Source organism: Streptomyces sp. NPDC087787, from assembly GCF_044743035.1.
GTDB lineage: Bacteria > Actinomycetota > Actinomycetes > Streptomycetales > Streptomycetaceae > Streptomyces.
In genome coordinates, this window is sequence record NZ_JBIUVQ010000031.1 from 1 (window position 1) to 47,821 (window position 47,821).

General features: G+C 69.4%; 41 protein-coding genes and 1 pseudogene. 15 read left to right on the forward strand and 27 right to left on the reverse strand.

The genetic code is table 11. The features are described 5' to 3' along the window. Nucleotides 1–217 precede the first annotated feature (217 nt). Nucleotides 218–1,036, reverse strand: a complete 819-nt coding sequence (locus tag ACIOWN_RS32405; RefSeq protein WP_401984189.1) for an SAM-dependent methyltransferase — start codon at nt 1,034–1,036, stop codon at nt 218–220. An 83-nt stretch (nt 1,037–1,119) separates the two neighbouring features. Next, nucleotides 1,120–1,878 (reverse strand): PIG-L deacetylase family protein, encoded by a 759-nt coding sequence (locus ACIOWN_RS32410; protein WP_401984191.1) that lies wholly within the window; start codon nt 1,876–1,878, stop codon nt 1,120–1,122. A gap of 116 nt (nt 1,879–1,994) precedes the next feature. Here ACIOWN_RS32410 and ACIOWN_RS32415 point away from each other — a divergent pair, with 116 nt between their 5' ends. The 3 genes from ACIOWN_RS32415 (at nt 1,995) to ACIOWN_RS32425 (ending at nt 5,544) form a co-directional block, all read left to right on the forward strand. Then, complete coding sequence (locus ACIOWN_RS32415; protein WP_362348891.1) at nt 1,995–3,017, forward strand: ADP-ribosylglycohydrolase family protein; 1,023 nt, start codon at nt 1,995–1,997, stop codon at nt 3,015–3,017. Between the two features lie 330 nt (nt 3,018–3,347). Continuing rightward, nucleotides 3,348–4,592 (forward strand): MFS transporter, encoded by a 1,245-nt coding sequence (locus ACIOWN_RS32420; RefSeq protein ID WP_362348890.1) that lies wholly within the window; start codon nt 3,348–3,350, stop codon nt 4,590–4,592. Between the two features lie 340 nt (nt 4,593–4,932). Beyond that, nucleotides 4,933–5,544: a hypothetical protein gene (locus ACIOWN_RS32425; protein ID WP_401984194.1), complete on the forward strand. Its 612-nt coding sequence runs from the start codon at nt 4,933–4,935 to the stop codon at nt 5,542–5,544. A gap of 88 nt (nt 5,545–5,632) precedes the next feature. On the opposite strand, the gene ACIOWN_RS32430 is transcribed toward ACIOWN_RS32425, so the two are convergent. Continuing rightward, entirely contained in the window at nt 5,633–6,139 is a 507-nt protein-coding gene (locus ACIOWN_RS32430; RefSeq protein ID WP_362348887.1) for a GNAT family N-acetyltransferase, read from the reverse strand. Between the two features lie 92 nt (nt 6,140–6,231). Next, the gene (locus tag ACIOWN_RS32435) at nt 6,232–6,972 is read right to left on the reverse strand and encodes an NAD(P)H-binding protein (protein WP_362348886.1); all 741 of its coding nucleotides are present in this window, start codon (nt 6,970–6,972) and stop codon (nt 6,232–6,234) included. 420 nt (nt 6,973–7,392) lie between these two features. Between ACIOWN_RS32435 and ACIOWN_RS32440 the strand changes: the two genes are divergently transcribed. After that, entirely contained in the window at nt 7,393–7,860 is a 468-nt protein-coding gene (locus tag ACIOWN_RS32440) for a nuclear transport factor 2 family protein (protein ID WP_362348884.1), read from the forward strand. Here ACIOWN_RS32440 and ACIOWN_RS32445 read toward each other — a convergent pair. Beyond that, the gene (locus tag ACIOWN_RS32445; RefSeq protein WP_362348882.1) at nt 7,857–8,783 is read right to left on the reverse strand and encodes a GNAT family N-acetyltransferase; all 927 of its coding nucleotides are present in this window, start codon (nt 8,781–8,783) and stop codon (nt 7,857–7,859) included. The two genes, ACIOWN_RS32440 and ACIOWN_RS32445, sit on opposite strands and share 4 nt — an antisense overlap. Before the next feature lie 238 nt (nt 8,784–9,021). Between ACIOWN_RS32445 and ACIOWN_RS32450 the strand changes: the two genes are divergently transcribed. The 5 genes from ACIOWN_RS32450 to ACIOWN_RS32470 all read left to right on the forward strand — a co-directional run bounded on the left by ACIOWN_RS32450 (nt 9,022) and on the right by ACIOWN_RS32470 (nt 13,849). Beyond that, nucleotides 9,022–9,885 (forward strand): LLM class flavin-dependent oxidoreductase, encoded by an 864-nt coding sequence (locus ACIOWN_RS32450; RefSeq protein WP_362348880.1) that lies wholly within the window; start codon nt 9,022–9,024, stop codon nt 9,883–9,885. Nucleotides 9,886–10,250: 365 nt separating this feature from the next. Beyond that, nucleotides 10,251–10,667 carry a hypothetical protein gene (locus ACIOWN_RS32455; RefSeq protein WP_362348878.1) on the forward strand — a complete coding sequence of 139 codons (417 nt, stop codon included), beginning with the start codon at nt 10,251–10,253 and terminating at the stop codon, nt 10,665–10,667. Beyond that, nucleotides 10,664–11,278, forward strand: coding sequence for a toxin (locus ACIOWN_RS32460; RefSeq protein ID WP_362348877.1), 615 nt, complete (start codon nt 10,664–10,666; stop codon nt 11,276–11,278). The genes ACIOWN_RS32455 and ACIOWN_RS32460 overlap by 4 nt, the downstream gene beginning before the upstream one ends. Beyond that, on the forward strand, nt 11,275–12,459 hold the full coding sequence (locus ACIOWN_RS32465; protein ID WP_401984198.1) for an MAB_1171c family putative transporter: 1,185 nt from the start codon (nt 11,275–11,277) through the stop codon (nt 12,457–12,459). The genes ACIOWN_RS32460 and ACIOWN_RS32465 overlap by 4 nt, the downstream gene beginning before the upstream one ends. Further along, nucleotides 12,452–13,849 carry an NAD(P)/FAD-dependent oxidoreductase gene (locus tag ACIOWN_RS32470; protein ID WP_401984200.1) on the forward strand — a complete coding sequence of 466 codons (1,398 nt, stop codon included), beginning with the start codon at nt 12,452–12,454 and terminating at the stop codon, nt 13,847–13,849. The genes ACIOWN_RS32465 and ACIOWN_RS32470 overlap by 8 nt, the downstream gene beginning before the upstream one ends. Before the next feature lie 98 nt (nt 13,850–13,947). Here the strand turns inward: ACIOWN_RS32470 and ACIOWN_RS32475 are convergent, their stop codons facing one another. After that, a complete protein-coding gene (locus ACIOWN_RS32475) occupies nt 13,948–14,499 on the reverse strand; it encodes a GNAT family N-acetyltransferase (RefSeq protein WP_401984227.1) in 552 nt (183 codons plus the stop codon). A 48-nt stretch (nt 14,500–14,547) separates the two neighbouring features. Here ACIOWN_RS32475 and ACIOWN_RS32480 point away from each other — a divergent pair, with 48 nt between their 5' ends. Continuing rightward, a complete protein-coding gene (locus tag ACIOWN_RS32480) occupies nt 14,548–15,168 on the forward strand; it encodes a TetR/AcrR family transcriptional regulator (protein ID WP_401984202.1) in 621 nt (206 codons plus the stop codon). 89 nt (nt 15,169–15,257) lie between these two features. On the opposite strand, the pseudogene ACIOWN_RS32485 reads toward ACIOWN_RS32480, so the two are convergent. Both ACIOWN_RS32485 and ACIOWN_RS32490 read right to left on the reverse strand, forming a co-directional pair. After that, nucleotides 15,258–15,470: pseudogene (locus ACIOWN_RS32485) on the reverse strand (hypothetical protein); the annotation flags it as partial. 97 nt (nt 15,471–15,567) lie between these two features. Continuing rightward, nucleotides 15,568–16,827 carry a cytochrome P450 gene (locus ACIOWN_RS32490; RefSeq protein WP_362349119.1) on the reverse strand — a complete coding sequence of 420 codons (1,260 nt, stop codon included), beginning with the start codon at nt 16,825–16,827 and terminating at the stop codon, nt 15,568–15,570. A 294-nt stretch (nt 16,828–17,121) separates the two neighbouring features. Here ACIOWN_RS32490 and ACIOWN_RS32495 point away from each other — a divergent pair, with 294 nt between their 5' ends. Both ACIOWN_RS32495 and ACIOWN_RS32500 read left to right on the forward strand, forming a co-directional pair. Then, nucleotides 17,122–18,741 (forward strand): FAD-dependent monooxygenase, encoded by a 1,620-nt coding sequence (locus ACIOWN_RS32495; RefSeq protein WP_362348869.1) that lies wholly within the window; start codon nt 17,122–17,124, stop codon nt 18,739–18,741. 89 nt (nt 18,742–18,830) lie between these two features. After that, nucleotides 18,831–19,871, forward strand: coding sequence for an amidohydrolase family protein (locus ACIOWN_RS32500; RefSeq protein ID WP_362348867.1), 1,041 nt, complete (start codon nt 18,831–18,833; stop codon nt 19,869–19,871). Between the two features lie 86 nt (nt 19,872–19,957). Here ACIOWN_RS32500 and ACIOWN_RS32505 read toward each other — a convergent pair whose 3' ends face one another. From ACIOWN_RS32505 to ACIOWN_RS32540, 8 genes are all read right to left on the reverse strand, one after another. Then, nucleotides 19,958–22,861 carry a glycoside hydrolase family 3 C-terminal domain-containing protein gene (locus ACIOWN_RS32505; protein ID WP_401984204.1) on the reverse strand — a complete coding sequence of 968 codons (2,904 nt, stop codon included), beginning with the start codon at nt 22,859–22,861 and terminating at the stop codon, nt 19,958–19,960. Nucleotides 22,862–22,902: 41 nt separating this feature from the next. Beyond that, nucleotides 22,903–23,913: a LacI family DNA-binding transcriptional regulator gene (locus tag ACIOWN_RS32510; protein WP_401984205.1), complete on the reverse strand. Its 1,011-nt coding sequence runs from the start codon at nt 23,911–23,913 to the stop codon at nt 22,903–22,905. Between the two features lie 31 nt (nt 23,914–23,944). Continuing rightward, complete coding sequence (gene yicI, locus ACIOWN_RS32515) at nt 23,945–26,233, reverse strand: alpha-xylosidase (RefSeq protein ID WP_401984206.1); 2,289 nt, start codon at nt 26,231–26,233, stop codon at nt 23,945–23,947. Between the two features lie 11 nt (nt 26,234–26,244). Beyond that, nucleotides 26,245–27,072, reverse strand: a complete 828-nt coding sequence (locus ACIOWN_RS32520) for a carbohydrate ABC transporter permease (RefSeq protein ID WP_401984208.1) — start codon at nt 27,070–27,072, stop codon at nt 26,245–26,247. After that, nucleotides 27,069–28,037, reverse strand: coding sequence for a carbohydrate ABC transporter permease (locus ACIOWN_RS32525; RefSeq protein ID WP_401984210.1), 969 nt, complete (start codon nt 28,035–28,037; stop codon nt 27,069–27,071). Before ACIOWN_RS32525 ends, ACIOWN_RS32520 begins: the two co-directional genes overlap by 4 nt. Further along, the gene (locus tag ACIOWN_RS32530) at nt 28,034–29,326 is read right to left on the reverse strand and encodes an ABC transporter substrate-binding protein (RefSeq protein ID WP_401984211.1); all 1,293 of its coding nucleotides are present in this window, start codon (nt 29,324–29,326) and stop codon (nt 28,034–28,036) included. Before ACIOWN_RS32530 ends, ACIOWN_RS32525 begins: the two co-directional genes overlap by 4 nt. A gap of 38 nt (nt 29,327–29,364) precedes the next feature. Then, a complete protein-coding gene (locus ACIOWN_RS32535) occupies nt 29,365–30,027 on the reverse strand; it encodes a hypothetical protein (RefSeq protein ID WP_401984213.1) in 663 nt (220 codons plus the stop codon). A gap of 287 nt (nt 30,028–30,314) precedes the next feature. Next, nucleotides 30,315–30,518 (reverse strand): cold-shock protein, encoded by a 204-nt coding sequence (locus ACIOWN_RS32540; protein WP_362348855.1) that lies wholly within the window; start codon nt 30,516–30,518, stop codon nt 30,315–30,317. A gap of 605 nt (nt 30,519–31,123) precedes the next feature. On the opposite strand from ACIOWN_RS32540, the gene ACIOWN_RS32545 reads away from it, so the two are divergent. Continuing rightward, a complete protein-coding gene (locus ACIOWN_RS32545) occupies nt 31,124–32,275 on the forward strand; it encodes an MBL fold metallo-hydrolase (RefSeq protein ID WP_362348853.1) in 1,152 nt (383 codons plus the stop codon). A 104-nt stretch (nt 32,276–32,379) separates the two neighbouring features. Here ACIOWN_RS32545 and ACIOWN_RS32550 read toward each other — a convergent pair whose 3' ends face one another. From ACIOWN_RS32550 to ACIOWN_RS32600, 11 genes are all read right to left on the reverse strand, one after another. Continuing rightward, nucleotides 32,380–33,198: a fumarylacetoacetate hydrolase family protein gene (locus tag ACIOWN_RS32550; RefSeq protein WP_401984215.1), complete on the reverse strand. Its 819-nt coding sequence runs from the start codon at nt 33,196–33,198 to the stop codon at nt 32,380–32,382. A 1-nt stretch (nt 33,199) separates the two neighbouring features. Continuing rightward, nucleotides 33,200–34,396 carry an acyl-CoA dehydrogenase gene (locus tag ACIOWN_RS32555; RefSeq protein WP_401984217.1) on the reverse strand — a complete coding sequence of 399 codons (1,197 nt, stop codon included), beginning with the start codon at nt 34,394–34,396 and terminating at the stop codon, nt 33,200–33,202. Next, the gene (locus ACIOWN_RS32560) at nt 34,396–34,995 is read right to left on the reverse strand and encodes a flavin reductase family protein (RefSeq protein WP_401984219.1); all 600 of its coding nucleotides are present in this window, start codon (nt 34,993–34,995) and stop codon (nt 34,396–34,398) included. The genes ACIOWN_RS32555 and ACIOWN_RS32560 overlap by 1 nt, the downstream gene beginning before the upstream one ends. 97 nt (nt 34,996–35,092) lie before the next feature. Continuing rightward, the gene (locus ACIOWN_RS32565) at nt 35,093–36,472 is read right to left on the reverse strand and encodes a cytosine permease (protein WP_362348846.1); all 1,380 of its coding nucleotides are present in this window, start codon (nt 36,470–36,472) and stop codon (nt 35,093–35,095) included. A gap of 159 nt (nt 36,473–36,631) precedes the next feature. After that, nucleotides 36,632–37,033, reverse strand: coding sequence for a RidA family protein (locus ACIOWN_RS32570; protein WP_362348844.1), 402 nt, complete (start codon nt 37,031–37,033; stop codon nt 36,632–36,634). Nucleotides 37,034–37,044: 11 nt separating this feature from the next. Continuing rightward, on the reverse strand, nt 37,045–38,595 hold the full coding sequence (locus tag ACIOWN_RS32575) for an aldehyde dehydrogenase family protein (protein WP_362348843.1): 1,551 nt from the start codon (nt 38,593–38,595) through the stop codon (nt 37,045–37,047). Nucleotides 38,596–38,652: 57 nt separating this feature from the next. Next, nucleotides 38,653–39,075 (reverse strand): cupin domain-containing protein, encoded by a 423-nt coding sequence (locus ACIOWN_RS32580; RefSeq protein WP_362348841.1) that lies wholly within the window; start codon nt 39,073–39,075, stop codon nt 38,653–38,655. Nucleotides 39,076–39,078: 3 nt separating this feature from the next. After that, nucleotides 39,079–39,831 carry a dimethylmenaquinone methyltransferase gene (locus tag ACIOWN_RS32585; RefSeq protein WP_401984221.1) on the reverse strand — a complete coding sequence of 251 codons (753 nt, stop codon included), beginning with the start codon at nt 39,829–39,831 and terminating at the stop codon, nt 39,079–39,081. Further along, complete coding sequence (locus ACIOWN_RS32590) at nt 39,828–40,763, reverse strand: VOC family protein (RefSeq protein WP_401984223.1); 936 nt, start codon at nt 40,761–40,763, stop codon at nt 39,828–39,830. The genes ACIOWN_RS32585 and ACIOWN_RS32590 overlap by 4 nt, the downstream gene beginning before the upstream one ends. 96 nt (nt 40,764–40,859) lie before the next feature. Beyond that, complete coding sequence (locus ACIOWN_RS32595) at nt 40,860–42,425, reverse strand: 4-hydroxyphenylacetate 3-hydroxylase N-terminal domain-containing protein (RefSeq protein WP_362348837.1); 1,566 nt, start codon at nt 42,423–42,425, stop codon at nt 40,860–40,862. A gap of 395 nt (nt 42,426–42,820) precedes the next feature. Continuing rightward, nucleotides 42,821–43,744 carry a LysR family transcriptional regulator gene (locus tag ACIOWN_RS32600; RefSeq protein WP_362348835.1) on the reverse strand — a complete coding sequence of 308 codons (924 nt, stop codon included), beginning with the start codon at nt 43,742–43,744 and terminating at the stop codon, nt 42,821–42,823. Between the two features lie 526 nt (nt 43,745–44,270). On the opposite strand from ACIOWN_RS32600, the gene asnB reads away from it, so the two are divergent. Together asnB and ACIOWN_RS32610 are read left to right on the forward strand one after the other, a co-directional pair. Then, nucleotides 44,271–46,109: an asparagine synthase (glutamine-hydrolyzing) gene (gene asnB / locus ACIOWN_RS32605; RefSeq protein WP_362348833.1), complete on the forward strand. Its 1,839-nt coding sequence runs from the start codon at nt 44,271–44,273 to the stop codon at nt 46,107–46,109. A gap of 188 nt (nt 46,110–46,297) precedes the next feature. Continuing rightward, nucleotides 46,298–47,713, forward strand: coding sequence for a glycoside hydrolase family 6 protein (locus ACIOWN_RS32610; protein ID WP_401984225.1), 1,416 nt, complete (start codon nt 46,298–46,300; stop codon nt 47,711–47,713). Nucleotides 47,714–47,821: the final 108 nt, after the last annotated feature.

Sequence of the window (47,821 nt, forward strand, 5' to 3'; positions counted from 1 at the left end):
CGGAGCACTCCGGGCGGGCAGTCGGCGACGAAGCAGGAAACCCCACGGCGCGAGCCGTAGGAATCCCCCGCCTTAAGGCGGGGGAGGAAGTCAAGTCCGAGCTCTTGCGCCAGTGGCGACTGGGACGCCTGTCCCGGTCGTGATTTTGCCACGGGCGTTCGGCGGGCATCTCCGAGGCGGCAACGCCTCCCGGAGCGAGCCGTAAGAGGGAGCACACCTAGGCCTTGCGGGCCAGCCCGGCGGCGATGAGACGCTCCCAGACAGTGAGTTCTCGTTCGCCGGTGCCGCTCCACGGGCCCTCCACCGTGCCGGGACGCCACAGGGGAGCGGGAACGATCCCGGGTTCGAGGATCTCCAGGCCGTCCAGCAGGGATTCGATCTCCTCGTCGGTGCGCCACCGGCCGCGCCCGAAGGTCCGCTGCAGGACCTTCTCGGCCTCCGCCGTCTCCGGGTTGTTGCCGGAACGGAAGTGACTGACGAAGAAGTAGCTCCCCGAGGGCACCCGGTCCCGCCAGTAGCGGACGATTCCGGCCGGGTCCTCCTCGTCGTTGACGTGGTGGAGGATGGCGCTGAACACGACGGCGACGGGGCGACCGAAGTCGATCAGCTCCAGGGTGTCCGGGTGGGTGCGAATGGCCTCCGGGTTCCGTACGTCGACCGGGACGACCCGGGTCCGCTCGTTCTCCTCCAGCAACGCCCGCCCATGGACCAGCACTTGGGGATCGGTGTCTACATATATGACCCGGGACTCCGGAGCATGGCGCTGCGCGACCTGGTGGACGTTGTCGGCGGTCGGAAGACCACTGCCCAGGTCGATGAACTGCCGTACGTCGGTGGTCGTGACGATCTCCTCGACCGCCCGGGTCAGCGCCGCGCGGTTGGCGAAGGCGATGGCCACCGACCCGGGAAGGTCACGTCTGAACACGTCGCCGATCTTCCGGTCCACGGCGTAGTTGTCCTTGCCGCCGAGCAGGTAGTCGTAGACGCGGGCGATGCTGGGCTTGCTGGAGTCGATGGAGGATCCGTCAACCGTCATGACGACCATCCTGCCCCCAACGCCACCCGCTCACCACGGCTTTCAGGAGACGAGGCCGACGTCCTCACGGAGGGGGCCGTGTGTCAGGCGGTCAGTTCCGTCTGGGGCGGCGCTGCCGCGACCGGGACATGGCGGATGTACCACTCGGTGGCGAAGAGGCGTTTGCGTTCATCCGGCGAAAGGCCGGCGATCACGCCCGGGAGGGCTCCCCTCTCCACCTCGGAGCGGTGGGCCAGCACCGCGGCGATCTTCTGCTCCATCCAGGGGCCGACATCGACGGTCGCGGTGACGTGTTCGTCCGGAACGCTGAACCTCGCCTTGCGCGCGCCGATCACGTCTCTCAGTGCCGGCACGGCGGAGTGCGGGTGCGTGGCCAGGTACAGGGCGCTCGGCCGCCAGGGGGGACCGGTGTCCGGGTGGAGCTGCCCCAGTCCGGCCGCTTGGGCAGCGAGCACGGTCACCCGGTGGGTGTGGACGTGATCCGGGTGTCCGGGCAGCCCGCCGTACGCGTCATGAGTGACCATGATGTCCGGGCGGAACTCACGGATGTGCGCCACCAGCCGCCGCACCGCCTCGTCCAGCGGCGCATCGCACAACCGCGGACAGCCCGGGGCCGACCGCGGTACACGCGCGTCGGCGAAGCCGAGCAAGCGCGGGCTGCCGGCGTCGAGGATCCGGAGCGCCTCGGCCAACTCCCCGGCTCGGGGGGTGCCTGCGCCCCAGGTCGCCGTGACGACCGCGGTCCGCGCGCCCGCGGCCGCGTGCCGCGCGAGCACCCCGCCTGCCGACAACGACTCGTCGTCGGGGTGGGCGAAGACCGCCAGCAGGCTCGGCACGGGCATGGACGGGCCACCTTCCGGTGCGAGGGAGACCTGACTCTACGTCGGGCGAGCTTGTGAGAAGCCCCTCACGCCGCTTATGGTCTTCTTGACGATAAGTGAGGGAAGGGACTTCCTGCATGACCGCGAACACGGTGGGCAAGCGCGCCGCGACCGGAGCACTGATCGGGCTCGCCCTCGGCGACGCCCTGGGTTTCCCGACCGAGTTCAACGACGTGCCCTCGATTCTCGCCAAGTGCGGCCCATGGCGGGAAATGGAGCTGCCGAAGCGTGCGATCGTCTCCGACGACACGCAGATGACCCTCGCCCTCGGCCGCGCGCTCAGGACCGCCATGGACCGGGGCCTGCTCACCCCGAAGCGGCTGGAGCGGCCGCTGCGCGAGGAGTTCGTCGACTGGTACCAGTCGCCGGAGAACAACCGGGCCCCGGGCAGGACCTGCCTGACAGCCTGCCATCTGCTGAAGGTGGAGGGACGGGTCTGGCAGGAGGCCAGCCAGATCGGCTCGAAGGGCTGCGGAGCCAACATGCGCGTCGCCCCCATCGGGCTCGCCCCCGGACTCAGCGACGAACAGCGCTCCGGTGCCGCCCAGTTGCAGTCCGCGCTCACCCATGGTCACCCGACGGCCCTGGCAGCCTCGGACCTCACCGCGCACGCGGTACACCTGCTCGCTCAGGGCACCGACCCCGCGGGGCTCCTCGGCCGGCTGCGGTCGTACGCCGAAGACAACCGCACCCGCTACCACCACACCTGGCTCGGAGACCTGTGGACCCGCTCCCAGGACCCGACCCCCGAGCACTTCGTCGCGCGCGGCTGGGACGAGTGCCTGGAGATACTCGGACGGCTCCAGGAGGCCGTGCGCAGCGTCTCCCCGGAGACCGACCCGTGCCTGGCCACGGGTGCGGGCTGGGTCGCCGAGGAGGCCTTCGCCACCGGCCTGCTGTGCTTTCTGCTCTTCCCCGACGACCCGGTCACCTCCCTGCGCCGAGCCGCCTGCTCCTCCGGCGACTCGGACTCCATCGCCTGCCTCACCGGCGCCTTCGCGGGCGCCTGGCTGGGCACGGACGCCTGGCCCGCCCGGTGGGCGGAACGGATCGAGTACCGGGCCGATCTGCTCGCCCTGGGAGAGCTCTGGGACGCGTAGATGCTGCTGGAGCGCACGAGGACCCGTGACGCTTCGGCGTCCCGCGATGGTCGACGGAGCGTCCGCATGCGTCATTGGAGCACCCGTCGAGGCACCTCGGTTCCGCCGGCATCGGCCTGCGCCACCGACGTCATGTGCCGTGACACCTGGGCAGCGCGCCGGCCCGATCACCACGCCCAGGCGGGAATCGAGGACCAGTCCGACATGCCGGCGGTACAACGAATGGCTGTACGTCCCTCGCCCTCGGTTGTTTGATCCGGCCATCCGTCACTCGCTTGGATGCCGATGGTCGGCACCGGGTTGTCCGGATGAGCGAGAGGCGTTTCGGAGATGACAGGCAGGCGGTCGCTGGGGCGGCGGTTCGGGTGGTTGTGGGCCTCGTACGCGGTCAGCTCGTACGGCACCGGGTTCGGGTTCGGCGCGTTCCCCCTGATCGCGGTCCTCGTGCTGCGTTCCGGTCCGGCCGAGGTGGCGGCGCTGTCCGCCGCGGGGCGGGCCGTGGGGGCGCTGGTGGCGGTGCCGCTGGGCCCGTGGATGGAGTTCCGCCGCAAGCGGCCCGTCATGATCGCGACGGACCTGGTGCGGTTCGCGGCTCTGATGAGCGTCCCTGCCGCCTTCGCGCTCGGCCGGCTCAGCTTCGCCCAGTTGCTCGTCGTGTCCGTCTGCGTCGCCGCGGCCAACATCGCCTTCAGCGCGGCCGGCGGCGCGTATCTGAAGACGCTCCTGCCGCCGGAGGACCTCCTCGTCGCGAACAGCCGGTTCGAGTCCACGACGTGGTCCGCGACCATGGTGGGGCCACCGCTCGGCGGGGCCGCGATCGGGCTGTTCGGCCCGGTGACGACCGTGATGGCCGACGCGGTCAGCCACCTGCTCTCGGCGCTCGGCATCCGCGCCATCGGAGGGACCGAGCCGCGCCCCGCGCGGACCGGCGCCCCGCGGCTTCGAGCGGGCGATCTGCTCGAAGGATGGCGCCACATCCTCACCCACCCCGTGCTGCGCCCGCTGTTCTTCAACACGCTCGCGGTCAACGGCCTGATCATGGCCTCCGAACCCCTGCTCGCCGTACTGCTGCTGAACCGCCTCGGTTTCGCACCCTGGCAGTACGGCCTGGTGTTCGCGGCCCCATGCGTCGGTGGCCTCGTCGGCTCACGTCTGGCCCGCCGGCTCGTGGCGCGGTCCGGGCAGCACAGGGTGATGCGCACCTTCGGGGCACTGCGCGCCTGCTGGTCTGCCGTATTGGCGTTCGTCCAACCCGGCCTCCCCGGCATCCTCCTCGTCATCGCCGTCCAGCTCGGTCTCATCACCTGCTGCGCCGTGTACAACCCCGTGCTGTCCACCTACCGTCTCGACCACACCGGCCCGGACCGCGTCGCCCGCACACTGGCCGCGTGGTCGGTCAGCACCAGCACCGCCATCGCGGCCCTGACCGCCGCGTGGGGTCTGCTGGCCGCCGTCACCAGCCCCCGCATCGCGCTCGCCGCCGCCGGCGTGCTCCTCCTGGCGACCCCGCTGCTGCTCCCGCGCCGCGAGCACGCACCGCGGAACACAGTGGAACAGGCCGCGAGCCTCACCTGACGCGGCGCAACCAGGCGGTTGCTCGCGGAGGTCAAGTCGGTTGTCAGCTGGACGAGTGGACGAGCAAGGCGGTGCACGCTCCCACATCTTCCGCGGGTAAAGGGCGGGCGATGCTTTCGTTATGTACGCGTGAGTTGCGGGGAGGCGTCCGGCTGGCACACTCCTGCCTGCCATGAAGAGATCATTGATGAAGAAGCGCCTCAGACCCCTGCTGCCGGCCGTCGCGTGCCTGGCCTTCGCTGTCGCCGCGAGCGCGTGCGGCCCGGCCGACGAGGGGGCCACGTCGGGGAAGTCCACAACCGGGAGGCCGACTCCCCAGGAGACAGTGGCGAGTTCACCGGTGAGCGCATCGCCGACTCCGACCCCGGCCCGCACCACGTCCACGCCCATACAGAAGCCCACACAGAAGCCGACCCCGAAGCAGACACCCGCCAAGAAGACGGTCGCACCGCCCGCTCGCGCCGCCTGGCCACGTACCTCCTTCGCCGGGCTGACGTTCGAGATACCCCCGGGCTGGACCCTGACGAGGTACGGCAGCGAGGCCTGCGTACAGCCCGTCCAGCGGGCCGGGCTGCCCACGGCGTTCGGCTGCGCCGCAATCGCCGTCAAGTCCGGCTCCATCACCGGCAGCGAACTGCGTCCCTACCAGGCCCGTCAGTCCGGCGGCTGGTACGCGGCCAGCGACGTCCAGCCCTGCCCGGTCCGCCCGACCCTCGCGGACGGCTCCTTCAACGGCATCACCAGCGGCACGTCGTCGCCGCCGATCGAGTCCGGCCTGCGCCCGGTGGGGAGCCGCACGGCGGCCTACGACCGCTGGACGGCCGCCTGCACGAGCGGCTACCGCTTCTCACCCCAGGCGTGGTACCTGCCCGTCTCCCGGATACTGTTCCTCGACTACACGGGCCACGCGGAGACGGCCCGGGTACTGGAGTCGGTCCGCTTCCCCGGCTGATCGTCACCCCGGTCACCCTGACCCACCGCGGCTCACGGGAAAGCCTCGAAGCCCTGGAGCCATGCTCCGGGGCTTTCCGCCTGCCCTCCTACAGGACGTGCCGGTAACGAACCTCCGGCACCGACACTCCGTCGTAGTCATCAGCCTGAACGGCACCGTCGGCGGTGTAGTCGGCCCGCTCGTAGAAGCGACGTGCCCGAGTGTTGTCGGTGAGGACCCACAAAAGCATCAGGCTGAGGCCACGCACTCGAGCCTGAGCGTGCGCGGCGTCGAGGAGCGTACGCCCGATCCCGGTCCCAACGAGTGAGGGCTGCACGTACAGGGCGTAAAGCTCACCCACAGCCGTACTGGTCCCGTCGTCGCCGGAACGCCCAAGGCACGCCCAGCCCACCACTCGTCCGTGAGTGTCGACCGCCACCAGGTTGGTCGTGCCGGTGGTGCCCTCCTTCGAGCTCTCGAAGTGCCGACGGCGCTGCTGAACATCCGCCTCGACCGTCATGCCGTCGAGGAAGGACCGCGGCACGATCCCGTCATAGGCGGCCTGCCAGCCGGTCACTCGTATCACCGACACAGCCGGAACATCGGCTTCCGTCATAGCTCGTACGGTCAACATCCCGCAACCGTACGAGACCCGCCACCACGTCCGCCCGGGAATTACGGCAGCGCCCGCCCGCCGTTACGCCGGCCTCAAGTGCGGGACGTGAGCCAGTCGCGGTAGTGGGTGGGCGCGATGCGGGCGTCGCCCTTGGCGATGATGGCGTCGCCGTGGACGGCGGCGAACATGCCGGCGGTGTCATCGGTGACGACCCTGCGGCCGTCGGGGCGGGCGTTCAGAGTGACCTGGCCGAGTTCGTCGAGGGCGAAGACGTCGGGGCCGGCGATGTTGAGGGTGCCGTTCAGAGGAGGGCCGAGGGCGACGTCGGCGACGGCGTCGGAGACCTCCTGGGCGGCGATCGGCTGGACAAGGGTGCTGGGCAGGCGGACGGTGCCGCCCTCGGTGGTCGAGGACAGGACGGCGTCGATGAACTCCATGAACTGGGTGGCGCGGACGATGGAGTAGGGGATCGGCCCGGCCTTGAGAATGTCTTCCTGCAGGGTCTTGGCCTGGTAGTAGACGAGTCCGGGCACCTGGTCGGTACCGACGATCGAGAGGATGACGACATGCCCGACCCCGCCCTTGCGGCCGGCGGCCAGGATGTTGTCCATGGAGGTCCGGAAGAACGTCAGGGAAGCCTCGTCGAAGGTCGGGGAGTTCGTCACGTTGACGACGACGTCGGCACCGGCCACCGCCTCCTCCAGACCCTGGCCGCTGACCACGTCCACGCCTGTGGACAGCGAGAGCGGCGCCGCTTCATGTCCTGCCGCGTTGAGCTTCTTCACGACCTGCGAGCCGATCAGGCCGGTACCGCCGATCACCGCGCACTTCATGGGTCACCTTTCGTCGCGCACCACGGCGGGCCGTCACCTCGCACAGTGACCGCCCCACGCCGCCAACCACGGGCGCGTGATCGCGGGCGGATCACGGCCATGCCTCCAGGTTGCTACGTCGTCGTGCGCGGCGCACGCCGCCCGGATTCCCCGCTTACATGGCAACCCGCAGGCCAGAGGGCGCCGACCGGTTCTCCTCACGGTGCTTGTTCACCCTGATGGGTGCGCGGCAGCCCGACGGCCTGATGCTCGCGGCCGTCGAGGCGGCGGACATGAACCGAGACCCGCGGAGCGGGTCAAGGGGCCGCGGATGTGCCGTTGCGATCACGCGAATGATCGGTATGGAATGAATCGCCGAACGCGACCGAGTCGGTATGGCGGGCACCAGACCTTGAAAACCGTGATGCTCCGGGAGAGTCCATGGCCTCGAAGCCTCCTGTTCCCCCGTTCACCCGGGAGAGCGCGACCGAGAAGGTCCGCCTCGCCGAGGACGCGTGGAACACCCGGGACCCTGAGCGTGTGGCTCTCGCCTACACGGTCGACAGCCGCTGGCGCAACCGTGCCGAATTCATCAACGGCCGCGAGCGGATCGTCGCCTTCCTCACCAGGAAGTGGACCAGGGAACTGGACTACCGGCTCATCAAGGAGCTGTGGGCCTTCGAGGGGAACCGCATCGCCGTCCGCTTCGCCTACGAGTGCCACGACGATTCGGGCAACTGGTTCCGTTCCTACGGCAACGAGAACTGGGAATTCGACGAGCAGGGCCTGATGCGGGTCCGCCTGGCGAGTATCAACGACCTCCCTGTCAAGGAAGAGGAGCGCAAGTACCACTGGCCCCTCGGCCGCCGCCCCGACGACCACCCGGGCCTGAGCGACCTGGGTCTCTAGCCGACCTCCGGCATCCCCAGGCGTTTCCGGCAGACCGTGGAGCTGTGGCGAACCCTCATGCCCACGCGCAGGTAGAGGGTGAGCGCGCCGGTGTCGGAGTGCGTGCCGAGGGTGCACGTCCGCCGGCCTTGCCGATGGAAGGCGCGGAAGGCGTGCAGCAGGAGCAGGCGGGCGATGCCCTGGTTGCGGTGGTCACGGTGAACCGCGACCTGCTCGACGTAGCCCTCGCCGGTCTCCGGTGGATCCAACGCGACCACGGCGCCGACCAGTTGGCCGCCGTCGAAGGCCAGGGCGGACATCACGGGCGCGAATGCGGGGCGCTCGACGGTGTGCTGGGCCCACTCCTGGTAGGAGTAGCGCCGCTGCTGCCACTCGTCGAAGGCGTCCTCGATGAGCTGGTGTACGTGCTGCTCGTCGCCCGGGCGGAAGGGCCGGACCGTGATGCCCGCGGGAGGCTCCGGCACCGCGGGCTCGTCGGACATGACGAACTCCAGCAGCCATTCGGTCACCATCGGCTCATACCCGCGGGAGCGCAGCAGTGCGACGGCCTCCGGGTCGTCGTCCGGCACGGTCTGGACGATCTGCCCGATCCCTGCCCGGCGGGCACGGACTTCGGCCCAGTCCAGGAGTACGGCGCCGAGACCGCGGCCCCGGTGCAGGGGATGGACGTCGACCTCAGAGCGCCGGTCCACCCATGCGCGAGCGGTCAGTTGCCCCGTCCGGTCGTGGATCAGGAGCGTGTCCAGCTCCGGGACCAGCCCCGGCCGGGCGAGAACGGCGGCGATGCCGCCGGCGTCGGTCCGCACCCGGCCGTACAGCTCACGCTCGCAGGCCGAGACGAGGCGATGGACGGTGCCGATGTCATCGCCTGTCATCGGGCGTGCCCGGTAGCCGGCAGGCAGAGGTGGCACGAGTTCCGTCATGGCCGGCCACTCCCAGGACGTCGGATCCGCCACCGCCGGCGACGGCACGTACGCAGCACCGCGACAGTCTCCCGGTCGACCTGGTGAGAAGCAAGGGACCAATCCGCGCCGGACTTCGGAAGGCCGTCGGAGCGGACCATGGCAACTGGACAACCCGCACATCAAGGAGCTTGCGAGGAGGCGCACTTCAGGAATCAATCCGATTGCTCCTTCGCGGCCGGCTGCGCATCCTGCTGGAATGCGCTTCTCCATCAACGTTCCCAACATCGGAGACTTCGCGGACCCTCGCAACGTGGCAACCGCGGCCGCTGCCGCCGAACAGGCCGGCTGGGACGGGCTCTTCGTCTGGGACCACGTACTGCATCGGCAACACCAGGGCCGTCCCTTCGCAGACCCCTGGATGCTGCTGACCGCGGCCGCGCTCGCGACCTCCCGGATCCGACTGGGCGCCCTGTTGACGCCGGTCCCGCGTTACCGTCCGCAGCAACTCGCCCGCCAGGTGGCCACCCTGGACCATCTCAGCGGCGGCCGGGTGGTCTTCGCCGCCGGGCTCGGCGGCCCGATCGAGGACGAGTACCGTAGCTTCGGCGACGCCGCCGAGCCACGCCTCCTCGCCGAGCGGCTCGACGAGGGACTGGACCTGTTGAGGCGATACTGGTCCGGCGAGCCGGTGAACCACCGCGGCCGGCACTACGAGGCCAGGAACGTGGCGCTACTGCCCGCCACCGTTCAGCGTCCCGGTCCACCGGTGTGGATCGGCGGATTCTGGCCGCGTCGCCCACCCATGCGGCGAGCGGCGCGGTGGGACGGCGTGGTGCCGCTCTTCGAGACGGCCCGTCATGGCCATGTACCGGACGCGTCCGAAGTGCGCGAACTCGTCGGCTATGTACGCGAACACCGTACGGTCGGGGCCGAGTCGCCCTTCGAGTTCGTGCTGGGCGGTGCCACGTCCCCGGACGCGGCCAAGGCCAGGGACGTGATCGGCCCGCTGCGCGACGCCGGCGCCACCTGGTGGGACGAACGACAAGTGCAGACCGGCCCCGGCCTCGACCGCCTGCCACCAGTTCTGCGCCGCATAGAGGCGGGGCCGCCGGTGTTCTGATGAGCCGGGTGGTCGGGGCCACGGCGGAGCGTCCAGGATCCTGGCGAACGCGCCGTCAGCAGATGACAACGATCGTTGTCCGGGCTGAAAACGATCGTTGGTACGACGGGTGTCGTCCGCGTAGGCTGCACGCCACACCACAACTGATGAGAACCGGGAGACCACCGGTGAGGCCCAAGTCGTCCCTCCCCGAGACGCTTCAGCGATTAGACGCGCTCATCGAAGATCAGCGGTTGAACCGTGCGGAACTCCTCGACCCCCGCCGGCTGGCAGAGAGGACGGCTCTGCCGGAAAGCACCGTCCGTACGCTCCTCGCCCGGGGAACACCACCCCGTGAGGAGGTTGGCGCACGGGTCTGCGCACGGGTGAGGAAGCTCGCCGACGTCCACCTGGCCCGGACCGGGAGACGAAAGCCGGAGCTGGTCGCCGCCGTGCACCGGCAGTGCGGCATATCCGAGGTGTGGGCCCGGCAGATCATCGACGGCAGGAAGGTTCCCTCCGTCGAACTCCTCCACGCCCTGGTGAAGTTCTTCGACCTCGACGACGGGAGAGAGGCCTTCTTCACCGACGAGGCCCCCGACGCCCTCAACCGGGCACTGCTGCCGATCCTGGACACGTACGAGAAGCCCGAACAGGACCCCGTCCAGGCCCTGATGAAGAAGTACGGCGTGGTCGCCGCAGACATGCGCCACCACGGAAGCCTGACCGCCGAGCAGCTCGAGACGCTCCTTGCCGGCGTCATCAAGTCCGTCATGCCCCCACAGGAGGACAACGGCCGATGAGTACCCGCGCCATGAAGTCCCTGCTCACCACCCTCGGCAGGGAAGCATCCAGGACCGTCCGGCGGCCCGGCGAACCGAGGGCCGTCATGAACGCGTTCTGCCGGGCCATGAGCGCGCGCACGGGCCGTCCCGTCCAACTGGCCTTCCGCTCGTTCCCCGCGGACCTGCCCGTCCCGGTCTCCGGCATGAGGATCGACTTCGGGGAGCGCTCCGTCATCGTGGTCGAGCAGAGCATGCACCCCGAGGCCCAGCTCGTCATCCTCGGGCACGAACTGTGGCACGAGGAGAACGGTGACTGCGGCCACCACGTCGCCGGCATGAACGCGGCGGCCCGCGCCACCACCGGCGTGGCACCCGAAGCCGTGCGGCGAGCGGTCGAGCAGATCCTCACCACGGAGGAAGTCCCACGGGACGCCCTCCTGACCGTCGCAGCCCGGTCCGACTCGGTCGACAGTCAGGAAGTGGACGCCGAGACCTTCGGCCTGCTCTTCGGCCGTGAGGTCCGCACGTGGGTGACCGGCCGGTACGCGGAGAGCCCGGTCAGCGCGACCACCCTGGAGGGCCGCCTGAACCTGTCGCTGCTGAACCGGGGCGGGCGCCTTCTCCGATGAGCCCTCACTTTCATGTGCCGTACCTGCTGCCCACCGCTCTGCTCGCCATCGCGCTCGCCTTCAAGACGCCGACCTTCTTACGGGCCTGGCGCGACCCCGACGTCAGGGCGACCACCCTGCTGCTCACCTGGGCCACGGCCGTCCTCGTCGTGATCACCCCGATCAACATTCACCGGCTCAACGTGCTGACCGGCGTCCCGAACATCGCGGCGCCGTGGGCGTACTCGTTCCTCACCGCGTTCAACGCGACCGGCCTGACCATGATCATCCGGTGGCGGGAGGCACCCTCCGAAGGCCGGCGGCGGCGGATGATCCGCATCTACTGGATCTACGCGGCCGTCGGAGTCGGCCTCTGGGCGACGTTCCTCCTGGCCCACGCCCCCGAACCCCGCGTCTACGACCTCGACACCTACTACGCCTGCACGCCCTGGATGCGCGAGCACATCCTGCTGTACGTGCTCGCGCACATGGTGTCGGCCCTGGTCGCCACCTACATGCTGTGGCGGTGGCTGCCGGAAGTGACCAACCGGTGGCTGAAGACCGGCGTGATCTTCCTGCAACTCGGGTTCGCATCCGGGCTGGTCTTCGATGTCACCAAGCTGATCGCGGTGAGCGCCCGCTGGTTCGGAACCGACCTCGACCTGCTCAGCACCAAGGCCGCGCCTCCCTTCGCGCTCGTGGAAGCCATGCTGGTCGCCCTCGGCTTCATCGCCCCGCAGACCGGGCCCGCCCTGCAACGGTGGAGCCGGGACCAGCGTGACTACTGGCGGCTGCGGTCCCTGTGGCGCGTGGTCCGCGTCGTCAAGACCGCCGCGGCCACCGCCCGGCTCGGCTTCTGGGCCCCGGTCGATCTGCGCCTGGTACAGCGCCGGCAGCGCATCCATGACGCGCTGCGCCTGCTCGCCCCCTACCTCGACCAGGTCCTCTACCGGCAGGCGTACGAGGCGGCCGCGGCCGCCCACGGCGCCGACGAGGCCCACGGGATCGCCGGGGCCGTCGCCATCCAGGCCGCCACCGACGCGTACCGCGACCAGACCCCCGTCGTCGGCCGGCCCCAGCAGGCCGCACCCGACATCGCCGACCACATCGACGCCGTCTCCCGGGCCCTGTCCCGCCCCCGCCTCATCGGCAGCATCCGCCGGCGGGTGACCAGCACAGAGAGCGTGACCGCACATGCCTGACACAACCGCCCGCCGACCCACCGCCATCGTCATCGGCGCCAGCGCCGCGGGTCTTTTCGCCGCCGCCGCACTCACCGACCACGCCGACGTCACCCTCCTCGAACGGGACACCCTGCCCGACGGCCCCGGGCCCCGCCGCGGCGTTCCCCAGGCCAGGCATGCCCATCTGGTGTGGAGCGGCGGCGTACGGGCATTCAACGACCTGGTGCCCGGCCTCGTGGACGGCGTCGTCGCCGAGGGCGGCCGCCTGGTCCACATCATGGGCGACATGGTCTCCCGCGCCCCCAACGAGGTGTGGTTCCGCCGTTTCACGGCGACGCACCACCGCAACCTCGTCAGCTCCCGCGACCTCCTCGACGCCGTGCTGCGCCGGCACGTCCTCGCCGACCAGCGAATAACGCTCCGTCAGGACACCACCGCCCTGGCCCTCGTGGGCGACGCCGACCGTGTCACCGGGGTCCAGGTCCACACGGGAGACGACACGTCCTTCCTCACCGCCGACCTCGTCATCGACGCCTCCGGCCGCGGATCCCGCGCCCCCCAGTGGCTCGAGGACCTCGGCCTGCCCCGCGTCGCCGAGCGGGAAGTCAACGCCGGCGTCGCCTACGCCACCCGCGTCTACCGCGCACCGGGCACCACCGCCGACAGGGACTTCCCCCTCGTCAACGTCCAGGCCAACCCCGCACACGCGCCCGGCCAGGGCGGGATCATCCTCCCCGTGGAGGACGGCCGCTGGATCGTCACGCTCTCCGGCACCCGTGGCGGCGAACCCACCGGCGACCCCGACGCGTTCGTCGACTTCGCGCTCGGCCTGGGCGACCCCGTCATCGGGGAACTGCTCAAGACCGCCGAGCCGCTCGGCGACGTCGCCACCACACGCAGCACCGCCAACCACCGCCGCTACTACGAGAAACTCGCCCGCTGGCCCGACGGGTTCACCGTCCTCGGCGACGCCATCGCCGGATACAACCCCGTCTACGGCCACGGCCTCACCGTCGCCGCTCAGGGCGCCCTCGCCATCCGCGACACCCTGCGCACCACCCCGGTCACGGTCCACGGTCTCGCGCGCCGCCTCCAGCGCGTCGCGGCCCGGCCCGTCGCCGCCGCCTGGGACCTGGCCGTCGGCCAGGACGCGTTCTACCCCGGTGCCAGTGTCACCCCGCCCACCGCCGTGGAGCGTTACCTCGCCGCGTTCGTCGACCGGGCGGTGGCCACCGGCGCCCGCAACCCGCGCGCGCTCGGCGCCCTGCTGGACGTGATGAGCATGGAGAAGCCGGCGACCCGCCTGTTCTCCCCGGACATGCTCGTCCCGATGCTGCTCGGACCGAAGCGGCCGTTCCTGGCCAAGCCGCCCCTCACCGACGACGAGCGGTCGGCCGCCAACCCCTGACCCGGATCATCCTCGCTCGACCGGGCGACTCACTGGGGCCCCGTACGACTGGCGTACCGGGCCCTCCGGTTCCTCGAACCGGGCACGCGGGCTTGCCGTCACTGGCGGTGGGCGCGCCATTCCGGGGCGAGGACCGCCCACATCTCCTTGTCGTAACGGGTGCCGCCGTAGGGCCAGTACTCGCGCCGCACACCCTCGAGTGTCATGCCGAGCCGCTTGGCCACCGCGGAGCTGCGCCCGTTGTCGGCCCGGCAGTGCCACTCGGCCCTGTGCACGCCCCGGGAGGTGAACGCCCACTCCAGCAAGGTGCGGCACGCCTCCGTCACCAGGCCGTGCCCCTCCGCGGCCGGCTCCAGCCAGCAACCGATCTCGCACGAGCCGGAGACGGCGTCGAAGTCCACGAACATCACGCCGCCGACCAGCACTCCGTCGAGCCAGATGCCGTAGATGCGGGCGCCGTCCGCGGCCTGGCGCTCCGCGTAGCGGCGCAACGTGGCCCGCGCGCCGTCGAGATCGTCGGTGACGAACTTCGCCCCGACCCAGGGCCGGATGTGCTCGCGCGCCCGGTCCATATGGGCGGCGAACTCCTCGGCGTGCCATACCTCGAGCGGACGCAGAAGCGCGTCGTCCCGCAGCGGCAGGGAGAACATGGTGACCCCATTCACACAACAAGCGTTATGGTTATGTACGGTAGCAGCATGCCACGCACCAAGGGGGACCACGAGGCCCGCCGGCGCGACGTCTCGGAAGCGGTCTGGCGGGTGCTGGCCGCGCACGGCTTCGGCGGACTGACCATGCGCGCCGTCGCCGCCGAACTCGACGCGACCACCGGCCTGCTCACCCACTACTTCCCCACCAAGCGCGACCTCGTCGTGTACGCCCTGGACCTGCTCGAACTGCGCAGCGACGCCCGGCTTCGGCGTACCGCGGGGAAAGGCATGTCAGCGGTGAGGGCCGCGCTCCTCGACGTCCTGCCGCTGACGGACGAGTCCACCGTCGGCAACCGGATCTGGGTGTCCTCCTGGGACATCGCGCTCGCCGACCCGGAGCTGAGCGCCGACTACGCCGGCAAGTACGCGCGAAGCCGCGACAAGCTGCGCGACCTGGTCGCCGCGGCCCAGCAACTCGGCGAACTGCCCGCAGGAGACGCGGCCCGCGTCGCGGCCGGCATCCAGTCCTTCGTGCTCGGCCTGGTCGTACAGGCCCTCCTCGACCCCGAGGCGTTCCCACCCCACCGCCAGATCGCGCTTCTTGACGACTACCTGACGACGCTGGTCTCCCCGCCCCCGTCCGGTGACGGCCGGGCGGCCTCGTCCTGACGCGGCTTCACTCGGCTTCCCGGTGGGAGGCGAGGAACTCGGTCATTCGCTCCAGGCCCCGTTCGCCGAACATGGTCTCCAGGCTGGTGGCGGACTCCGCGGTGCCCGACGGGCAGGGCGTGGATGCGGCGGGGGACGAGTGCGCCGTCGGCGTCCGCGACGAGGGCGCGCAGGTTCTCGTCCCAGCCCTCGAAGTGGGACAGGACCGGGGCGGGCTCGACCGGGGAGAGCAGCGGCCGGACGCGCGACCAGGCACCGTCGGCCCCGATCAGGAGGTCGGTGGTGATGGCGGACCCGTCGGCGGCAGGGCTGCTCAGGTACGCGTAAAGGTCACGGGCCTTCGGCGTGATGCGCGCCGAAGGCCCGTGGGTGTGCCGATCCGGGGAACCCGACGACCGGTCACGGAACCAGCGTGACAGGGAGCCTCTCAAGTCCGCGGAAGGCGGGGAACGGGACCTTGAGCCATTCGGCCTCGGACGCCGGGAAGTCGAGGTCGATCTTCGGGAACTTCTGGAAGAGCGTGGTCAGCGCCGTCCGCATCTCCATTCTGGCCAACGGCGCACCGAGGCAGTAGTGCGCTCCGCTGCCGAAGCCGAGGTGCGCGCTCTGCAGACCCGGCCGCTTCACGTCGAAGGTGTCGGGGCAGGCGAACTTCTCCGGGTCCCGGTTCGCGGAGGCGACCGCGACCTGCACGAGGGAACCCTTGGGAATGAGCGTGCCTCTGATGTCGATGTCCTCCAGCGCATGCCGGAACGTCGCGTTCTCCACCGAGCCCTCGAAGCGGATGACCTCCTCGATGGCGTTCGGCAGCAGTTCCGGGTCCTCCAGGACCTCGTGCAGCTGGTCGCGGTGCGTCAGCAGGTTGAACACGGCGTTGCCGATGAGGTACGCGGTCGTCTTGTGGCCGGCGAAGAGCAGCACCCACAGCGTCGACAGAAGCTCGCCGTCGGTCATGGCGCCCTGCTCGTCCTGCGTCCGGATCAGATCACTGAGCAGGTCGTCGGACGCGTTCTCCCGCTTCCGCGAGATGAGTTCGGCGAAGTAGTCCCGCAGCGATCCCTCGGCCTGTGCCAGCTTTTCCTTGTCCGCCTTGCTGAATCCGGTCCGGGCGACGGTGGTGCACCATTTCTGCGCTTGCGCGCGCTCGTGCTCGGGAATTCCGATGAGATCGCAGATCACGATGAGCGGGAGCGGGAAGGCGAAGGACGACAGCAGGTCGATGGGCGCGTCGGTGGAACAGCGGTCAAGGAGTTCGTCGGTGACCTGCTGAATACGAGGACCCAAGGACTCGATACGCCGCGGACTGAACGCCCTGTTGACGATGCGGCGCAGCCGGGTGTGCTTGGGCGGGTCCGCGAAGAGCATGTTGTCGTCGAGCGCGATGGACGAGTCACCGAAGATGGTGTGGTACGCGTCCATTGCCGCGTACATGTCCTTGCTGATGCGGGGGTCCGTCAGGGCGGCCTTGGCGTCGTCGAACCGGGTGATCAGGTAGGTGGCCACCCCGTGTGGGGGAGTCAGGCGGCACACCGGGGCCGACTCGCGCAGGCACGCGTACACCGGATAGGGGTTGGCGCGGTACTCCACAGAACCGCGTGAGGCCGCCGCGATCGCGTCCGCTGTCGAGTTCGTCGTGTCCCGTTCGTCGAGCTGAGTCATCATCCCGGCCTTTCTGAAAGCTTCCGCCCCGGCCACGGGACAGCAGATGTGCGACTTACGATCCACCGGTCCCCGGAACGGTCCCGTGCATAAACGCGATTCGCCCGATCGCATCCCACTGGCCTCCCGCACGGTCGCCGGGCCCATTCGTACGGGCTGCGGCGGGGCGGATGTACCTCTGTTCGGGTGATCGCTGCTTATCGGCTCGCCGCGCATGGCAAAAAAACTGAGAGCGAGCCACGGAACCCCATCGGCCCCGTGCTGCGAAGACGCTGATCCGGAGGAGAGAACGCGATGAACGATCGCGGCAACGAGTATGTGCCCGTCCTGGTCGTGGGGGGCTCACTCGTGGGCCTGTCCGCATCCGTGTTCCTCGGACGCCTGGGCATCCAGCACTGTGTCGTCGAGCGCCACGCCGCCACGTCGGCGCATCCGCGCGGCCGCGGCAACAACATGCGGACGATGGAACTGTTCCGGACCGCCGGCCTCGAGCCGCAGATCCGGCAAGCCGCGACCACGCTGTCGAAGAACCACGGAATCCTGCAGGTGGACACCCTGCGCGGTACGAACCGGCGGTGGCTCTCGGCGCGGATCACGGGCAGGCCGCCCGAGGCGGACCTGTGCTCGACGATGCGCTGCGCCTGCAGCCAGAACGATCTGGAACCGGTCCTGCTGCAAGGCGCCCGCGACCTGGGCGGGGACGTGCGCTTCAGCACGGAACTGCTGTCCTTCAGCCAGGACGACGACGGGGTGCAGGCCGTTCTGCAGTCCAGGGACACCGGTGAGACGTACACGGTGAGGTCGGACTACCTGCTCGCCGCGGACGGTCCCCGCAGCCCCGTCCGCCAGCGGCTCGGGATCGAGCACTCGGGCTCGGGCGATCTGTTCCACAACGTCAGCGTCACCTTCCGCAGCAAGATGCTGCGCGAGGTCGCGGGGGAGCAGAAGTTCGTCGTCTGCTACGTCACCGACCCCACCGGCGAAGGCGTGCTGCTGCCCGTGGACAACGAGGAGCAGTGGGTCTTCCATGTGCCCTGGTTCCCGGAGCGCGGACAGACGCTGGAGCACTTCACCGATGCCCGGATCACCGACCACATCAGGGCGGCGGCCGGGGTGCGCGACCTGGACGTGGAGATCACCGGACGAGCACCGTGGCACGCGGCGGACCGCGTGGCGAACAGCTATCGGGACGGACGCGTCTTCCTCATCGGTGACTCCGCTCACGAGATGCCGCCGACCGGGGCGTTCGGATCCAACACCGGTATCCAGGACGCGCACAACCTCGCCTGGAAGATCTCCGGGGTCCTCCGGGGCTGGGCGGACCCGGCGCTGCTGGACAGCTACGAGGCCGAGCGCAGGCCGGTGGCACAGGCCACCAGCGCGCGGGCGACGATCCAGGCGGCTCGCGAACAGCACCCCGGCTACTCCGCCAGGACGGCGTCGAACGACACCGCGGACCTGATGACCGTGGCACTGGGATATCGCTACGCCTCGCGGGCGGTGGTGGGCGCGAACGCGGACGACCCCGTCCTCCCCGACGTCCTGAGCCTGAACGGCGAGCCCGGAAGCCGCGCCCCGCATCTCTGGGTCACACGCGACGGGGCGACGGTCTCCACCGTCGACCTGTACGAGCGCTCCTTCGTCCTGCTCTGCGGGGGTCCTGCCTGGCACACCGCGGCCCGCACCGTCGGCGCGCGGCTCAACGTACCGCTCGACGTCCACTCCATCGGCGACGGGGCGGAGTACGACCTGGACACCGGCGGCGACGCGGACTGGGCCTCGGTGCACGGCGTCGCACCGGAAGGCGCGGTGCTGGTACGTCCGGACGGCTTCGTGGCCTGGCGGGCCGAGGCCGGGACGGCGGACATGGAGAAGGAACTGACCGGCGCTCTCCTCCAGATCCTCGGGCGCTGAACCCCGCCGCGGCCCGGAACGCGGAGCCTCCTTCACAGGCACGACTTCTCGGGCGTCACCGGCGTCACCACAGAAACGGGAGCCTGTCCATGACAGATATACAGACGGCCGCGGGTACGGCCCCGCTGACCGGCATAGCCAACAGCGGGCCGACCGGGGCGGGCGAGGGCGACGCACGCCGGGCGCGTGTGGACGTGCACCATCACTACACCGCGCCGGAATGGCTCGACTGGGCGGAGAGACAAGAGATCGTCCAGCGGGGGAACCTGCCGCGGTGGACCCAGTGGGACCTCGGCACGGCTCTCGGAATGATGGACGCGGCGGGCATCCGGACCAGCGTGTTCACCGTCGCGATGCTGGGCCGCATCCAGGATCCGAAGGTCCGCAAGGAAAGCGCCCATGTCGCCCTGCAGGCCGCCGGCGACCTCGCCGCAAGCCATCCCGGCCGCTTCGCCTTCTACACCCCCCTGTTCCTCGACAGCCCCGAGCTCTCCATGTGGTCGCTCACCCACGGAATGGACGAACTCGGGGCTGTCGGCGTCAGTGTGCGCACCAGCGTCAAGGGTGTCTACCTCGGCCATCCCGACCAGGACAGAATCCTGGCGGAGCTGAACGAGCGCTCGGCCGTCGTCAGTACGCACCCGATGGACGTTCCCGGAGGCGGCGCGGAGCTGGAGGGCGTACCGCCGTTCCTGTGCGACTTCCTGATGGACACCACACGGGCGGCGATCAGCCTCATCCTCAACGGGACCCTGGACCGCTACCCGGACATCACCTTCATCCTCCCGCACGGGGGCGGCTTCCTGCCGTACATCGCCGGTCGCGTCGAGGTGTTCAGCGACCACCTGACGCCCAAGGTGGAACGCGCCCGGGTCCGTGACTACCTGCACCGCTTCTACTACGACACGGCCGGCCCCATGTCCCCGTCGTCCACGCCGAGTCTGCTGTCCACCGTGGACCCCTCCCGCATTCTCTACGGCAGTGACTGGCCACCCACCCCGGCACACCTGGTCACGGATGTCACCGCACCCGCGCTCGACAACGACCCCGCCCTCGACGAACAACAGCGCCGCTGCATCAACCGCGACAACGCGCACCGTCTTCTTCCGGCGCTCGCCGCTCGCCGGTAGCGGCCTGCCGCCCGCGAACCGGGCGTCGCCGAGACCGCCCAGCACTCGTCGAGGCCCGGCAGCTCGCCCCCGCGAGCCTTGCGAACTCAGCGCAGGCTGAAGGCCGACATACGCAGCCCCATGCTCAGCACCAGGTAGACGTCCGCACGGCCTTTCGCGTCCGCCGCCAGCGGCGCCGTCACCGCCCTGTGGGTGTACGGGGACGATGTGCCGTCGAAGCGTGCCGAGCCGACGATCCTGCCGCCGGGCGAGCCGATGCGCACCGCGAGCGTGCCGGACGCCCCAGCCAGCTCGGCGGTCAACCGGGTGGCGCCGGAGCCCAGTTGCGTGTCCGCGAACTTCAGCCACGCCCCGTCGGCCGTCGCGGCCGCCGCCGTTCCCCTCGACTTCGACTCGTCCACCAGGCTGATCGCGCGGTAGTCGTCGAAGTTCTCGGCCCGTGTCGCCTTCCCGAGGTCCCGGGGCGGGATGGTCTCGCCCTGGACCTTGAGCGACGTACGTGCCCGGATGTCCGCCGACGACGCGCCGGCCATCACGTCGTACGTCCCCGTCTCCACCACCCACTTCGAGCGCGTGACGTCCCAGTGCGCGAGATCCGACGGCGCCAGCCTCAGCCGCACCGTCTTCGTCCCGCCCGGCTTCAGGGACACCCGCGCGTACGCCCTCAACTGCCTCAGCGGCTGCTTGTCACGGGACGTCCGCTGGTGGACGTACAACTGGACCACCTCGTCGCCGGCCCGCCGCCCCGTGTTCGTCACCGCCACCTCGTACCCGTCCGGGACCCGCTTCAGCCCGCCGTAGCGGAACGCCGTGTACGACAGTCCGTAGCCGAACGGGTACAGCGGCCGGCCCTTCAAGTACTGGTACGTCCGGTCGGACTTGATGATGTCGTAGTCGAGGATGGAGGGGAGGCCGGACGCGGACCGGTACCAGGTCTGGGTGAGGCGGCCCGCCGGGTTCGCGTCGCCGTACAGGAGATCGGCGAGGGCGTTGCCCGTCTCCTGGCCCGCGTGCGTGGTCCACAGCAGGGCCGGGACCTCCTTCTGCAGCGCTCCGAGGGTGGTGGGGTAGCTGTTCTCCACGACCACCACGGTCCGGGGGTTGGCCCGGCGGACCGCCTTGACCAGCGCCTCCTGGGAGGGCGCCAGGCCCATGTCCGTGCGGTCGTGCGCCTCGCGGCCGTTGATCGCGGGCATCGAGCCGACCACGACCACGGCCGTGTCCCTGCCCCTGACCGCGGCGACCGCCTCGTCGACGCCGCTGCGGACCACGTCCTTCGCGTAGTGCGCCGCTTGGTCCTTCGGTACGAGGCCGAGCGTGCCGTCCGCGCCGGCCGGGCCGAGGTAGAACGGGTTCGACCACCAGGACTCGCCGGTCTCGTACCCCGCGTACCGCAGCAGGTACGTCCCGTCGGCCTGCCGTTCCAGCTCGAACTGCTGCTGCACGAACCAGCCGTTGGGCTGGGTCTGGTCATTCACGAAATCCGACCAGTTGTAGCCGACGTACCTGCCGTTGGCCGCCGAGCGCAGGGTGACGATGCCCGAACCCCAGTCGAAGACGTCGAACTGCGCACGCACACCGGCGTCCGCCGTCTCCTTCAGGGCCGCCCCCGCCTCGCCCGTGCCCGCCGTCACGTACTTCCCGTTCGCCGTGTCCTTCAGGGCGATCCGGTCCACACCCTCGCTGCTCGTCACCGGAGTGCCGAGCTTGGCCGCGATGCCGTCCTTCGGCGTGACCGCGTAGGGGAGGGCGCCGGAGTACCAGTCGGTGCAGAGGGTGTCGGCGAGCGGGCCGACCACGGCGGCACTGGAGGACTTCTTCAGCGGCAGAGCTCCGTCGTTCTTCAGGAGCACCGCCGCCTCGGTCGCCGCCGTGCGCGCCAGCTTCCGGTGCGCGGGGCTGTCGATGACGGACTCGTCGATTGATCCGTATCTGCCGCCCCCCGGGTCGAACTCGCCGAGCCGGACGCGGATGCTCAGGATGTGACGGACGGCGGTGTCGATGTCCGAGGACTTCAACAGTCCGCTGGACAGCGCCGACTTGACAGCCGCCGTGGTCGGTCCGGGATCGGCGTCGTTGTCGGTGAAGCTGTCGATGCCCGCCTTCAGCGCCGCCGCGTCCGCCTCCGCCTGGGTGCCGTAGTAGCCCTGGCTGCCGGTCAGGTTGCCGGGCGCGAAGGCGTCCGTCACGTTCAGCAGGTCCCGCGAGGTCCAGGCGCGCACGGTGTCGTTCAAGGCGGGGTCCACGGTGGCTGGGCGGCCGTTGACGAGGTTGTAGGAGGACATCACCCCGGTTGCCGCGTCCGCCTCGATCGCGGGCCTGAAGGCCTGTTCGTCGTACTCCTTCAGCACGCGCGGGCGCAGTTCGGAGGATGTGGTGTCGCGCCGGTACTCGTTGTTGTTGGCGAGGAAGTGCTTGAGGGTGGGAGCCGTCTTGAGGTGGTCCGGGTCGCCGCCGGTCAGACCGGTGCCGTACGCGGTGGAGATCGAGCCGGTGAGGTAGGGGTCCTCGGAGTAGCCTTCCTCGTTGCGGCCCCAGCGGGGGTCGCGCAGCAGGTTCACCACGGGCGCCCACAGATTGAGGCCCCAGCCGGCCGGGCGTTCCCGCTGGAAGCCGCGCGCCTCGTCGCCGACCGCCGAGCCGACCTGCCGGATCAGCTCCGGGTCCCAGGTGGAGGCGAGTCCGACGTCCTGCGGGAACACGGTGGTCCTGCCGAGCCAGGCCACTCCGTGCAGGGCCTCGGTGCCGGTGCGGAACTCCCGGACACCGAGGCGGGGGATCGCGGGCTCGTACTGGTGGAGAAGGGAGATCCGCTCGTCGGGCGTCAGCCGGGAGAGCAGGTCGTCGACGCGCCGGTCGACGGGCAGGCGCGGGTCGCGGAAGGGGTACACGGGGTCGCCGGCGTGGGCGGGAGCTGTGGCGCTCAGGCCCGCGATCAGGGCGAGCGCCACGGCGAGGGTGGTTCTGCGTCTTCCTCTGGTGCCTTTCATGTCACGGCTCCTTCGGCAAGTGCTGCGCTGGGTGTGGAACTTCAGGGGACGTCGCGCGGCTTGGTGCTCGCGCGGTCCGTCAGCCGGGGCGGCAGCAGCGTCGCCTCGGGTACGGCCGTGCCGTCCAGCTTCTTCATCAGCAACTCCACGGCCAGCGCGCCAAGTTCGGCGGACGGCAGGGCGACCGAGGTGACGGGGACGCGGAGGGATTCGGCGAGCTCGTCGGGGCAGATCGCGGTGACGGACAGGTCACCGGGGACGCGCAGTCCGAGCCGTTCGAAGGCGTCGATCAGCGGCTCCAGGACGGCCTCGTTGTGCACGACCACCCCGGTCAGCGCGGGCTGCCCGCGCAGCATCTGCTCGGCGATGCGGCGGGCGGCCGCGGGTGTGGCCTCGCACGGGTGGACGGAGGACGCGAGCCCGTTGCGGTCGGCGGCGGCCGTGAACCCCTGTACCACCCGCTCGGCGAACGCCGTCTCCCGCACGTACACCTCGGGCGGCGACCCGACCAGCGCGACGACGCGGTGCCCCAGCCCCGCCAGCCGCTCCACGCACAGCTCGCCCGCCGCCCTGAAGTCGAGGTCGACGCAGGTGAGCCCGCCGGGCTCCAGGGGAAACCCGATCATCACCGAGGGCCGGTCGAGCGACCGCAGCAACGGCAGCCGTGGATCGCGCAGTTGTACGTCCATGACGATCAGCGCGTCCACCAGAGCGGTGTCCGCGACCCTGCGCAGTCCCTCGTCGCCCTCCTCCTGGGTGAGCAGCAGCACGTCGTGGTCGTGCCCGCGCGCGGTGGTCACCACCGACACCGAGAACTGCATGGCCACCGGGACATGGATGCCGGAGCGCAGCGGGACGACCAGCGCCAGGACGTTCGACCTGCTGCTGGCCAGCGCCCGGGCACCGGCGTGCGGCCGGTAGCCCAGCTCGCGGATGGACGCCTCGACGCGCCGGCGGGTCTCCTCGGAGATGGGGCGCTTGCCGCTGAGGGCGTACGAGACGGTGCTCGGGGACACACCCGCGTGCCGTGCCACGTCCGTGATCTTCACCATCGTCAGTCCAGCTCCAGTGGGGGAGGAACCATCAGGCCGCCTTCAGCTCCAGCGACAGGAATCCGGTGCCCGCGGGCGCCCGCGCGATCCGCTCCCCGCAGGCCAGCGCCCAGGGTGCGGCCGGGTCGGTGCCCGCGGCCCGCAGCGTGTCGCCCTCCCGGACGACGGTGAACGTGACATCCCCCACCGGCACGCTCACCCGCGCCCCGGGATCCAGCCCGTACGCGCGCAGGGTGACGCCGTCGGCGTACGGGTAGTCGGGCCGGTCGTCCACCGCGCCCACCGGGATCACCGCACCCGGCCTGACCAGCAGCGGAACGCTGGAGAACCCGTGCCGCTCGCGCACCCAGCGCGGGCCGGTCACGGTGTGCCCGTCGAGGAAGTGGGTCCACGTCCCCTCGGGCACGTAGTACGAGACGTCTCCCTCGTCGTCGAAGACCGGAGCGACGAGCAGATCGGGCCCGAGCATGTACTGCCGCTCCAGATGCGCGCAGCCGGGGTCGTCCGGGAACTCCAGCACCATCGCCCGCATCACCGGCACCCCCTCCGCGCGGGCGGCGCGGGCGGCCTCGTACAGGTACGGCATGAGGCGCATCTTCAGCCGGGTGAACAGCCTGAGGACGTCCACGGCCTCCTCGTCGAACAGCCAGGGCACACGGTACGACGAGGAGCCGTGCAGCCGGCTGTGCGAGGACAGCAGCCCGAAGGCGATCCACCGTTTGAGCAGCGCCGGGGTCGGGGTGCCCTCGAAGCCCCCGATGTCGTGGCTCCAGAACCCGAAGCCGGACAGCCCGAGACTGAGCCCGCCGCGCAGCGACTCGGCCATCGACTCGTAGGTGGCCTCGCAGTCACCGCCCCAGTGCACGGGGAAGCGCTGGCTGCCGGCGGTCGCCGAGCGCGCGAAGACGACGGCCTCGTCCTCGCCCCGGTGCTTGCGCAGCACCTCGAAGACGGTGCGGTTGTACAGGTACGTGTAGTAGTTGTGCATCCGCTCCGGGTCCGAGCCGTCCGCGTAGGCCACGTCGACCGGGATCCGCTCGCCGAAGTCGGTCTTGAAGCAGTCGACGCCCTGTGCGAGCAGCGCCTCCAGTTTGGACGCGTACCAGTCGCGGGCGGCCGGGCTGGTGAAGTCGACGAGCGCCATGCCCGGCTGCCACAGGTCCCACTGCCACACGCTGCCGTCGCGCCTTGTGAGCAGATGGCCCAGGGCCTTTCCCTCGGCGAAGAGGGGCGAGCGCTGCGCGATGTACGGGTTGATCCAGACGCAGATGTGGAGGCCTTTGGCCTTCAACCGGGCCAGCATGCCCTCCGGGTCGGGGAACACTCGCGGATCCCACCGGAAGTCGCACCAGTTGAACTCGCGCATCCAGAAGCAGTCGAAGTGGAAGACGGACAGCGGCAGTTCGCGTTCCCTCATGCCGTCGATGAAGGAGGTGACGGTGGCCTCGTCGTACGAGGTGGTGAAGGAGGTGGACAGCCACAGGCCGAACGACCAGGCGGGCGGGAGCGCCGGGCGGCCGGTGAGGGCCGTGTACGTGCGCAGGATGTCCTTCGGGGTGCGCCCGTGGATGACGTAGTACGTCAACTGCTGGCTCTGCACGCTGAACTGGACCCGGGACACCGCCTCCGAGCCGACCTCGAAGGACACCTTGCCCGGATGGTCGACGAAGACGCCGTATCCCGCGTTCGTCAGGTAGAACGGGGCGTTCTTGTAGGCCTGTTCCGTCGCCGTGCCGCCGTCGGCGTTCCACATGTCGACGACCTGGCCGTTCTTGACGAGCGGCCCGAAGCGTTCACCGAGGCCGTACACCGAGGTGCCGATGCCCAGACTCAGCTGCTCCCGCAGGTAGTGGGCGCCGGTGGCGTCGTGCATGATGCCCATGCCCTTGCGGCCGCTGCTGGTGAGGACGCGGCCGTGGGCGAGGAAGTCGACGTGCCAGGGCCCGGTGCGGGCGACGCGCACCGACAGGGTCCCGGAGGTCAGGGTGGCGTACTCGTCGTCGTACTCGACCTGCGCGGTGCCGCCTTCCGGCGGACGCCCCCCGGGACCCGGGAGGTCGTCCCGCCGTACCTCGAACCGCGGCCCTTGGGGCTGCTCGCCCTGGAAATGGGTGATCGTGAGGCCGATGACGTTCGGCATCGGCGCGTGGGCGCTGATCGTCACGACCGGTCCCTTCAGCAGGTCGCCGCGGTGGCGGATGGGCTGGGTCGGCGCGTGGATCTCCAGGACTCCCGCCGAGGCGGTCACGTCCAGGACCTCGACCGGGTGGGCCGCGGTGACGCCTTCGCGCAGCAGCCAGTAGCCGTCGGTGAACTTCAAGCGCGTACCCCCTACTTGACGGCACCCACGGCGATGCCGCGGGTGAGAGTCCGCTGGAAGACGAGGAAGAAGACGAGGGCGGGCAGGACGCCCAGCAGGGCCGCCGCGTTGGTCATCGTGGCGTCCATCAGACGTTGGCCCTGGAGGACGCCGAGCGCCACCGACACCGTCTGGTTGTCGTTGGAGATCAGCATGACCAGGGGGAGCAGGAACTCGTTCCATGTCCAGATGAAGAAGAAGACGAGCAGCACGCCGATGGTGGGGCGGCTGACGGGGACCACGATCCGCCACAGCACCTGCCACCTGTTCGCCCCGTCGATCCGGGCGGCCTCGATGATCTCGCGCGGGAAACGGCCCAGCACGGAGGAGAGCAGATAGGTGCCGAAGGCTGCCTGGAGCACCGTGAAGACGATGATCACGCTGAGCCGGGTGTCGTAGAGGCCGGCCTGCTTGCTCAGGTGGTACAGCGGGTAGACCAGCGCCTCCTGCGGCAGCATGTTGGCGAGGACGAAGAAGGCCAGCACCCAGGTGCGGCCCTTGATGCGCCCGATGCCGATGGCGTACGCGTTGAGGATCGACAGGGCCGCCGCCAGGACCGCGACACAGCCGCTGATCAGCACCGAGTTGACGAGCTTCTGGCCGTAGTCGACGCGCTGCCAGAAGTCCTTGAGGCCGTCCAGGTACAAGCCCCGCGGCAGGCTCAGCGGTCCGTGCTGGGAGTACTCGGCCGGCGACTTGACCGCGTTGACGGCGACGATCAGGAACGGCACCACCATGAACAGGGCCGCGATGCAGAGCGCCACGAGAACGGGGTAGCGGCGCAGGGCACTCGTCGTCATGTGCGGACCCCTTCCTCGGCGTCCTCGGCACGGGTCTGGAGCTTCAGGCCGATCAGCGAGAGCAGCATGATGATCACGGTCAGCACGGTGGAGATCGCTGCGCCGTAACCGACCTGGGTCTTCTCGAAGAACGTGGTGAAGGAGAAGTACGACGGGACGTCGGTCGCGCCGCCCGGACCGCCCTTGGTGAGCACGTACACCGCGCCGAAGACCTTGAGCGCGGCGATGCTGCACCAGGTGAGCACGACCGAGATCTCGGGTCTGATCTGCGGCAGCGTGATGTGCCAGAAGCGGCGCCACCAGCCGGCGCCGTCCAGTTCCGCCGCCTCGTACAACTGAGGTTCGACGCGCTGGAGCCCCGCCATGAAGACGACGAGCGGGAAGCCGATCTGCACCCACACCATCACCCCCATCACGCTGTAGAGGGCGATGTCCGGGTCACCGAGCCAGTCCTGCTGCCAGGAACCGAGCCCGCCCGCGTTCAGCAGCGCGTTCAGGGTGCCGTTGTCAGGCGCGAGGATCCAGCTCCAGACGATGCCGGCGACCGCGATGGGAAGCACCTGGGGGAGGTAGAAGCAGGCGCGCAGGACGGTGGCCGTCCGGCTGCCGAAGTGCTTGCCGATGTGGTCGAACAGCGCGGCGGCCAGGACCAGTCCGAGCATCGTCGGCACGGCGGCCATGGCGACGACCATGAACAGGCTGTGCCGGAACGACGCCCAGAACTCCGAGTCGTCCATCAGCTCGCGGTAGTTGGCGAGCCCGGCCCACCGGGGACTGCCGACCCCCTGCCAGTCGGTGAGGCTCACACCGGTGTTCATCAGGAACGGCACGACGATGACGCCGAGGAAGGCGAGGACACCGGGGACGAGGAAGAGGGCGTAGGACTGGTGCGGGCGGGGGCGGCGCGCGCTGCTGTGCCGGTGCGCGCCGCCGGCCCGCGAGCCCCGTTCGACGGTGGCCGTCACTTCTTCGGCACACCCTTGTCGTACGCCTTCTGCAGCGCGTCGAGACAGGCGTCCGGTGTCGCGCTGCCCGTGATCAGCTTCTGTGTCTCGGAGACGAGGACGTCGTAGAAGCCGGGGACGGGCCAGTCGGGGTAGAAGGCCAGGCCGTCGCGGCCGGAGACGGTGTTGAAGTCGGCGATGAGGCTCTTGGCCCGCGGGTCGGTGATGGCGGACGGGTCCGCCGCCACGGGTACGCCGCCCTTGTTCCCCAGCAGGTTCTGGATCTTCTTCGACATGGTGATGTCGATGAAGTCGTACGCGAGTTCCTTGTTCCTGGCGCCCCGGGGGACGACCCAGAGGTTCCCGCCGGAGCCGAGGGTGAGGTCGGAACCGGGCCACAGGACGGTGCCCCAGTCGAACTTGTTCTCCGCCGTGAAGCGGCCGTACCACCAGCTCCCGCTGAACAGGACCGGGTTCTTGCCCTGGATGAAGGCGACACCGGCGTCCTCCGCCTTGGTGCCGCTGGACGTCTTGCTGATGTAGCCCTTCCTCACCCAGTCGGCGAAGGTGGTCGCGCCGTACGTCCAGGCGGCGTCGTGGAAGTCGGTCCTGCCCCGGTAGAGCTCGTACGAGTCGACCCAGGAGCGGTCGGCCTTCGACAGCGCCAGCTGGTACAGGTACTGCTGGGCCATGTACTCGGCGCCGGCGTTGGCGAGCGGCGTGACGCCCTTGGCGACGAACGTGTCCATCGCGGCGGTGAGGTCGTCGAAGGTCTTCGGCTCGGCGACCCCGTACTTCTTGAAGAGGGCCTTGTTGTAGAAGACCATGGTGTATTCGGCGTAGTTGGGTATCCCGTACCACTTGCCGGAGCCCATGACGCCGCCCGTGTCGTACTGGCTGGTGGTCTTCACTCCCGCGCTGAGCTTCTTGTCCCAGCCACGCTTGGTGACCTCGGAGGTCAGATCGGTGAGGAGTCCCTGCCGGGAGAGCAGGCCCGCGGTGGCGTTGCCCTTGTTGTACTCCATGATGTCGGGCGCGTCGGAGGAGTTGAGGACCATGGGCGCGGTCTTCTGGATCTGTTCGAAGCCCTTCTCCTCGAACTTCACCTTCACGCCCGGGTGTTCCGCCTCGAACTCCTTGACGGCCTCGCTCCAGGCGGCGCCCATCGCGCTGTCCGGGCCCTCGTAGTGCCACAGCCGGAGCGTCCTGCCGTCCGCGGAACCGCCGTCCGAGCCACCGCAGGAGACCAGGAGCAGGGATCCGGCGAGGACCGCCGCCGTCGCCACCACACGCCTTCGTGCCGTCAACATCGCGTGCCTCCAGGGGAGTCGGATGGAAATCAGGGACGTCACACAGCATTCGTCGAATCGCTTCGATGCATGACGTCGAAGCGCTTCGACGGTGGAAGGTAGGGGGAGGCGGGCGGCGCGTCAATGGGGTGGGCGCCGATCGGCCGATATTCGCGATCGGCATCGCGGCGATGCCCAGGTTGGGCTGCAGCACATGGTCGTCGACCGGTTCGGCCATCGGTGAGGGCGAACGCGCACCGGAAGGATTCCGCGGCGGCCGCCCAGTCGCTGCGGGCGGCGGCATCGAAGCCGTGCAGCACGGCCCGGACGGCCTGCATCCGGGGCGGCGAGTCCGGCGCGGGCCCGGCCACCAGCGCGGCCGGGTTCATCGCGCGCGGGGACCGGGCGCCGAACGCCGAGAGCGACGCGGCTGGCATCGCCGGCTGGGCCACCAGCGCCGCGTCCACGCCGACAGCGGCCTCGGCGGTCCGCGGGACGAGGTCGTAGCCGTCGTTCAGCGAGCGGGTGTTCCACTCGATCTGTCCCTGCAGCGCGAGCGGTTGCGCCCGCGGCAGCGGATCGGTCAGGTCCGTCGCGGCGGCCCGGGCGAGTGCCGAGGCGCGTGACGCGTGCGCGCCCAGCCAGGCCGAGGACGCGGCCAGGTACAGCCGCCGCCCGCGGGCCTCACCCCCCCCGCGGTGATCTCGGCGGCGCGGGCCCACGCGGCGGACGCGGCCTCATGTCCGCCACGGGCCGCGGCACGCCCGAAGGCGTACGGCGACCTGGTCGAGGGCGCCGACCACGTCCTCGTCGGGCCGGTCGGCGGCGGCCAGGTGCCAGGCCCGCCGCTCGGGGGCGCCGGTCAGCGCCCCGGCCTGTTCGCGGTCGCCGCCGCGCGGAAGGCCTGGATCCCGCGGCCGTCCGGCGGCCGGACCCGGTCGTCAGGCCCTCGCGGCACGAAAGAGGCGGGTTGCCTGTTCGGCAACCCGCCTCGCATCATCGTGAGCGGTCAGCCCCGGACGATGTTCTGCGCCTGCGGGCCCTTCTGGCCCTGGCCGATGTCAAAGGTGACGTGCTCGCCCTCGTTCAGCTCACGGTAGCCTGCGCCCTGGATCTCGGAGTAGTGGGCGAAGACGTCCGGGCCTCCGTCGTCCTGGGCGATGAAGCCATAGCCCTTTTCGGAGTTGAACCACTTCACGGTGCCGCTGGCCATACTGATATTCCTTCGTCCATGCCTGGGAACAGCCCTTGATCACGGGCATCCCCGACTCCCGTGGCTGGGGAGCCATCAGCCGTTCTACCCCGCACCGCTCGGTATACCCGTCCGGAACACGCGCAGGAGCGGCGCCGGCGTCGTTGAGGCGGAGGCCCGGGCCCGGTGAGCCGAGAAGTCCGCGCAGCGCCCACAAGGACCGGCCGGGCCGGGATGCCGCAGGGCCGTGAGGGCTGTATTCCATACAAAATCCTTTGTCGCCCCCCATCGGCTTTTGTATGGGAGCGGACAGGAAAGCCCGGCGCGGGTTTCGCGGAGCGAGGGGAAGGTGACGTGACCTGCATCACATCAAGTCTGGCTCCCGCTTTGCCCCATCCATCCACCGCGGCCCGAAGCGGCAGGTCAGAGGCGACCTCGGGGTCGCATCGCGGTTTCCTGTAGCGGCACAGGCCGACGGACAGGGGGTAAACCAGGGCTTACGGCTTCTATTGCTCGGCCTCAAACGGGCGTGCCAGTCTTCCCGGCAATTCGGCGCCGCAAGCCAATAGCGCGTACTGCCGACGACAGCGCAGAACTCGACCAGCCCATTACACACACCAAGGCGGATGACCATGTGCAATCTGTGCGGTCCTGAATCCCCTGCCGATGCCGGAAGCGGGGTCGCGCGGCGCTCCGTGCTGGCCGCCCTCGGTATCACCCCGGTGGTCCTCGGCCTCTCCGGCGCGACAGCGGCGGCGGCGGACACCCGTGCCCGACCCTCGGGCCGGGGGCCCGGCAAGGGTTCGTCGAGTGCGCTGGAGCTGGTGCTGCTGGGTACCAAGGCGGGCCCTCCGGTGGACCCGCTGCGGGCGGGGATCTCGACCGCTCTCGTCGTGGACGGCGCGACGTACGTGATCGACTGCGGGCGCTCGGCCGTCACCCAGTACGTGCGGTCCGGCCTCACACTGGCGTCCCTGAGCGGCATTTTCATCACCCATCTCCACGCCGACCACGTCGCCGACTACTACAACTTCTTCCTGCTCGGCGGCAGCGTCCCCAACCAGGAGCACGACAACCTCACCCGCCCTGTTCCCGTCTACGGTCCCGGACCGGCCGGCGGGCTCCCGCCGAAGTTCGGCGGCGGACAGGCGCCGACGGTCAACCCGGGCAGCCCGACGCCGGGCCTGAAGGCACTGACCGACGACTGCCACGCGGCGTACGCCTACAGCACGAACGTCTTCCTGCGCGACATGGGCATCCAGGACATCCGCGCCCTTGCCGATGTGCACGAGATCGAGATCCCCGAGGTCGGTGCCACCTACGAGAACACCGCGCCCGCGATGAAGCCGTTCGTCGTGATGGAGGACGACCGTGTGAAGGTCTCCGCGATCCTGGTGCCGCACGGACCGGTGTTCCCCTCCTTCGCCTTCCGCTTCGACACCGACCACGGCTCGGTCACGTTCTCCGGCGACACGACCTACAGCGACAATGTGATCGCCCTGGCCAGGGGCTCGGACGTACTGGTCCACGAGGCGATCAGCGTCGAGGGGCTCGACGCCCCCGCGGTCTTCGTCGACCACCTGCTGCAATCCCATGTCGAGGTCCAGAAGATCGGTCCGATCGCCCAGCGGGCCGGGGTCGACATGCTCGTGCTTTCGCACATCTCCGAGGTCGCCCGCAACCCGATCGACGTCCACAAGTGGAAGAAGTGGGCACAGCGGGGGTACGACGGCAAGGTGATCGTCGGCGAGGACCTCCAGCGGATCAAGCTCGCCTGACCCCGGCCCGGGCCCCGCGCCGGTGCCTGGCGTCGCGTCGACCCGACGGGCCCGGCCCGGTACGTCCCCTGAGGGGGCGTACCGGGCCGGCGGCGCAGCGGGGCTCAGGTGATCGGGGTGGACACCGTTCCGATACCGTCGATGGTCACCTCGACCAGGTCCCCGGGCCGCAGGTACCTCCGCGGCGAGCGAGCCCTTCCCACCCCACCGGGGGTGCCGGTGAGAATCAGGTCTCCCGGGTGCAGCGGCAGCATGGTCGACACGTAGGCGACCAGGTGGGCCGGAGTGAACAACAGGTCCGCGATCCTGTGTTCCTGCACCCGGGTGCCGTTGAGCGTGGTGCGCAGCACGGCGGTTGCGGGATCGAACTCGTCGGGCGTGGTCAGGACCGGGCCGATGGGAGTGGAACGTGCCCAGATCTTGCCCTGCAGCCACTCCGTCGTGCGGTACTGCCACCCCCGCATGGAGATGTCGTTGGCCACCGTGAAACCGGCGATGTACTGGTCCGCCTCTTCCTCACGGACCTTGTACGCGGTCCGTCCGACGACGACGGCGAGTTCTCCCTCCCAGTCCATCTCCGGATCCTCCGCCACGGCCGGCACCGCGTCAGCCGGGCCGGTCAAGGTGTCGGCGAACTTCGCGAAGAGGGTGGGATGAGCGGGGAGTTCCCGGCCCATCTCCCGAATGTGGCTCGTGTAGTTGAGGCCCGCGCACAGCACCTTCGACGGACGCGGTACGACGGTCCGCACATCGACGTCGCCCCTGCGGTGCCGGCGCCCGGTGGCGTTGGCCGCGATCCGCCGCCAGTCCTCGTTTGCCAGCAGGGAACCGACGTCGGCGTGACCGGGGAGTTCGGTGAACTCGTCACCGTCCAGGCGGGCTGCGCATGTGCCCTGTCGGGTGCGCACGGTTGCCAGTCTCACTTCATTCCTTTCCGACGGCCGCGGGCCCGGGAATCACCAGGTCGAAGAATCCCCAGTGCGACCCGGCGGGCAGGGTGCCCGACAGCATCCGGCCGCACTTCTGCGTGACGATGTGCGAGGAGCCCCGATGCTGGCTTCCGGCATGGCTGTCGCGGAAGAACCGCTGCAACGTGCCGTTCCGCATGACCTGCGCCCCCGCGAAACGGTGCACGAGCTGACTGATCTCCAGCGCGGTCCGGGTGGCGAGGCTGCAGGCGAGCCGGGACATCGTCTCCTGCTCGTCGTTCAGCTGCGCTCCCGTCGCGAGCGTGGACTCGTTGTCGCGCCAGGTCTCGCGCAGCAGCGCCATCGTGCCCCGGACGTGCGAGAAGTGCCGGGCGAACTCCGCGAAGAACTCGTCACTGGTGACCGGGGAGCCCTCGGAAGGGTCCTTGCGCCGGGTCAGCTCGCGCAGCTCGTCGAGCATGCGCCGCCCCACGCCCTGGGACCAGGCCGCCTGGTGCAGGCCGGCCAGCAGGGCAGGGCTCACCCGGCTCATGCAGCGGCCTCGCCGGGCGTTCTCGGGGCCGATGCCGAAGACGTACTTGTCCTGGACGAGCACCTCCTCGGCCCGGTAGTCGAGGCTCGCGGTCGCGCGCAGCCCCAGCATGTCCCAGTTGTCACTGATCCGCAGGGCCGAACGGGGAACCAGGCAGACCAGCCGCTCTCCCGTGCCCTCCACGGTCACTGCCAGATTGAGGTGGGTGGCCATCGACACCCCCGGGGCGAACTTCCAGACCCCGCTCACCCGGTAGCCGCCGCCTTCCCGGACGGCCCGGCCGGTGAAAGCGGTCGACTGTCCGGCCACCAGCGGGTACGTGCCGTCGCCGAAGAGCTCGCCGACCGCCTCGTCACTCAGGTAGGTGGCCGCTGTCGCCGTCTCACTCGTCAGGGCGCGCACCAGCCAGCCCAGCGAGGCATCGGCGTGGGACAGCTTCTCCATCACGTGCAGGATCCGCAGGGGTGAAGCCTCCAGGCCGCCGAGTCCGGCCGGCATCATCAGCTTGAAGATCCCGCTGTCGCGGAGGGCGTCCTGCACCACCGGCGTCGGCCGCCGCAGCCGCTCGCTGTCCTCGGCCTCGCTCTGCAGGAGCCAGTAGATGTCCGTCAACTCCGCGAGCAGCCGGTTCGTTTCCTCGTTCACCTGTGTGTCGGCCATCACCGTCGGCCCCCCTCGGACTGCGCGCCCTCACCGGCGTCGCGCTCGGCGGCTTCGGCCAGAGCACCCCACTGGCCCCGGTAGAAGAGCAGGGGCCGGGTGTCGTTCTGCTGGCCGTAGGACAGCACACGCCCGAGCACGAGGACGTGGTCGCCGCCGTCGTACCCCGCCCACGGCGTGCACTGGAAGTACGCCAGCGAGCCGTTGATCCGTGGTGCCACGTCGTCGCCGACCCATTCGATGCGGTGCGTGTCCTGCGGCTTGCCGGCGAACTGCAGCGCGGTGGCGAGCTGGTCGTCCCCGAGCACGTTGACCGCGAAGGGCCGCTCGAGCAGGTAGCTCAGCGCCCGCGAGGTCCGCTGCATGGAGACCAGCACCAGGGGCGGGTCCAGGGACACCGACGTGAAGGAGTTCACGGTGATCCCGTAGTAGCTGTCGCCGGACCGATAGGTGAGGACGACGACTCCGGTGGCGAAGTTTCCCAGCGTGTTGCGCAGCTGACGGGGATCGGCGAGCGACGGTACCGCCGCGCTCGACGCGAGGGTCCTGGCGTCAGCGGCTTTCTCGTAGATCTCCGAGTCCCACATGATCTCGGTCATCCCGAAGCCTCCTGGATGAGTCGTGGGGTCCGGCCCTGGTCCAGGGCCGGTGGGGGGCCGGCAGCCACGTGCCGTGGGCCGTGGCTGCCGGCAGGGGTCAATGGGCCTCTTCGAGAGCTTCCTCGCCCGCGACGAACGTGGTGCCGGTGCCCTCGGGCAACCAGTGCCGCAGCACCGGGTAGAGGGCGACGGCAAGCACCAGGGACACCAGGAACCCGAGGGCGAGGACGTCGGTGGCCATCAGGACCACGCCGACCGCCGCGGACAGGACCAGCGTGACGACTCCGGCCCAGTTCCACTTCTCGACCCGGTGGGTGGCGCTGTCGAAGCGCGCCCGGCGCACCAGGTAGTAGTCCGCGATCATCACGCCGCACATGCCGAGCGTCATGGCGCCCAGGTACGCCAGGTACTGGGTGAACTTCTCCAGGATTCCGGCGGAGATCATCACCAGGGCGATGATGTTGCCGACGACCACCATCGCCGCCCGGCCCGGCTTTCTGCCGGTGAGGGAGTCGATCAGGTTGACCAGCGAGAGCGATCCGGAGTAGGCGTTGATCGCCTGGGCCTTGGCCTGGGCCGCGTAGATGGTGACGAAGCCCATCCAGCCCGCGAAGATGACGAAGAAGGCCCCCGTGTTCTGCATGACGAACGCGTTGCCCGCGACGGCGGCCGCCTCCGGGGCCATGCCCTTGTTGTGGACCATCAGATAGTCGATGACCTGGGGCATGCCGCCGATCACGACGAGGGAGCCCAGGACGGTCATGACGATGTTCTGGGTGATCGGGCCGGCCACGGCCAGGACCGTCACGTCGCGCCGCGTGCGGCAGTAACGCGCGAAGTCCGTCGTGACCAGAGCGATGGTTCCCGCCGTCGCGCCCATGACAGAGACGGCGGACTCGAATCGCGGCCACAGGCCTCCGGGGACGACTCCCGCGTAGGTGAACACGTCCATGGGGTCGGCGCCTTGGATCACATAGATGTCCACGATCATGTAGATCGTGACGAGCAGTGTGACGGCGATCAGGACGCCGGTGGCTCGCAGGGCGAGCTTGATGCCGAAGATGGCGAGCCCGATCCACAGCAGCGTCATGCAGCCGTAGATCAGGATGCGCCATCCCCACGAATCGGGCAGGCCGAACATCAGCAGCGTGCCCTGGTAGAGGAGGGCGGCCTCGACGGCGAGGAAGCCGAGGATCATGAACGCGAAGATGACCGAGCCGATCGCCGAGCCCCTGAAGCCGAATCCGAAGAACCGGGAGGTGATGGTGCTCGACATACCTGTTTCGAAGGCCATCCGCCCCAGGGCCTTGCCGAGGCCCACCGCGAAGGCCGCGACGAGGACACCGACGAACAGGCCCACGGTGAAGCCGGCGAGCACGACGGTGAAGCCGGCGATGGCGAAGACGACGAGGGCGGTGGCGACGCTGACCGGGCTGAGGGCGAGTTGGTAGCCGCTCCTGCGCTCTGCCGCCGGCACACTGACCAGGGCATGGTCTTCCGCCGCAGCAGCCAGTGACGAATCAGCCCGTCTGGGATTCCTGGTGTATGAAGACACGGTGGTTCCTGTCCTTGTGAGAAATATGGCTCCTGCGGCGGAATGTCGATGGCCGGACCCGCCCGAGGTCGCCGCGAGGGGTCAGTCCGCGCTGCAACCCGCTACGGCGATGGCCTCGATCTCGAGGAGGATCTCCGGCTTGGCGAGGGCGGAGACCTCGACCAGCGTGCAGGCGGGGAAGTCGCCGGAGAAGAACTCCTGACGGGCCTTCCAGACCTCGGCGTTGTCACTGATGTCCGTGACGTAGATGGTCATTTTGACGACGTCGTCCATGACCGCGCCCGCCGCCTCGACCAGGTCCCTGATCTTCTGGAAGACGACCTTGGCCTGTTCGTAGGACGTCTCGCCGAGGACGGTCTCCCTGTCCTGGCCGCGGGCGGTCATTCCGGAGACCATGATGAGGTCGCCGATCCTCAGGCAGTTCGACCACATCTTGTCCGCCGGCTCCCGCACGGCGGTGGAACGGATACGCTGCTTCTTCATCGCTGTTGTCCTCAGAGGTCGATGCGGTTGTCCCACGCGGACGTTCCGCCCCAGTTCACGCACACGCTCTGGCGGCGCATGAATCCCTTCCAGGCATCCGAACCGGCTGTACGGCCACCGCCGGTCTCCTTCTCGCCGCCGAAGGCGGAACCGACATCGGCCCCCGTCGTGCCCATGTTGACGCGCACGATTCCGCAGTCACTGCCCCGAGCCGACAGGAACGTCTCGATGTTGGTCAGGTTCGTGCTGTGCATACCGGAGGCGAGCCCCTGCGCGACGCCGTTGTGGATCTCGATGGCCTCCTCCAGATCGTCGTAGGTCAGCACGGAGACGATCGGCACGAAGGTCTCCGACTGGGCGATCTCGAAGTGCGGTCGGACACCCGTGACGATGGCCGGCTCGACATACAGACCCGGGCGGTCGATCACGTTCCCGCCGTACACCACGGTGGCGCCCTCACGTTCGGCACCGGCAAGGACCTTCTTGTAGTCCTCCACCGCACGCTGGTCGATCAGCGGGCCGACCACGGTGTCCGGGTCGCGCGGGTCACCGATGGCGATCTGCCCGAAGGCCTTCTTCAGCAGCTCGACCAGTTCGTCCGCGATGCTCGTATGGGCGATGACACGGCGGGTGCTCGTGCAGCGCTGGCCGGTGGTGCCGACCACGCCGAACGTCAGTGCCCTGGCGGCGAGTTCCAGGTCGGCGGTCTCGTCGACGATGCAGCCGTTGTTGCCCGAGCACTCCAGCTGGTACCGGCGGCCCAGCGTCGAGCCGACGATCTCGGCGACCTTGCGCCCCACGCTGGTGGAACCGGTGAACGAGATCATGGCGATCCGCGAGTCGGAGACCATTTTCTCGGCGACGGCGTTGTCGTCGGGGATGAACAGGGAGAACACGCCCTCGCAACCCAGCTCCGCCGCGGCCCTGTTGACCAGCTTCTGCACGGCGACGGCGGTCAACGGCACCTTGGGACTCGGCTTCCAGATGACCGTGTTGCCGGCGATCGCGGACAGGAACCCGTTCTGCGCCCAGACGGCCGCCGGGAAGTTGTACGCGCTGATCAGCCCGACGACGCCCAGCGGCAGCCACTGGTCGTACATGCGGTGCTCGGCGCGCTGGGACTGCTGGGTGAAGCCGTACATCATCCGCGCCTGGCCGGCGGCCAGCGTCGACATGTCGACCGCCTCGCGCAGTTCGCCCTTGGCCTCCATCGTGGACTTGCCGGTGTCCAGCGAGACGACAGCGGCCAGGCTCTCCAGGTTCTCCTCGATCAACTGGCCGATCCGGCGCACGAATTCACCGCGCCGTGGCGGCGGTACCATCCGCCACTTCTTCTGCGTCTCGACGGCCGCGGCCACGAGCGTCTCGTAGTCCTGGCCGTGCGAAGCCGCGATCCGGCCCACGACCTCGCCGTCGGCGGGACACTGCGCCTCGATGACCGGCCGGCCCTCGACGGTGCCCCAGCCGAGCGAGTCCGCGTAGGTGCCGGAATGCACCTGGTCCAGACCGAATTCAGCCAGCACCTCGTGTGTGTCGAACAGAGTCTTGGTGGTATCGCTCATCATCGCGCTCCCTCAGCGTCGCGAGTTCGGCAGTAATACGTCGGACGGGCCCGCGCCTCACTCCTTGGCAAGGAAGTCGCCGATCGTCTCGTCCGTGTGGTACTCGGGCTTCTCGTAGTAGTGCGGGCCGTCGTAGATCTCGATCAGCACGCTGCGCTCGTGCGCCAGGGTCGGACCGTGCGGGTGGTCCTTCGGGTTCATGTAGAACGACCCGGGACGCAGCCGGAGGCCGGAGTCGGTGTACTCGTAGTCGCCCTCGAGGCAGTACATGAACTGGTTCGAGGCGTGCGTGTGCTTGGTCGGGATGGTGCCGCCCCGCTGGTACTCGAGGATCGCGATGCTGGCGCCGGTGTCGGGGTTCTTGTGGAGGAAGTACTGACGGAACCCGTAGTCGGGATAGTCGATCCAGTCCTCGTCCTTGAGGTCGGCGGCATGGATCAGGACCTCGAGCGACTTCATGGTCGCGGGGTTGATGTCCACTGTTCACTCCGATCCGGGGCGGCCTGCGGCCACCCACGCGTCGTATTCCTGGCGGCTTTCTGGTGTGGCGGGGAACAGCCCGAAGAGGGACCGGCCCCGTTGGAGCTCAAGAGCCGCGAACTCTTCGTACGCGGTGGCGTCGGCGGCTTCCGCGGCGACCTCGGAGGCCAGTTCCCGGGGAATGACCACGACGCCGTCGCCGTCGCCGAGCAGCACATCGCCGGGGTAGACAGCCACTGAGCCGCACCCGACGGGTTCGTCGAGCGCGACCGGGTGCAGGGCGATGGGGGTCGCTCGGGGCGCGTTGTCCCGCTGGTAGCAGGGCAGGCCCGTCTGCCTGATGGCCTCCGAGTCGCGGTAGCCGCCGTCGGTGACCACGCCGGCCGCACCGCGGTGCTTCAGCCGCGCGGCCATCATGTCGCCCATGGACGCGGCGGCCGTGCAACCGAACGCGTCGATCACGAGCACCGCGCCGGGCGGGCACTCCTCGATCGCCCGCCGGTGCAGGTTGTCGCTGCTCGAGTAGGTGGCGAGGGTGTCGAGGTCCTCGCGTGCGGGGATGAACCGCAGGGTGTAGGCCGGGCCCACGAGCGGCTGCTGGCCGGCCGTCAGTGGCCGTACCCCGGCCATGATCACGTTCCGCAGGCCGCGCCGGAGAAGCATGTTGGCCACGGTGGCCGAGCCCGCCCCCGCCAACTGTGCCCGGACCGCCTCGGGCAGTGGTCCGGCGAGGTCCGCGTTCGCCGCGGCGGTCACTGGAAGAACTCCAGGGGCGGGCGGTTCCCCCACTGGGTGGTGTCGCCGGCGGTGCCGTTGAACTTGGTCGGCCGGTGGTCGCGGTCGACGATGTCGCCGTCGGTGTAGTGCTCGATGCGGAAGCCGAAGGGGTCCTTCCAGTAGTCGAAGATCTGGCTGCCGAGCAGGTGGCGGCCGACTCCGACGTCGAGGGAGTATCCCTGCCGGATGAGGTAGTCGTGCGACGACATGACGGCGTCCATGTCGGTGACCTCGAACGCGCTGTGGTGGATTCCGGCCCAGTCCGACTGCAGGACGAGCATGAAGTGGTGGTCCACGAGCTGCTCGCCCAGGTCCAGCCGGACGAAGGTGCCGACGACGGGCCCCTCCTCGCCCGGCGGGACGAAGTAGTCGGAGGGGAGGAAGTTGAAGCGCTCGTCGAGCCAGGCCATGGTCTCGTCGTGGTTCTTCACATGAAGCACGAAGTGACCCAGGCGGGCGATGGTGCACGGCGCGACGGGCTGGCGGACGGCGGCGTTCACCCGGTTCTTGTCGCGGATGTTGTTCATCGCGAAGGGTTCCCGGTCCGGGATGGGCTCGGCCTTGCGCCGGCCGTGGATCGCCCGGATCTCGAAGCCGTCGGGCGTGGTCATCGCGACCTCGTGGCCGCCGCCGGGCTCCGCCGACTCGCGGACCGGGGAGGATCCCGGCAGCGCGGCGAGCTCGACGAGGTCGTCGTAGCCGGCGACCTCGATCGAGGCGCCGACGAAGTGCTGCTTGTCGGCCTTGCGGGTCACATGGATGTGATGCTGGGTGCCCGTTCCCCGCATGTACAGGGTCCGGTCGTCACTGCCCTCGGCCGGCACCATGCCGAACGCGGTCAGGAACTTCTCCATCACCTCGAGATCCGGTGCCTCGTAGGTGACTTGGGCAGCATCGATAGCCGTAGCCACAGGTCCTCCTGGGGTGGGTGGGAGCACGGCGACGAGTACGCTCCGGCGTCGCCGAAAGATCGGAACTCCCCTTCTGCGGGGAGCCGCGCGGGGCCGTCAGCCCTTGAGGATGCTGACGTCGTCGGGATTGCGCAGGTCCGGAACGGTCCAGCCGTTCAGGTCGTACTCGTCCATGGCGCTCTGCGCGAACTCCTTGCAGTAGTCGAGCAGGCCGCTGCCCCGTGCGCCGAACAGGTTGGTCTGACGCGTCACGTCGTTGCTGCCGATGTAGTTGATCTCGTACAGCTCGTGACGGGCTCCGAACTCCGTACCGATGGAGTCCCAGAGCATCTTCATGACCTTCACACGCTCCTCGGCGTCGATGCCGCCCGTGCCGCGCAGGTAGGTGTCCAGATAGCCCCGGATCTCCGCGGTCTTGAAGTCGTTGGCGTGGGAGTTGAGGTAGATCAGCCCGCTGGCCACGACCTGCTCGATGATGTTCTTGATCTTCGGCATGGCGAGCTGGTTCATCACGCGGTAGGCGCCGGCGAACTGCGGGTCGGGCTGGATCATGCCGCCCTTCCACGGCACCGCGCTCTTCGCCATCGCGTCCGACAGCGCCCAGAAGGTGTTGCGCCAGGCGATGACCTCGCCGAGCTGGGACATGACGCCGTGGAACGAGCCGGCCCCGGTGACGTCGAGGGCGCGGGACAGCATGCCGACGAGGAAGTCCATCTTGACGGCGAACCGGGTGCACCCGTGCAGGGAGGCGCGCTCCAGGTAGCCCGAGTGGATGTTGTACTTGTTGGCCTGTTCCAGGTCGTTGTAGATGAACGCGTTCTCCCAGGGGACGAACACGTTGTCGAGGACCAGGATGGCGTCGTTCTCGTCCAGCCGGCTCGACAGCGGGTAGTCGAACGGGCTGCCCAGCACCGCCGCGCGGTACTCGTTCGAGGTGCGGCAGAGCAGCTTGACTCCGGGAGCGTTGGTGGGCGTGATGAACACCGGCGAGAAGGCCGGGTCCTGCACGGCGACCTGGCCCACGTGACCGACGAAGGTGTGGTGGGTCAGGGCGGACCCGGTGGCCACCACCTTGGCGCCGGTGACGTAGAAGCCGGCGTCGGTCTCCTTGGTGACCCGGATGAACACGTCCTTGCCCGCGTCCGGACCGAGGCCGCGGTCGACCGGCGGGTTCATGATGGCGTGGTTGATGTACCAGGTCTTCTCCTGGGCCTTGCGGTACCAGGTGCGAGCGTTGTCCTCGAATCCCCGGTAGAACTCGGCGTTGGCGCCGAGCGTGCCGAGGAAGCAGCCCTTGTAGTCGGGGGAGCGGCCCATCCAGCCCCAGGTGATCCGCTGCCACTCGGCGATGGCGTCGCGGGAGGCCACCTGCTCCTCGACGCTCTTGGGCGCCTGGTAGAAGCGGTGGGTGAAGCCTCCCCACTCCGTGGGCGCGGTGAGGACGTCCTTGCGCGCGGGGTCGTGCAGGGCGTCGTACATGCGAGCGATCATGCGAGCGGAGTTGCGGAAGGCGGGGTGTTCGGCGACGTTCTCCACCCGCTCCCCGTAGATCCAGACCTCGCGGCCGTCGTCGAGGCTTTCGAGATATTCACTTCCGGTAAAGGGGAGATACTCGCGGCCGGCAGGGCTCTGTGCCGACTGATTCGCGTTTCCCGCCGTCATTGACCGGCCCCTTCTTGTCGTTCACGGAACCGGGCCGAGCCATCGGTTCGTGCAGCCAAGGCGTAGGCGGCGATCGCACGAGAAGGTTTCTCTCATCGATACGGCCCGCGCCGTCGAATTGCCGGGAAGACTGACACGGCCGCAGGGCGCGGGCAATAGAAAACGAAAGGGCCCGACGAGGCCCGAGTGTGTCGGCCGCCGGCCTTCGGGCCGACTGGCCCCGGAGCGCGGAACTGCCTCTGAACAGGCGCTTCAAGCCTTGGCGAGGGTGCTGCCGCGGAGCAGATGCCGGCCCGCATGTGGCGCACGTCACACGGGTTCGGCTGTTGATCGCGGAGATGTGCTCTTGATTTCATCCTCCCTTTCCATATGGGCCGCAGCAGGGGGGTGCATAGTTACGCGTATGGCTGCTCTCGCCGCCCGAGCGCGCGACGATGCTCGGCGACCGTCCGAGTGGCCTGCAGCCAGCGATCCATGAGCGGGGTGATCTCCCCTCCGCGCTTCCACAGCAGGGATGCCTGCATGGACCGGATCCATTCCGGGGGATCGAGAAGGGTGACCGAATCACTCGATCCGGCAATGCGCTCGGTCACGAGCGCGACCCCGAGTCCGGCCGCGACGAAGGCGACCGCCGTCTGTGGCGTGGAAACCTCGATGACCTCGAAGGAGTCGTCGCCCGACAAGGCCTTCTCGGCGGCGTCCGGCATACCCCAGAACGCGGAGAGCCGGGACGGCAGGATCCACCGGCCCCATCCCTTTCCGTCTGGACGGGACTCCATGGCGCGATACCTTGGCACAGCGAGCTTCACCTTGATGTCGATAATGGGGCACCAGTCACAGCCCTCGGCGACGAACCTGGAGAATTGCGTGGACCCGAACGGGACACAGCCCATGTCCAGGTCGCCGGACAGAACACCTTGAACAATAAGGTCCGGAGTGACATCCGCCAGTGTGACGCGCGCCCTGGGGGCCTGGTCGAGGAATTCCGCCAGTACGTCCGCGATGATTTCGTTGATGACCATGGGTTCCACGCCGATGTGCAGATCGCCGATGACGCCCCCTCCCATCAATTTCAGCGTGTCCACGACTCGGTTTCGGTCCGCTATCAGACGTTCGCCCCTGGACAGCAGGTGGAGGCCTGCCTGAGTGGGGTGCACGCCTTTCGCGGTTCGCTCGAGGAGGCTCACGCCGAGCTCCCGCTCCAGCTTCGCGATGGCGTGACTCAGCGGTGGCTGCGTCATGTGCAGATTCTTGGCGGCCTGTGAAACCGACCCGGCCTCGACGACGGCTCGGAAGTACTCGAGTTGGCGGAAATCCATGCTCTCTGGATGTCATGACTTCTGCGGAATGTCAATAGACGAGCGACCGGACCGGGAAGGCAGCGCGGACGGTGACTGAACGGCTTGCACGGATATCAACAAGGGGAAACGGCTTTGATGCTGAACGGGAAAAGACCGCACACCTGTTGTTGTCCGGCGGGCGCCGCGTGAGCGCGACGGCGATGAACCGCTGCAGGAACCGGCATGCCGCACCGGACGAACCAGGAGAGCGGGTTCGGGGAGGCGGACGTCAACTCTCGGCGCGACCAGCGGTGACGGGACAGAGCCATTCGCCGGACAGTTCCTGCGCCCGAAAGAAGGTGAAAGCCGCTGGGCCGGCCGGGCGGCGTGCGAGCCGGGGTAATGCTGTGCGGCGGGCCGAGAGCCGACGGCCGCGGCCCGGAACCCGGGGCTCGCGGCCGGGGCGAGGCTCGTAGGGCTCAATACGAACTGGTTCGCCGGGAGCGGCTGCAGGAAGCCGCAGGTGTCCGGGCTCGCCCCGGAGGCCGGACACGGGAGGTAACACATGTGCGGGATCACCGGCTGGGTGTCCTTCGACCGTGATCTGCGGTCCGAGAGCGCGACTTTGGACGCGATGACAGAGACCATGTCCTGCCGGGGTCCCGACGACCGCGGAACCTGGGCCGAGGGACCCGCGGCCCTCGGCCACCGCAGGCTCGCGATCATCGACCTTCCCGGCGGCCGGCAGCCGATGAGCGTCCGGACGCCCGAGGGCACGGTGGTGCTCGTCTACTCGGGGGAGACCTACAACTTCACCGAACTGCGGAGCGAGCTGGCCGGCCTGGGCCACCGCTTCACGACCGACTCGGACACCGAGGTGGTCCTGAACGCCTACCTCGAATGGGGCGAGGGGCTCGCCAGGCGGCTCAACGGCATGTTCGCGTTCGCGGTGTGGGACGGCCGCCACAACCGGCTCGTGATGGTCCGCGACCGTATGGGGATCAAGCCGTTCTACTACTACCCGACCTCCGACGGCGTGCTGTTCGGCTCCGAGCCCAAGGCCGTCCTCGCCCACCCGCTCGCCCGCGCCCGGGTCCGCCTCGACGGACTGCGGGAGATGTTCTCGATGGTCAAGACGCCCGGGCACGCCATGTGGGACGGCATGCGCGAACTGGAGCCCGGCACCGTACTCACCGTCGACCGGCAGGGGATGCGCCGACGCGTCTACTGGCAACTGGAGACCCGTCCGCACACCGACGACCGCGGCGCCACCACCGCCACCGTACGCTCACTGCTCGACGACATCGTCCGCCGCCAGCTCGTCGCCGACGTTCCCCGCTGCATGCTGCTGTCGGGGGGTCTGGACTCCTCGGCCCTGACCGCCCTGGCCGCCCGCCAACTGGCCGAGCACGGTGAGAAGGTGCGCAGCTTCGCCGTGGACTTCGCGGGACACGCCGACAACTTCGTCGCCGACGAACTGCGCACCACACCCGACGCCCCGTACGTGCACGACGTCGCCCGCGCCTCCGGCACCGAGCACCAGGACATCGTCATCGACGCGCGGGCCCTCGCCGACCTCGACGTACGGGCGGAGACGATCCGGGCACGCGACCTGCCCGTGGGCATCGGCGATCTCGACTCCTCCCTCTACCTGCTCCTCCGGGCGATCCGCGAGCACTCCACGGTCGCGTTGTCCGGCGAGTCGGCCGACGAGGTCTTCGGCGGCTACCTCCAGTTCTTCGACGAGAAGGCCCGGACCACCGACACCTTCCCGTGGATGGCCCAGGCCGAGCGCTTCGGCAGCGACTCCGGCGTCCTGAACCCCGCTCTCGCCCAAGCCCTGGACCTGAAGACGTACGTCGCCGACAGCTACTGCACCGCCGTCTCGGACATCCGCCGCCTCGACGGGGAGAGCGACTTCGAGTACCGGATGCGGAAGATCTGCCATCTGCACCTGACCCGGTTCGTACGGGTCCTGCTGGACCGCAAGGACCGCCTGAGCATGGCGGTCGGCCTTGAGGTGCGGGTGCCGTTCTGCGACCACCGGCTCGTCGAGTACGTGTACAACGCGCCCTGGTCGCTGAAGTCCTTCGACGGGAGGGAGAAGAGCCTGCTCAGGGAGGCGACCGCCGACCTGATCCCGCGGTCCGTGTACGACAGGACGAAGAGCCCCTACCCGTCGACCCAGGACCCTCAGTACGCCGTCGCCATCCAGGAGCACGTCAGGGACATCCTCGCCCGCCCGTCCCACCCGGTCTTCGACCTGCTCGACCGGGACCGGGTGCACCAAGCGGCCCACCGGGACGCCCCGCAGGTCACGCTGGCCTCACGGCGCGGACTCGAACGCACCGTGAACCTGGCGCTGTGGCTGGACATGTACAAGCCGGAGCTGCTGCTCACCTGACCGGGACCCCGTCCTCAGGAGCCGGGGACCGTTTCACGGAAGCGCTCCCATGAAGTTTGTTATTCACGGGAGTTGGGGGATTACGTGAACCTGTCACACATGGATACGCTGCTCAGGGGCGCGGGAGCGCTCCCACGATCCTGCGCACGCCCCTGGCACTCTCCGACCCGAGAGCACGGAGGACGACTGTGACACCCCCCGACCACGCCCGGCATCCCGGGAAATCCCCCAGCGGCCCTTCCGCACGCCGTACTTCACTCAGGCGCCGGGTCGCCGCCCTGGGCCTGGCGGCCGGTGTGGCGACGGCCGGAACGGTGCTGCTGACCCAGGTGCAGGCGGCCGCGGTGCAGGGCAGCCTGCCCGCCGGTACCCAGTTCTACAAGGACCCCAACTCCCAGGTGGTCAAGTGGGCGGCCGCCAACCCGGGTGACTCGCGCCAGCCCGTGATCTCCACCAAAATCGCGAGCCAGCCGCAGGCCGTGTGGTTCTCCGTGTACAGCCCCTCCACCGTCACCGCCGACGTCAGCAAGGTCACGTCGGCCGCGGCCGCCGCAGGCCAGGTCCCGGTGCTGGTGGCGTACACGATCCCCAACCGCGACTGCGGAGGCGCCTCCGCGGGCGGCGCCCCGGACCTCGCCTCCTACGACAACTGGGCCCGCGGCTTCGCGGCCGGACTCGGCAGCGGGCCGTCGATCGTCATTCTGGAGCCGGACTCCATCGCCCTCACCACCTGCCTCAACTCCCAGCAGCTGAGCGACCGCTACGCCTCACTCTCGCGGGCCGGAGCCGCCATCCACGCGGCCGCGCCCAAGGCCAAGGTCTACATGGACGGCGGTCACTCCACCTGGAACAGTGCCTCCGAGCAGGCGAACCGGCTGCGCAGCGCGGGTGTGCTGAACAATGCCGACGGCTTCTACACCAATGTCTCCAACTTCAACACCACCTCCGGCGAGGTGAGTTACGACAAGGCGATCCTCTCGGCGCTCGGCAACCCGTCCCATCTGCACGCCGTGGTGGACACCAGCCGGAACGGCAACGGCCCGGCGGGCGGCGGGGCCTGGTGCGACCCCTCCGGGCGCTCCCTGGGGAACTATCCCACCGCCAACACCGGAGACGCGGCGATCGACGCCTTCCTCTGGGTGAAACCGCCGGGTGAGGCGGACGGTTGTGCGGGCAAGGCGGGCACCTTCCTGCCCGACATCGCCTACGCGCTGGCCGTCAACGCCCCCAACCCGCCCACGAGCCCGCCGCCGACCACACCGCCCCCCAGCAGCCCGCCGGCCGGCGCCTGTGCCGTGAGCTACAGGATCAGCAGCTCCTGGGCGGGCGGATTCAACGCCGATGTGACCGTGAAGAACTCCGGCGGCGCCGTGATCAACGGCTGGACGCTGAAGTGGACCTTCCCGAACGATCAGAAGGTCGTCAGCGCCTGGAACGCCACCGCGACCCAGTCGGGCAACGCGGTGACCGTCACCAACCTGAGCTACAACGGCTCTCTGCCGGCGGGCGGCTCGACCTCCTTCGGTTTCCAGGGCAGTTCCGGCTCGGCCAACTCCGCCCCCACCGGCTTCACCCTCAACGGCACCGCCTGCACCGCGTCCTGACAACACACTCGGCGGGACTGTAAAACGTTCGGTGTAACTCCTGATCAAGGAAGATGCACCGATGACCAGTGAGAACGTGTCCGAGGCCCAGTCCGTCGAGATGCCTGA

What these genes read in the sequence shown, in the direction of transcription:
- ACIOWN_RS32500 (WP_362348867.1), top strand. Translation starts at nt 18,831, where the DNA reads ATGACAGATATACAGACGGCCGCGGGTACGGCCCCGCTGACCGGCATA.
- ACIOWN_RS32440 (WP_362348884.1), top strand. Translation starts at nt 7,393, where the DNA reads ATGGCCTCGAAGCCTCCTGTTCCCCCGTTCACCCGGGAGAGCGCGACC.
- ACIOWN_RS32490 (WP_362349119.1), bottom strand. Translation starts at nt 16,827, where the DNA reads ATGACTCAGCTCGACGAACGGGACACGACGAACTCGACAGCGGACGCG.
- ACIOWN_RS32445 (WP_362348882.1), bottom strand. Translation starts at nt 8,783, where the DNA reads ATGACGGAACTCGTGCCACCTCTGCCTGCCGGCTACCGGGCACGCCCG.
- ACIOWN_RS32435 (WP_362348886.1), bottom strand. Translation starts at nt 6,972, where the DNA reads ATGAAGTGCGCGGTGATCGGCGGTACCGGCCTGATCGGCTCGCAGGTC.
- ACIOWN_RS32475 (WP_401984227.1), bottom strand. Translation starts at nt 14,499, where the DNA reads ATGTTCTCCCTGCCGCTGCGGGACGACGCGCTTCTGCGTCCGCTCGAG.
- ACIOWN_RS32570 (WP_362348844.1), bottom strand. Translation starts at nt 37,033, where the DNA reads ATGAAGAAGCAGCGTATCCGTTCCACCGCCGTGCGGGAGCCGGCGGAC.
- ACIOWN_RS32430 (WP_362348887.1), bottom strand. Translation starts at nt 6,139, where the DNA reads ATGACGGAAGCCGATGTTCCGGCTGTGTCGGTGATACGAGTGACCGGC.
- ACIOWN_RS32505 (WP_401984204.1), bottom strand. Translation starts at nt 22,861, where the DNA reads ATGAAAGGCACCAGAGGAAGACGCAGAACCACCCTCGCCGTGGCGCTC.
- asnB (WP_362348833.1), top strand. Translation starts at nt 44,271, where the DNA reads ATGTGCGGGATCACCGGCTGGGTGTCCTTCGACCGTGATCTGCGGTCC.
- ACIOWN_RS32545 (WP_362348853.1), top strand. Translation starts at nt 31,124, where the DNA reads ATGACCATGTGCAATCTGTGCGGTCCTGAATCCCCTGCCGATGCCGGA.
- ACIOWN_RS32460 (WP_362348877.1), top strand. Translation starts at nt 10,664, where the DNA reads ATGAGTACCCGCGCCATGAAGTCCCTGCTCACCACCCTCGGCAGGGAA.
- ACIOWN_RS32510 (WP_401984205.1), bottom strand. Translation starts at nt 23,913, where the DNA reads ATGGTGAAGATCACGGACGTGGCACGGCACGCGGGTGTGTCCCCGAGC.
- ACIOWN_RS32405 (WP_401984189.1), bottom strand. Translation starts at nt 1,036, where the DNA reads ATGACGGTTGACGGATCCTCCATCGACTCCAGCAAGCCCAGCATCGCC.
- ACIOWN_RS32530 (WP_401984211.1), bottom strand. Translation starts at nt 29,326, where the DNA reads ATGTTGACGGCACGAAGGCGTGTGGTGGCGACGGCGGCGGTCCTCGCC.
- ACIOWN_RS32470 (WP_401984200.1), top strand. Translation starts at nt 12,452, where the DNA reads ATGCCTGACACAACCGCCCGCCGACCCACCGCCATCGTCATCGGCGCC.
- ACIOWN_RS32495 (WP_362348869.1), top strand. Translation starts at nt 17,122, where the DNA reads ATGAACGATCGCGGCAACGAGTATGTGCCCGTCCTGGTCGTGGGGGGC.
- ACIOWN_RS32575 (WP_362348843.1), bottom strand. Translation starts at nt 38,595, where the DNA reads ATGAGCGATACCACCAAGACTCTGTTCGACACACACGAGGTGCTGGCT.
- ACIOWN_RS32415 (WP_362348891.1), top strand. Translation starts at nt 1,995, where the DNA reads ATGACCGCGAACACGGTGGGCAAGCGCGCCGCGACCGGAGCACTGATC.
- ACIOWN_RS32520 (WP_401984208.1), bottom strand. Translation starts at nt 27,072, where the DNA reads ATGACGACGAGTGCCCTGCGCCGCTACCCCGTTCTCGTGGCGCTCTGC.
- ACIOWN_RS32600 (WP_362348835.1), bottom strand. Translation starts at nt 43,744, where the DNA reads ATGGATTTCCGCCAACTCGAGTACTTCCGAGCCGTCGTCGAGGCCGGG.
- ACIOWN_RS32450 (WP_362348880.1), top strand. Translation starts at nt 9,022, where the DNA reads ATGCGCTTCTCCATCAACGTTCCCAACATCGGAGACTTCGCGGACCCT.
- ACIOWN_RS32410 (WP_401984191.1), bottom strand. Translation starts at nt 1,878, where the DNA reads ATGCCCGTGCCGAGCCTGCTGGCGGTCTTCGCCCACCCCGACGACGAG.
- ACIOWN_RS32555 (WP_401984217.1), bottom strand. Translation starts at nt 34,396, where the DNA reads ATGGCCGACACACAGGTGAACGAGGAAACGAACCGGCTGCTCGCGGAG.
- ACIOWN_RS32465 (WP_401984198.1), top strand. Translation starts at nt 11,275, where the DNA reads ATGAGCCCTCACTTTCATGTGCCGTACCTGCTGCCCACCGCTCTGCTC.
- ACIOWN_RS32540 (WP_362348855.1), bottom strand. Translation starts at nt 30,518, where the DNA reads ATGGCCAGCGGCACCGTGAAGTGGTTCAACTCCGAAAAGGGCTATGGC.
- ACIOWN_RS32420 (WP_362348890.1), top strand. Translation starts at nt 3,348, where the DNA reads ATGACAGGCAGGCGGTCGCTGGGGCGGCGGTTCGGGTGGTTGTGGGCC.
- ACIOWN_RS32595 (WP_362348837.1), bottom strand. Translation starts at nt 42,425, where the DNA reads ATGACGGCGGGAAACGCGAATCAGTCGGCACAGAGCCCTGCCGGCCGC.
- ACIOWN_RS32560 (WP_401984219.1), bottom strand. Translation starts at nt 34,995, where the DNA reads ATGACCGAGATCATGTGGGACTCGGAGATCTACGAGAAAGCCGCTGAC.
- ACIOWN_RS32480 (WP_401984202.1), top strand. Translation starts at nt 14,548, where the DNA reads ATGCCACGCACCAAGGGGGACCACGAGGCCCGCCGGCGCGACGTCTCG.